Here is a 57,671-nt window from a genome sequence, read left to right as displayed (position 1 = left end):
CAATGATGCTTAGGTCATCGGTCGCAATCGCGTTGATATTGCCGTAGGGTGCGACAATAGCCGCGTTACTTTTGATATGTATCTGGTCGGCAATCATATCCATATAAGATTGCGCCTGGACTTTAGTGTCTATCGCCGTATCGGCCGTTTGGTTATCAGCAATGATTTGGGTCAAACTGCCGGAATCGAAGGTGATTTTAGATTGGGTCCCCAGTTTGTCAGCCGCTTCAGTATTCCGGACGGTTTTGGTCGCATAAAGTCTACCGCCATCGTTGACATGCTGTTCTTGAGCTAACAGCCGGATTGAACCATTGACATTGACCGATGTAGTCGCCGTCAGTCGCCCGCCCTGGTTCACGGCAAAACCTTCCAGCGTAATATTGCCTTGACGGACTAAAATATCCCCAAGGTTCGACACTTTGCCCCCCGTATCAACCTCCACCAATAAACCAGAAAATGGACTCTTTTGATCAGTAGGTTGCAAATACACTTTATCTTGGCTAGCGACAAGGATAACCTGGCCAAATTCATTAGTGGTGATAGTGCCTTTATTTTCCACATCAGGAGCCGCTATGATGACCAAACCGTCATTATTGGCGTCACCATTGGCCTGTATTTTCGCACCCTGCTCTATGCGTATTTTTGAATTGGCTTTGGTGGCGGCATCCCCCAATGCGGCCTTGTCTATGCCTAAGCCGCTTTGTTTGGTCAAACCATTGGTTATAGTTTCATCTGAAATGTTTAACGACGACGCAACCAAGGTGTTGACATTCACCGTCGAATCCTTACCAAACACAAAACCATTCGGGTTATAGAGATATATTTGCCCGTTGGCCGTGACTTGGCCAAGGATCTGGCTAGGATTAGCGTCCCTAAGTATCCTGTTCAATGCGACTGCACTGCTATTGGGTTGATTAAATTCAACCTTATTGTTAGCGCCGACATTAAATTTGTCCCAATTCAGAATAGCGTTTTGAGATTGCTGGTCAATGTGCAACGTACTGCCGTTATCTATAATTTGATGCGTAGCGACACCTAATGACGCCCATGCTTGAGTGGAAGAGGGTATGGGCAATTCAGCCTGGACTGGTGACACCGACCCCATTAACACGCCACTAGCGACAGCCATCCGGATACACGCTGGCAAGGGCCTTAATTTAAATATATCAATGGTTGTTTGTTGAGTCACAGTTTGTCTTTTAGCCATGGTTTACGCCTACTTGCCATAAAAATTGAGCCTATCTATCAAGGGTTGCCCGAACAATACAAAGCACCCGATCGTGATTATTTGGGACACTTGCCGACGTATCCCGACGATCACCGGCCCTTAAAATTCTGTTGCAATATTAAAATGCACTTTGGGGTCGCCTTGGTACACAGGCTTAAGATCAATTAATGGGAAGCCTATATCAAGTGCACCGACAAAATATTTCCACATCTGAAAACGGGTGCCTACACCGGCACTCGCCAGTTCATTAGTTGCCGCATTGCCTGGTAAGGCGCGTTGTGTCCACCCCTTACCTGCGTCGAGAAAGACCAACGCTTGCAACTTATTAATGTAATCAAGCTTGGTGGACACCAGGCGCGGTGATCGCCATTCAAACGAGCCTATGATGCCATCATCGGTCAAAGCCTGGGTCTCAAAATAGCCACGTATGGATTGCATACCGCCTAAAGAAAACTGTTCATTACTGATAAGCGGCGAATCGGCGAGCTGCCCGGAAAAACGGCTAAAGAATTCCATGCCGTAAGGCAATTCATGGGTGAAATTTACACCGCCCAACAGCACCGCATAATTTGATTGGGCAAACAGCCGTTTTTCCTCAAACTCAGCTTGCGTATTGCCCAAACCGCGCATTGAGAAATTGACCCCTACGTTCATGGATGTGAACGATTTCTCACCTCTTACCGATGAGTTATATTGCAAGGTAAAGGGCAAATAGCTGATAGGGGTTTTGATACTGTCTGAACTGATCAGCTTCAAGTCTTCTTTGAAATCCTTGTAATCTATGCCGGCAACGATTGAATGGGAATAATTTTTAATTGTTGGCAACGGCTTAATGAACCTCGCCCCAAAAATTTGTCCGTTACCGATAACTGACAAGGCCCCGCCGCTAGCTATCTGGGCATTTGAAGAAGAGCTGACCCCGTAAAGGGCCAATTTCGCTGAATTATCAAAGAGAGGTAACGAATACGTCCCGACGATGACATCCACCTCATCACTTTCTTCCGGAGAAACCTGATAGGTAAAGGATGCACTGTGAAACTTTTGCCACAAGTTATCGTAGTGCAGGGTTGATACCAAACGTAACAAACTGGTCGAAGAGGTGTTCCTGCCATTTAGCGCGACACTGCCATGCAAAGGCAAATCATCTTTCACCTTTAAATCAACGTCTACCGTACCTGGCGCCTCACCTGGCCGTAGGATGGGGGTCACTTTCCGGTCATTGCTCTGGCTATCAATTGCAGCAAGTTGTTCCTGCATTTTCGGCATATTTGGCACATGCCCTTCTGCGAGCTCAGGCACGCCAGCCTTGATACTGCCCAAAGAAAAATACCGCGAATCCTTGACCCGCAAGCGTGACACCTTACCTTCAACAACCTGTAGGTAAACGACGCCATTTTGTACATCTTGCTCAGGAATATCGACACCAACTGTTTGATAGCCTTGGTCATGGTAAAGCTTTTCCAGCGCACCCCGGGCTTTTTCAACCGTTTCTATGGTTTTTTTGGGGCCTAGAAAAGGATAAACAGTACGCTCCAGCTGTTTACGTTCCAACAGGGTATTGCCCTTAACACGCAATTCAAATAAATCAAAACGTGGATCCTGGCTTTCTGCCTGCTCCGCGGCAGAAATAACAGGCAGATAGCTTCCCAAAAGAATACTGAAAACTACTGACTTAACCAGTAGACCCCGCTTAATATCGAATAAAGGCATGTGTATTTAGTGATCTGATTGGGTTCAGCGTGACAATTTGCCGACTGTGATAATCGGCAGCATACTTATCAACTGGACACCTAGATAGAATGGTTAATGACAGACTTTCTAACCATTTTATGAAGCTTATATTAATGTTTGATGACAGCGCCTTGATGGGCGCACCAGTCCGGTTTAATGGCCTTCCCTAAGCCGTTTAAAAACATCCGCCTTCTAAAATGCACAAAGCCAACCGTTCTAAAACGGTTGGCTTTGGTTTTTCAGCAATCCTTCGCTTTCGTCCAATACTTTAACGGCATTGCACCGTTAAAGACGAAGGAATTAATTCAATTGCAGACCCTGATTGTTGTTATTAGGGTTGTTTGAATAGATCAATGGGTTGCGGCAGTTGTTAGTTGCCTGGGCATCAGTACCTGGGAAAACCGCATGGCTTAATGGGTTAACCGGTTTAGCAAGATCCACCGTGCCATTCACGAGCGCTGGATGGGTTGAGTTAGGCACAGCGATCACACCGGAAGTACCAAAGGTATGGGTTCCAGTTTTGGTGTTGACAAAGCTGATCACCGAAGGCGTTGTAAATGAGCTAACAATTTCCAACACCAGGTTTTTCAACGCGCCTGATGGCAAAGTATTGACATTATATTGGAAAGTGGACTCGACCCAGTCTGGATACTTGCCGTTAACGACATTTTTCAGGATTGGCGCGGCGCCGTCAATCTTGACAAAACGGTAATTCTTGCTCAAATCAGCGTTTTTATCTAATGATTGGATACCAATCGCCCAACGCACCGCAGTGGCTCCTGGCGCACCATAAGCCGAAGCAGGCGCGAAAGAACCCGCGCTATTGGCGGCGCCAGAATCCAACTCATCCATACATTCAGCCAACCCGCCGCCAGATGCCATGGCATGGACAATAGGCCTTAAGGCCGATTCTACCGTTGTGTTAATTGGGTTGAAAGCTTTATAGTTCGCTTGACCAGGCTCGGCATAAGCAGAGTGGTCAAAATTTTGCACCATTTTAGAAGAACCTGATGAACAGCCGTTGTTCAAAAATTTAACGCCAAATTGCGCTTTAGTGCCTGAGCCGACAGTACGGCTACAGATATGCACTTTAGCGTTGGCTGGCTTGTTTTTCGCAATAGTTTGATCAAATAGGTTAGTAAGGGCGCTTGTTTTAAGCTGTGTCCATTGGTGGATTTTGCCCGCACCCGCAGCTGGCGCACTGATATTCGCCTTCAATGGTGAAACTGGGGTCGGATAGGCAGCAAATAAATCAGCGATCTGGTCGGAGCTTAAATTTGGCATACAATTCACTGAGTCCGCAGTATCCACTCCTGTTCCTGCAACATCGGTATAACCGGCATTGCTTGGGTTACAGTTGCTGGCGGTAGGGAATTGCGCTTGCTGCAAGGCATTACGCAACTTGGTGCTGACAATGACACCAAAAGCTACGCCCGGACCAGGAACAATTTGATAAGTTGAAGAGGTAGGGCTTGGTGGCAACGGAGGAGTGGTGCCAACAGGGGCATTTTCAGTGCCTACAGAAAAGATTTGTGGATTGACATCTGACAGGCCAAAAGTAGGCGTTGCAAAAGTAGCGTTAGTTGAACTGTTGTAATCGCATGTCTTGATACTGGCAAATGTTGTTGAAGTTGCAGTGGTACATGCAGTGGGGTTAGTGGTGACGTTCAAAAACGCAATTTGCGCAGGGTTCACGACAGGAACGACACCCTTGCCTGAACCACCTTCGTTACGTTTGTAAACTAACAAGTTGGATTTGGTGATGCCAGCAGGGATAGCGGTATCAGGAGTTGCGCTACCATTAGCGGCAGTATTCAATTCACAAATATAAGCCTGTTGGTTGCTACCACCCGTACCCAAATCAACAAATTTATGGACAGTGCCTGCTTTACAAACGCCTTCGTTTGAACCTACAGTCAAGCCCCTTTCGATCAAATCAGACAACGCGGATGAGCCTGACAGGTAAACGATAGTGGTGTCGTTCAAAGTGACCGCATCAGGCATGTTGTTTGCATTGAAAGTGATGGTTGCTTGGGCAACACCACCGAATAAAGCAGCAGAAACAGCCGCCCCTAATAATATTTTTTTCATGTTATCCTCTTAAACTAAAAATAAAATACTGCACTAATACTCAGCGGGTACAAATTAGGTATCTTTAACACTTAGGCTCACATCCTTCAGCTAAGACCTCAATTTCTTCCAAGCATTTAAATAAGTGGCAAACTAGCCTTCCGTGTTTAAGCAATACGCACCACAAGCGCCATCCTTCAATAACACCCGTAGCCTTACCTCAACTGCTGTTATTTTTTCACAGTTAATCAGGGCAAATGGTTACAGCTTCGTTAAAATTACATGTAATGTATTACGTTTGTATTTCATTTACGGCTTTCTTACCCGCCGTAGTATTTCTGTAACATTTATCTTTTATCTTATTCGGGATTGATGAACCACCAACACCAACAGCTCCCAGGGAGTTGCATCTTGAACGAATTAAAACAAAGCATTTCACTACGGCTGGTTGATAGCGATAGGGCCGCTGTACAAGCCATTGCTTCACGCCTGTATGTCAGGGAATCCGATATTTACCGTTTTGCAATTAATTATCTAATTAATAGGTTCAGCTGCCTATTCGATGACACCTATACAGGTAGCGACCTATTGCCCTCCATGCTGGAGATAAGGGCGGAAATTAACCATACGTTAGGCCTTAAAAGGCACCAGCTCGAAAAAATCATTAATGGCAACAACCTTAATCCTGACAAATATGTTGCCATGTGTGATATTGAGCTATTATTGATGCCACAACATCTACTCAAACAACGGCTCCTAAAGTTAGATGAGTCACCTAAAAACCAAACAGATGTTGAAACCTGGCTTAAAGATTATTTAACTGAAAAATACCATTTGCTGGCTGTTGAAAAAAAGACCGTGTTTGATGATTTCATCATCCCTAATAAAAAACCAAGGCCGCTCGATAACCAATAATGCATTAGCCAATCCCTCACCAAATAAAAAACAACCTACAGGAAAACTACCATTATTTTGAATTCTGCCGTGCTTAGCGCCATTAAACGTGAATTCTTCCTGCCTGCTTTTGCAACGGTTCTGGCCTCGTGTGTTTTACTGTTGGTTGTTATTGACAAAGTGCCCCAACCCCCCTCCCAAAGCCTCCCTGCCGATACACCCGACACGGAAAGCCCTGTAACGGAAGCCATTACCACTGATCCATCCCCAATCAGCACTTGGCATTTATTTGGCCAATCACCGGACATACCCCATGCAGGTAGCGGTGAAACCCCCGCCATCCCACAGGAATTGAAATTACGCGGCGTGTTTTATCTAGGCCCCCACTATCAGGCCCGTGCTATTATCGAATCTGCCGACCAGACACAAAAAACCTATCAGGTAAACGCCCGGCTTCCTGGCGGCGAAATATTGATAGCCATTGGACAAAATAACGTTACCCTTCTTATTAACAACCAAGAAACAACGCTGCCGTTAAGCAAATTCGAACCTTCCCCTGAAGCCCTCGAGGCAACGCCACCCCAGTAGCAAGCTTGCATGGACATTGTCCCGTACCTACTAAATCATTGACACACTTTTGATTATGCCTTTTCGATTATTGATCGCCGCCCTCCTCTTATCTGCCTGCATGCTAGCCAAGGCGGATAAAGATGAATTCACCTTGAATCTTAATGAAGTCGACATGCGGGTCATGATTGATACAGTTGCGGACATCACCGGCAAAAATTTTATTGTTGACCCTCACGTCACCGGCAAAGTCACCGTCGTGACCGCCAAACCGATGCGGGCTTCGCAAATCTACGAGATTTTCCTCTCCATCCTTAAGGTGCATGGCTTTGCCGCCGTGGCGGACGGCAATATTGTCAAAATCGTCCAAAACGTCAACGCCAAACAAGAGCTTAACCAACCTGGCAAATATGCAGGCACCGATGAGCTGCTGACCAAAGTCATCCAAGTGCATCATGTCGATGCGGTGCAGCTGGAACAAATCCTCCTCCCCTTGATGCCGCAACACGCGTTCATGTCGGCTTTCCCCGACAGCAACGTCATTATCCTGTCTGACACCCTGGGAAATGTGAACCGCTTGGCGCAGATGATCGGTCAAATTGACCAACAAGGCAATTTGAAAATTGATGTCATCAAGCTCGAACGGGCCGACGCCGAAGAAGTGACCAAAACCCTGACAGCCCTGCTCGCCAGCAAAAACACAGGCAAAGCCGGGGCATTCATTCCTGCGCTAGTTGCTGACGGACGGACAAACAGCATCCTGGTCAGCGGCGACCCGGCTTCACGCGCACAAGTGCGGGCATTGGCAAATGACCTTGACCATCCGGTTGCGGATACGGGTGACACCGAGGTCATTTACCTGCATTACGCGCTGGCCAAAGACCTGGTGGAAACCCTAACCGGTGCCCAACAAAAAACCAAAGGCGACATCAATGCAACCAAAACCGAAACCACCACACCAAAGGATTTTGATGTCCGCGCCGATGAAGCGACCAACGCGCTAGTCATCACCGCCGATGCCGAAAAAATGCGTTCCATGAAAGCCGTCATCCAACAGCTGGACATACGCCGCGCCCAAGTCCATATCGAAGCCATCATTGCCGAAATCAATTACAACAAAGACCAAAAAATTGGGGTTGACTGGAATACGGGCAAACAAAACGGGGTGGTTGGGAATGTCAACACCTCCGGCAATAAAACCACCAGCCTCAGTGATTTTATTACCAGCGCTGGCAAAGGCCTGAGTGTCGGGTATTTTATCGGTGGCGAATTGCAAGCTTTATTGACCGCCTTTGCCGAAGACAATAACGTCAACATCCTGTCCACACCGTCTTTGGTCACGCTAGACAATGAAGAAGCCAATATTTTGGTCGGGCAAAACATCGGGATCAAAACCGGCAGTTTCACCACCAACACCAGCGGCTCCAGCAACCCGTTCACGACCCTGCAACGCCAAGACGTCGGCATCAAACTGATCGTCACGCCGCAAATCAACGAAGGCAATGCGATTAAACTGAAAGTGAAACAGGAAGTGTCTAGCGTCGACACCACCACCGCCGATTCGGAAAACGGGGTCACGATCAACAAACGTGAAATTGACACCTCCGTGCTGGTCGACGACAGCAAAATCCTGATCCTCGGCGGACTGATGCAGGACGATGTCGAAGACACCATTACCAAAGTGCCCTTGTTGGGCGACATCCCTTATCTGGGCCGTTTGTTCCAATACAGCAACACGGCGGTCAAAAAGAAAAACCTGATGGTGTTCATCCGCACGAAAATTTTGCGTGACCAAGAATCTTCGTCGTTAATATCGAACAGCAAATACAATGACATTCGTGTCCGTGAAGAGCAAATGGGTAAAAAAGGCGTCTTTTTGATGCCGCAAGAACACGGGCCGGTGCTGCCCAAGCTCGCGCCTACCTTTCCAAGGCCCTATACCTCGCCATCCTTACAAAAATGATGTCCGACACTTCCGTGCAAGAGCCGCAAGCAGTGACTGCCCCCCCTGATGTGGTGGGTTTGAAGCTGCCGGCCTACAGCTTCGCCAAACGCCACGGCATCCTCGTGCAATATGGCAATGCCATCACCCATGTGCTGTATCTGGACAAAACGCCCAACCTGGCCTTGTTTGAAATCCGCCGTTTCTTAAACCAGCCCGCGAGCTTCGCCAAAATCAGCGAAGCCGAATTTGAACAAAAACTGCAAACCGCTTACGAACAAAAAGCCGGGCACGCCCAGCAAATGGTCGAAAACTTAAGCGACAATCTCGACCTTGCCGATATGGCGCAGCATTTGCCGACGCCCGAAGATTTGATGGAAAGCGAGGACGAAGCGCCGATCATCCGTCTGATCAACGCACTGCTCACCGAAGCCATTAAAGAAAACGCCTCGGACATCCACATCGAATCCTACGAAAAACGCATGGTTGTGCGTTTCCGGGTCGATGGTATTTTGCGCGAGATTATCGAGCCGCAACGCGAATTTGCCTCGATGGTGATTTCGCGTTTGAAAGTCATGGCAAAACTGGACATCGCCGAAAAACGCTTGCCGCAAGACGGGCGCATTTCCTTAATCGTCGGTGGACGCACGGTCGACGTGCGTGTCTCCACCCTGCCCTCCGGCTATGGCGAACGCGTAGTGTTACGAATACTAGACAAACAAGCCAACCAGCTCAGCCTGAAACAATTGGGCATGAATCCCGACGAGTTGGAAACCATCCAGCACATGATTAGCCGCCCGCACGGTATTATCTTAGTGACAGGGCCTACAGGTTCAGGCAAAACCACCAGCCTATACGCGGTGCTGAACCAACTTAATGAACGTACCCGTAACATTCTAACCGTCGAAGACCCGATTGAGTTTTATCTGGACGGCATCGGCCAAACCCAAGTCAATAACAAAGTCGAGATGACTTTCGCCAAAGGCTTACGAGCCATCTTGCGCCAAGACCCCGACATCGTCATGGTCGGCGAAATCCGCGACAAAGAAACCGCCGAAATCTCCGTGCAAGCCAGTTTGACCGGACATTTGGTATTATCGACCTTACACACCAACACCGCCGTCGGCGCAATCACCCGCTTGCGCGACATGGGCGTGGAACCGTTTTTATTGGCCTCCAGCTTGGTCGGCGTCATCGCCCAACGGCTGTTACGCAAACTCTGCCCGATCTGCAAAAAAATCGAGCGGGTTCCGGCGCAAGATTTGTACAGTTTGGGTTATCCAGCACAAGCTAATACCCTCGGGGGCACAAGCGAATGGATCGAGATTTTTCAGCCCGAAGGTTGCGACAAATGCAAACACAGCGGTTTTAAAGGCCGAGCGGGGATATTTGAATTGATCGCCATTGATTCAACTATGCGCAACATGATTAACGAACATGTCGGCGAACAGGAGCTGGAACAACACGCCCGATTGGCTTCGCGCAGCATCCAGCAAAGCGCATTGGCGAAAGTGTTGGCGGGTGAAACCAGCTTGGATGAGGCGATACGAATTACGCAGAAGGAATAAATTTTAACTATGGGTTGAGAAATTAAAACGAATGAACGTCTCAAAAAAATTTACTAAATTCCAAAACATAACAGAAAGGCTTTTTGCCAAAAGAGTTACATTATTAACTGACATTAAAACACCAGTGATTAAAAGAAACCCTTATGGTGTACTTAGTTTTACTTGGGATTGCTCATGCAAGGAAATTGAAGACATGTGTGTATTTATTACCCCAAAAGAAATTACCTTGAGTTGCAAAATCGCACATATCCATTTTGCTTCAAGTAAACATTCCGAAGAAAATCTCACAAACCTTAAAAAAAAGCATCAAATTGTCGATAACAGCATTCAATTTGCCTATCAGTTTCTACAAGGAGAGATTGCAGCTGTTATTTCATATGATGAAAATGAAAAAAAACATAGCTACGGTTTTTGCAAAACAAACGAGCTGTCTTCGTCGTTAAAATATTATCAACAGGTGTTTGGTTCTGGAATGACCCAACGAGCTTGGATATGGACGGGAGAAATTATATAACTTGTAGGATGGGCTGACGCAAGGAAGCCCATCAACATTGCAACCGATGGGCTTCCTTGCGTCAGCCCATCCTACATTCAATAACGGTTATATCCTGAAACCATGCCAGCCTTCGAATACCAAGCCGTCAACTCCAAAGGCCAAACCCAAAAAGGCGTGTTCGAGAGCGACACGGTCAAATTGGCGCGGCAACAATTGCGTAGCCAAGGTTTGACCTTGCTGGAACTGCATGAAGTCCAGAAAAAAGAACATAAAACCCAAAGCAGCTTCTTCGCCCCGCGCATCAGCTTGCGGCAAATGGCGCACATCACGCGGCAATTGTCAGCCTTGTTGCGCTCCGGTTTGGCGATAGACGAGGCGTTGGGCATTATCGCCAAACAACTGGAATCGGCAGGGACGCGGCGGATTTTGTTAGGGATTAGGACGCGCATCCTCGAAGGCCAAAGTTTCGCGCAAGCTTGCAATGCTTTCCCCAGCACTTTCTCGCCGTTATATCGCGCCACCGTTGCGGCAGGTGAATCGTCCGGCAAACTGGACCAAGTGCTGGAACGGCTCGCCGATTACCTCAGCGACAAAGGCCAAATCCACAGCAAACTGCAAATGGCGATGATTTATCCGGTCATGCTCACGGGCGTGTCGATTTTGGTGGTGATCGGTTTGCTGACGTATGTCGTGCCGGAAATCACTAGCGTCTTCGACAAAATGGATCAAAAACTGCCTGCGCTGACTATGGGGTTGATTGCTTGTAGCGATTTTTTTAAGGCTTACGGTTTATATCTGTTAATAGGCATCGCCACGGCATCAGCCATCAGCAAAGCTATTCTAAGAAATCCTAAACCACGCTTGGCTTTCCACCGCTTTCTGCTCACCGCTCCCGTGATTTCACGCTTCACCAAAGGCATCAACACCGCCCGCTTCACCCGCACTTTAGCGATTTTGACCAATAGCGGTGTGGAATTGCTGGAAGCCTTGAAAATCTCCAGCCAAGTGTTGGCGAATAACGCGATGGAAAAAGCGGTAGAAAACACCGCCCTGCGGGTGCGCGAAGGCCAAAGCCTGAACAAAGCCCTAGAGAAATGCGGCTTCTTCCCGCCCGTGACCATTCATTTGATCGCCAGCGGCGAAGCCAGCGGACAATTGCCGCGTATGCTAGCCAACGCCGCCGATGACCAAGAACGGGAAATGGAAGCTCTGACCGAACTGACCATGGGCTTGTTTGAACCGGCGTTGATTTTGTTCATGGGGCTGGTGGTGCTGACGATAGTGCTGGCGATTTTGCTGCCGATTTTTGAGATGAACCAATTGATTCGGTAAGGCGACTATTTATTAAATATTGCGCTGGTTCCCAAGTTCTAGCTTGGGAACCAGCATCAAAGAAATTGACTTTGTAGGATGGGCTGAACGAAGGGAAGCCCATCGTTTACAGACTATTTTGATGGGCTTCCCTTCGTTCAGCCCATCCTACACTGCTTTTTTGTTAAGGAAACCAACATGAACAAAAAAAACCTCTCCGGCTTCACCTTGATAGAAGTCATGATCGTCGTCGTCATCTTAGGCATTTTGGCCTCCATCATCGTGCCGAAAATTATGGGCCGGCCTGATGAAGCCCGTGCCACCAAAGCCAAGCAGGACATTCGCGCCGTCACCGCCGCTTTGGATTTATACCGTCTCGACAATTACAGCTACCCGACCACCGAACAAGGTCTGGAAGCTTTAGTGACCAAACCCAACGGCTTAGCGGCGGGGGCGAATTGGAAAAAAGGCGGATATTTGGATAGCTTGCCTGTTGATCCGTGGAACAAGCCGTATTTGTATCTGCAACCGGGTGCACATGGCGAGTTTGATTTGTATTCGCTGGGCGCGGATGGTGTTGAAGGCGGCACGGACGCGGGTGCGGACATCACCAATTGGGAACAAAAATAAACTTGCCAACGCATCAGCAATTGGGCGAATCATCAAGCAGGACGGGATTTGCAACCCCGTCCTTAACGTTCAACAAACTATTATGCGTAAAGCTCGCAACGGAGGGAAAATGGCGAACGCAACTGAACAAAGCGTTATCTGGGATTACTACAAGCCAAGGCATACGCATTCTTGGAACATGCTTCAAATAGCCGCACAGCATCTCGTTAAGACTGCTGATCTGATTGATTTCGAAACAGAATATGCTTGGGAAAACCTAATTATCCGTCTTGCGCTATATCGTAACGTAGTGAAAACACTGACCAGACTGTCCGTAGTGGAACGCGAAGCGATACAGGCACTTGACCGTTTTGATTCCGCTTTTACGCAAAATGGGAAGAACGCGCTCATAGCACTAAGAAACATGTTTGAGCATTTTGATGATTACGCAGCTGGATTGGGACGAGGCCCTGCTGAAAGAGATGTAGATTTAGATCCTTGGCGTCTTATTGGCGTAGAGGAATATAGTCGTGGTCAATTTAAAATTCAGCTTGTCTCCTCTATGGAGGCCGCTAATAATCTGCGTTCTGATTCAAAGGATATTAGCGATAAGTTTATCCATTGGTATAAAAAAGAAACGCAATGATGCCCGCGCGCCCCTCTCGGCTACAATCGAAAAACGAAGTTTATGACCATATGCAGTGTAGATAAATTTTCGTGTCTTTCGTGGAAAAAATCCTTAGCTTGATGCGTATGGATAACCATTCAGTTAAGGGCTTCACCTTGCTGGAATTGCTGATCGTGATCGTCATCATCGGCATTATGGGCAGCTTGGTGACACTGTCGATGCGCTCCGGCACCCAAGGCGACCAACAACGCCAAGAGGCGGAGCGCATCGTGGCTTTATTTAATCTGGCAACGCAAGAAGCAATGGTGCGCGGAATGCCGATAGCCGTGGAATGTAACCGTCATGGCTACCGTTTTTTAAACCTAGCCGATGGCGAATGGCGCACAGAAACCGGGGACGCGATTTTTCGGGAACGGACATTACCCGTGCAAATGGTTTTATCACTGATGCTCGACAAACAACCGTTAGCTTTGATTGAAACCACAATAAGCACGACCAAACCTGATCCGCAAATCATTTTCACACCTGATGGCGACATGAATTTGTTCGACATCACACTAACGCTAAACGATAGCGAAGCCAGTTTTACCGTAAGCAACACCGCCAAAGATGGCCTGATTATATCCGCCCACAGCACGGCACAACCCTGATGATTGCGCGAAACAGTAAAGGCTTCACCCTGCTGGAAATCCTCATTGCCTTGGCGGTGCTGGCTATCGTGATGATTAGCCTAATAAAAATCACCTCTGATAACAGCCGCAATCTTTGGCACGTGGAAAACAAAACCTTGGCGGGGATCATCGCCAGCAACCACATCACCCAACTGCGTTTGTCTACAGAACTACCCGAACAACAAGACGGCTGGGAGACGATGGCGAGACGCAAATGGTACTGGCAAGTGCAACGCCCAGTCACTAGCAACGCTTTGGGGCTGTGGCAATACACCGTCAACGTGTTTCTGGAAGGTGACAAAGACCCGTATATCACGATGACCAGCTTGATTGCCAAGCCCGTCAAACCGAAAACGGAGTAAAAAAACATGTTTTTTTACTCCATAAAACACAAAGGCTTCACCCTGCTGGAATTGCTGATTGCAATGGCGGTATTCGCGATCATGTCGGTGATGGCGTATTCGGGATTAAAAATCCTGCTAGATGCCCGCGCCCAAACCAGCATCAAATCGGCACAATTATCCGAGCTACAAATGGCCTTGTACCTGCTTAACGAAGATTTGCTGCACAGCGTCACGCGTTCGGTGCGCGACGATTACGGCACCGATGAAATGGCGATGCACGGCGGCATGGATGGCGAAATTTTGACCCTGACCCGCAGCGTCCCGGCCTGGTCCGGGTACCAGTCCGGTAGCCAATTGCAGCGCATCAGTTACCGTCTGGAACAAGGCGCGTTGTACCGCTATGTGTGGACGACACTAGACCGCACCCAGCAAAGTGAATCTAGGCGACGTAAACTGTTGGCATTGGAGAACCTGCAATTGCGGTTTTTTAAAGACAATTGGACAACATTTTGGTCGGCGAATGAAACGCCTAAAGCGATGGAGATGACATTTACCGTACAGGGATTGGGTGAAATTAAGCGTTTGTTTTTTATCCATAGCTAAAAGCCATGCCTATTTCATTTTATTCTTCTATCAATGTAGGCCGGGTTACGACTGTAAGACCTCAAAATGGCATGGCATTATTAACCGTCCTGTTCATCCTAGCCATCGCCAGCATCGCCTTAGTCGCAATGTCGAGCAGCCGCCAGTTGGATATACGCCGCACCGAAAACCTCCTGCGCTCGGCGCAAGGCATGGACACAGTTTATGGTTTGGAAAGTTGGGCGGGCAAAACCTTAAGCGAAGATGCACGGGCCAATAAAAGCGACAGTTACGAAGAGGCCTGGGCGCGGGTATTGCCGGAAACCGCCGTGCCAGGCGGCAGCATGACGGCGGCAATCGAAGATTTGCAAGGGCGCTTTAACCTGAATAATTTGCTGGTCGACGGCGAACCCAGCGGCCTGGACATTGAGCGTTTGCGCCAGTTAATGGAATCCCTAAAAATCAAAACCAACTCGATTGACGCCATCTTGGACTGGCTAGACGCCGACAACAAAATCCGTTATCCCAACGGCGCGGAAGACGAAACCTATTTGGACAAAGCCACACCCTACCGTAGCGCCAACCGGATGTTTTCCGATGTCAGCGAACTGCTCTTGGTGCATGGCATCAGCCGCGCCGATTACCAACGTTTGCAACCTTATATTTACGTCGCCGACACTTACGCGCCCATCAACATCAACACCGCCGACAAGCTAATCTTGCGCAGTTTGGTGGCCGGTTTTCCGGATAAAAACCTAGACTCACTGGTGCACGCGCTCAAGGAAAAACCCTTCACTAGCCTGGACGATTTCCTCAAACATGAAGCCGTTGCCCCCTTGGGCCTTGGCAAACACGGGCTTAGCGTCAACAGCGGGTTGTTCCTGCTCAACAGCCGTGTCCAAACCGGCAAAATCACCTTAAATTTTGCCAGCCAACTTAAACGCACCGAAAGCGGTGAAGTCACCGTCCTCAAGCGACAACGCAGGAGCCCTGAACATGGCTGAGACCTTACTCGCCAGAATGATCCCCAACCCGCCGCTGTATGAGTGGGCCAGCCTATCCGCGCCTGACACAGTGCAACATGGCAGTTTGCAACAGCTGGCAAGCTCCGCAACCAACGCCAGCGTCATTTTGCTGCTGCCCGCCACCGACGTGCTGCTGTTCACCGTCGAATTGCCCGTCGCCCATCGCCAAATCGCCAGAGCCCTGCCCTACGCGATAGAAGACTGGCTGGCCAATGAAGTGGAAACTTACCATCTGGCCTGGCACAAATTGCCGGACGGTTTGGTAGCGGTTGCCGCCATCGCCCACGAACGCCTGCAACACCTGCTCCAGCCCTGCCACGACGCCGGGATCAGATTGGAAGCCGTGTATGCCGAAACGCTGCTGCTGCCTTATCAGGAAACGGGCGTTTGCGTATTGCTGACAGGCGGCCACGCCGCCGTACGGTATGGGCAATGGCAAGGCGGCGGTTGTGACCAGGATTTTTTGCCTTTGTTTATAGAAAAAAGCATCGAAAAAACCTTGCCTGACAAGCCATTGCCGGCACATCTGCAAGTTTGGAGCGACCAAGCTTGCACCTTGCCGCGGCCTGACGGTTTGCAAACCACTATCGAACTGATTGCCGAACCCTTAGTGATGTTGGCGGCAAACCTGCCCGACAAACCCATGTTGAACCTACTGGCCGGACAATACCGCCCCGGCAACACCGCCCAATTCCGCTGGCGACACTGGCTACCCGCCGCCACGTTATTGTTGCTCGCCGTCGGTTTGCAATACGGCATCGTGCTGGACCGCTATTGGCAAAGTGAAAGTGAATTGCAGGCTCTGGAAACCACGAATAAGGACTTGTTCAAACAAACCTTCCCCCACCTAAAACGCATCGTCAACATCAAAACCCAAGCCGAACAGGAACTGATCGCTTTGCGCAAGCAAGGCCATAACGGCGGCAGCGTGTTTTTGCGTTTGCTTCATCAAACTGGCGAAGTGCTTTCACAACATCCTGACCTACAATTGCAAGCGCTGGAGTTTGCCAACAACACGCTCACCCTACAGCTCACCTCCAGCGATGTCGGGCAAGTTGACCAATTCAAACAAAGCCTACAAGACACGCACGGCCTGGGCGTAAAAATGCTTTCGGCAGACCCGGATGAAAACGGCGTCACGGCGCGTATCGACATCAACGAGGGCAGACAATGAACCCCATCAACCATTGGTTAGCAAAACTCAATGTCCGTGAGCGCGTACTGCTGTTCGGCGGCGGCGCAATATTGTTGGTGAGCGGCCTCTACGCCTACACCTACCAACCCCTCCTCGAAGCCCAGCAACAACTGGACACGGCTATCGAAAACCAGCAACGCCTTAACGGTTTTTTGCAAAGCATCAGCGGCGAAGTTACCACCCTACGCAGCCAAACCGCCACCAACGCGCCAGACACATCCGGGCAATCGTTATTAGGCATCATCGACAGCGGCAGCGAACAGGCGGGCATCAAACCCGCGATCAAACGCCTGCAACCCGAAGGCCAAGACAACGTCACCGTATCGCTGGAACAATGCCCGTTTGACCCGCTGATAGATTGGCTGGCCATGCTCAGCAGCAACAACGGCATCAGCGTCAAGCAAATTAGCCTGGGTCGTGAAGCGGGTGATACCGGGAAGGTTAAGGGTAAGGTTTTGTTGGGGTTGTGATTTCGTAGAAAACATAGCCTGTTACTCCTACCCACTGGCCGCCAAGGCAGGATGCCCTGCCCCCTTCGAACAGGACATTCATTAAAATCCCCCTTCCACAAGCATCATAATCACAATGAATGTCCAGCAATCCTCATTATGACACTCAGCAAAGTAGGCTGGGGTGTACCCCGCAGGGCATAAAACGCAAGGAACCCCAGCAGAGTCGCTTGTGGTGCTGGGATTGCGCTATCGCTTCATCCCAGCCTACAACACGGGTGTTTTGATAGCTGGAGGGGGCGGGATGATTTATCCCCGGAAAACCCAACTGACCGACCCCAAAGCCTGAAATAAGGTAGCTTGAGGTCATAATGAAAATTGCTAATGAATGTTGACCTTCTGATCCCTTTCCCCACCAAAATGCTACAATATCCGCTTTTTTAAATCCCCTCCCCCTATTCCTGTGCAAGCCAAACCGGACTCCCCCGTTTACAGTTGGAACCACATCAAAAAAATCGCGCTTGAACATAAAAAAGCCCTGGTTTATTCCCATTTGATTGCCATTTTGGCGACCATCGCCAGCGTGCCTGTGCCCTTGCTGATGCCCTTGCTGGTCGATGAAGTGCTGCTGCATAAACCTGGCCCGGTGATCGGCTTCATCAACCGTTTTTCACCGCCGGATTGGCAGCAACCCGTCCTTTACATCGGCGTGGTGCTGTTCGCCAGCGTGTTGTTGCGTTTGTTGGCGATTATTTTCAATATCATCCAGTTACGGCAGTTTTCGGTGATTGCCAAGGACATCGTGTTCCGCATCCGCAAGGATTTGATCGGGCGTTTGCGGACGATTTCGATGGCGGAATATGAGGGCCTAGGCACGGGCACGGTAGTGACACACTTGGTCACGGATTTGGACACGCTGGACAGTTTTATCGGCAACACCATCAGCAAGTTGTTGATTGCGGTGCTGACGACCATCGGCACGGCGGTGATTTTGCTGTGGATGCACTGGCAACTGGGTTTGTTTATCTTGCTGCTGAACCCCGTTGTGATTTATTTCACCCGTGTCGTCGGGGCGAATGTCAAGCACCTGAAAGCCAAGGAAAATTCGGCCTATGAAGTGTTCCAACAAGCCTTGACCGAAACCCTGGAAGCGATCCACCAAATCCGCGCCAGCAACCGCGAGGAACATTATTGCCAGCAACTCATTAACGCCGCGCTGTCGGTGAAAGACACCACCATTGCCTATGCGTGGAAAAGCGATGCCGCCAACCGTTTTAGCTTCTTTGTCTTCCTGTTTGGTTTTGACGTGTTCCGCGCCGGGGCGATGTTGATGGTGTTCTATTCGGATTTGACGATGGGGCAAATGTTCGCGGTGTTCGGTTACCTGTGGTTCATGATGGCGCCGGTGCAGGAAATTTTGAATATCCAATACAGTTTCTTTGCCGCCAAAGCGGCGTTGACGCGGATCAACCGGCTTCATGCCTTAAAACAGGAACCGCAATTCCCGCATCTGGCAAACCCGTTCACAGACCACAAAACGGTATCCGTCAGGGTCGATAACCTGCATTTCAGTTACGGCGAAGACAGCATCCTGAACGGCATCAAGCTGCATATCAAAGCCGGTGAAAAAGTCGCGTTGGTCGGCGCGAGCGGCGGCGGCAAATCGACCTTGATCCAAATCTTGATTGGTTTGTATCCTTGCGAGGCAGGGCGCATTTATTTTAATGAGGTGCCGATTGAACAGATTGGCTTGGATGTGGTTAGGGAAAATGTCGTCACCGTGTTGCAACATCCGGTGTTGTTTAACGACACCATCCGCGCCAACCTGACCTTGGGTAAACCCGTCGCCGATGCGGTGCTGTGGAACGCGTTGGGAATTGCCCAACTGGGCGATGTCATTAAAGATTTGCAACACGGCTTGGATACGGTGGTCGGGCGGCACGGGATGCGCCTGTCCGGCGGTCAGCGCCAGCGCATGGCGATTGCGCGGATGATGGTCGCCAATCCAAAAGTGGTGATCCTTGACGAAGCAACTTCTGCACTCGACAGCGAAACGGAATATAATCTGCATCAAGCACTTGCGGAATTTTTAAGAGGCCGCACCACGCTCATTATCGCCCACCGGCTCAGTGCCGTTAAACAAGCTGACCATGTTTATGTGTTTGAACAAGGGGTCATTTGCGAACAAGGGCGGCACGAAACCTTAATCCAGCAAAATGGCCTTTATGCCAAACTATACGGCGAGTACCAATAACCATGCCCGAACCTAGCCCTTCTGATCCGGCCAAGCCTGAAATTTATGACCTGCATTGCCATTCCAGCGCATCGGACGGGTCTTTGTCGCCCACTGCCGTAGTGCAACGCGCCCACGGGCATGGCGTGACCGCCCTGGCCCTGACCGACCACGACACCACCGCCGGGCTCATAGAGGCGCAAGCCTGTGCCGCTACCGCCGGCATTAAATTGATCCCGGGCATTGAATTGTCAGCCCAATGGCAAAACCAGTGTTTCCATATTATTGGCTTGGGGATTGATCCGGCCTACCCGCCGCTCGCCGAAGCCACCCACATCTTGCAAGGCACACGTATGAACCGCGCCGAACGGATTGCCGAAAAACTGGCGAAAAAAAATATCCCGGGCGCCTTGGCGGCGGTCATGGCGGCAGCAGGTGACGGCATGGTCACACGTAGCCACTTTGCCGATTTTCTGGTTGCCGGGCATCATGTCGACACCCAGCAAGAAGCGTTTGACCGCTATCTCGCCAAAGGCAAAGCCGCTTATGTGGCGACACCTTGGGCGGAATTGGCAGAAGCCGTGGGCTGGATCACCGGAGCCGGCGGCGTGGCGGTGTTGGCGCATCCCTTACGCTACAACCTCAGTGCCAATAAAATGAGAAAGTTGTTAGCGGTATTTAAAGAGGCGGGCGGACAAGGCATAGAAATCGTCACCGGACGGATTAACCCTGATGAAATCAAGCGCGCCGCCCAGCTTGCCAAAAACTTTGGGCTCTCCGGCTCCACGGGGTCAGATTTCCACACCCCCGACCAATGGGTGGAACTAGGCCGCTTGGCCGCCTTGCCAGCTAACATCCAACCCGTTTGGGAATTGCTGAATTGATTGTCCACGAAAAACACGAAAGACACGAAAATGCAAATATGCTCAGCCTGTGGAATAGACCTTTCAGGTTTTTTATGCCCCAGAGGGTATTAAAACGTGAAAGGTCTGAAAATATCTGCTGCTTTTATAGCCCATATCTTTTTTCGTGCTTTTCGTGCTTTTCGTGCTTTTCGTGCTTTTCGTGCTTTTCGTGGACAAATCTTCCAATCCTTCATGGTGGATCAGGCAGGTAAATGTTCATGGCATAGTATCGCCAACCCTATTGCGTTAAAATAATTCAAATTCAACCTACTAAAGAAGTCAAGATTATGCAAATCGTACTCGCAAACCCCCGTGGATTCTGTGCTGGCGTAGACCGCGCCATTGAAATCGTCGACCAAGCCATAGAAGCGTTCGGCGCACCGATTTATGTCCGCCATGAGGTCGTGCATAACCGCACGGTAGTGGATGGGCTGAAAGAAAAAGGCGCGATTTTTATTGAAGACCTGACCGATGTGCCAGTCGGCTCGTATTTGATTTTCAGCGCCCACGGCGTATCCAAACAAGTGCAAGAGGAAGCCAAGCAACGCAACCTGACCATCTTTGACGCCACCTGCCCGCTGGTCACCAAAGTGCACTTGCAGGTCGCCAAACATGCCAAATCTGACCGCGAAGTGATTTTGATTGGCCACGCCGGGCATCCCGAAGTGGAAGGCACGATGGGGCAATATGAAAAATGTACCGAAAACGGCGGCATTTACTTGGTCGAAACACCTGAAGACGTGGCGAACCTGAAAGTCAACAATCCTGACAATCTGGCTTATGTCACCCAAACCACCTTATCCATGACCGACACCCAAATCATGGTCGATGCGTTAAGGACACGGTTTTCATCTATCCAAGACCAGAAAAAAGATGATATTTGCTATGCCACCCAAAACCGCCAGGATGCCGTCCATGAATTGGCAAAATCTGCCGATGCGATTTTAGTCGTGGGTTCACCCAACAGCTCCAACTCCAACCGTTTGCGCGAAATCGCCGAACAACTGGGCAAACCTGCGTACCTGATTGACACCGCGAATGACATGCAGCAAGAGTGGTTTGCAGGCGTCGATGTCGTCGGCGTGACTGCCGGGGCGTCCGCACCGGAAGTGTTGGTACAAGAAGTGATCAACCAATTGAAACAATGGGGTGGCCAATCAACGATTGAGATCCAAGGCATTGAAGAAAAAGTCGTTTTCTCGTTGCCTAAAGGTTTAAGAAAAGCTAGCGAACAAGCCAGTGCCGCCTGAACTGGAATCCATCCGCTTAGATAAATGGCTGTGGGCGGCGCGTTTTTTCAAAACGCGCCCGCTTGCCGCCGAAGCCATCAACGGCGGCAAAGTCCATGTCAACAAACAACGCGCCAAACCTGGCAAAGAAATCAAAATCGGGGTGCAGTTGAACATCAGCAAAGACCAACTGCGCTGGGAAATCACCGTCACCGCACTGTCCGCCCAACGCCGCGCCGCCAAAGACGCGGCCTTGCTCTACGAAGAATCCACCGAAAGCCACGCGGCGCGGCAACTGCAACTCATCCAACAACGCGAACAGCGGGAATTCATGGCGCACAATGGCATCGACCACAAGCCGAACAAAAAAGAACGCCGCTTGATCCATCGGTTTAAGGAAGGTTAAGGTCATTTATGACACGAATACTAATACTTGTCTTTTGTTTCATTTGCTTACCTTGTTACCAAAAATTAGCGATTGGTGACGTAGTTGATGATGCGTTACAAAAGGCAGATTTGATGGAAATGGACGTCAACGACAAAGGTAAAATCAATCAACTAGTTCACACTGCAATCAATCGTTACCAAATCGAACGGCAAGGTCAAAAAATAACAATTGTTAGAACTCTTTTGAATGCTCCGCATAAAGAAAAAACGCCACTATATTTAACTGACAATATTAAATATATTGCAGAGAATGACGGCGAATATGGAGGTAAGCTAATCGCAATTTGGAAAAATAAACGTAAAAAGATTCTAATTGAAGAAAATATTGAGTCTATTCATCAAATAGGCAAAGCACTTTTTGTATTCACCGGTTTAAGCCACATGGGACTAAATCGTGGTGCTGTTTATAAAATTTCCGAATTCACAAAAGCCCCAAAAGTAACTAAGTTAACGCTTTTACCTGGTTCACCTATTAGTATAGATTTAAGCTTCGGAAATACCGCTACTTTTATCATCATCACGAATGATAGCCTAGTGCTCTTTATTCCAGAGTTAGAATTATTAAAAATCCTTGATCACCATTCAATTTGGGAAAATTTAAGTCCCAATGGCGCCATTCTTGTGGGTGACAAAATTCTTGTAGGAATGCATTCAGGTGTCGCAGTTATTGAATTGAATCGTTTTAATCTTAAATCAATCAGGCTATTTACCGAGAAAATAAACAATTGAGCTATAAATAAGTTGGCGGCTTAGGCAAGCCTGCGAATTTACAGGTAAATTTGAGTGACCCTTGAGCGGGTCGGTTTTTTGTAACCCCGTCCTTAACGTTTTGAAATATCATCAATCAATTGAAATGTTATGGAACGGGATTGCAAATCCCGTCCCGCGTAGTAGTGACTGCATAACATCAGGTTTTAACACATTTGGCTTTGGCTCTACGCCGACTCATTTTCCCCATCAGCCAAAACCTTATCGTAAACTTCGCGCAAACTAAGCATACAATCTATGCTTTCCAGCGATAAAGCCGCATCAAGTCCCAAGGCCTCGGATAATACCCAAACCTCACCTTGCCGCACATAGCGTTCAATAGCTGGCTGATCCTGCATGACCAAAAGATACTCACGTAAGCTGGGAATTCTACGGTAATGGCCAAACTTGCCGCCCCTGTCATAAGCCTCAGTGGAAGGCGACAAAACCTCAACCAACAGCGTAGGGTTGAGCAAAGTGTCCACATGGGCATCCTCAAATTCCGGCCTACCGCACACAACCGCAATATCGGGATAATGGTAATTACGAACGTCGGCAGCCTTAACCCGCATATCGTTGACGTAAGCCTCACAGGGCCTTTTTTTGAGTTGTTGGCTAAGCTCTCGGTAAATATTTCCTGAAACCAGATTATGCTCCCGACTCGCGCCAGTCATGGCAAAAATCTGCCCGTCGCGGAACTCGCTTTTAGACAACGCGCTACGTTCCATTTTTAAATAATCTTCGGCAGTAATATCAGTTTGTTTAAGTACGGCGAACATTGATCACCTCGAAAAAGCGTAATTTGTAATGACCAAGCATATCACGGCATTTAGTCCTTAACATACAACGTGACTTCACTAACCGGGAAATCTTTCAGCAGCAAAGCGGAATGCCGCTTACCTAGACAGGCGATCCATAATCCCTTTGTATTCAAACTGGCTTCCCCCTCCGCCAACCCCAATACCCCAAAACCGCCACCAACAACCACACCGTCACCAACGGCCCGATCACCCCATCATACCGGCTGACCAGGAACGCGGCATCAGCGTTGAAATCGGTGTTGAACAACGTTTTATTCATTTTGATCAGCCACACCCAGCAGGTATGGCAACCTATGCACAATCCCAAGCTGGCTTGGCGTTCTGTCCTCAGCAAGCCTAGAAAAACACCGACCATCAGCAAGGCCAAAAACGCGGCCAAAATATCCGGGTTAAACAAGTTGGCGAAGGCATCCACCAACAGGCCAAAGGTGTTGGGCAGCGTCAATTCTGCCGCAGGGATATTGCGGGAGGTTTTGATGAAATGCAGGCAGGCGTAATACGCCGCACTAATGATAATCGCCGCCGGAACGGGCAGTTTTTTCAGCAAGCCCGCCAAGAGTATCCCGCGAAACAAAGGCTCTTCAATCAAGGAAACCAATAGCGAAAGCAACACCGCGATGCTGGATTTTTCTAAAAACCAACTCAACGTCCACGCTTGTGACTCGTCGATGACATTGATTTCCAGCACCGTCAAAACGATGAACACGGGCATCAAGGTGACAAATCCCAAACCAAAACCTTGCCCTAGCTGTTTTAAGAATTGCTTGCCTCCGGCAAAACCCAAATCGGTTTTGGACAGTTTCAGCCACGCCATTGCCGGAAAAATACTCAGCACCAACAACACTTGCGTGGTTTTGTTGATGATTTTCTGCACGGGCAAACCATCAAACACCTGCACGATAAAAAAACCGCCGACACTTGCCAACACGGCGGCAAGCAACAACACCAACAGTGGCACTAGCGCATAAAACAATATCCGCATCACTTAAAATCGCCCCACAACATTTGCACCGCCGCCAAAGCCGTCAACGAGGCCGTTTCCGTACGTAAAATGCGCCGCCCCAAACGCACGGGGATGAACCCTGCCGCTTGTGCCAACTCACGCTCCTGCCCGGCAAACCCGCCTTCCGGGCCGGTCAACAAGGTCACTTTCATACCGTCCGGTTGCAGTTCGGCTAAGGAGGTTTGCGCATAAGGGTCGAGGAAGACTTTCAAGCCCTGTTGGTGGCCGACCCAGTTGGGCAGTTGCTCGATGGCGGAGAGTCCCGGCAACACCGCCCGGCCGCTTTGCTCGGTGGCATGTTGGATGATTTTTTGCCAATGCAGCCAACGTTGTGGTTTGGTTTCGCCTTTAAATTGCACTACGCACCGCTCGGCCAGCAAGGGCGTGATCTGGTTAACACCCAGCTCCACGGCTTTTTGCACCGACAAATCCATCCTATCGCCGCGGGAAATGCCCAAACCCAAGGTGATATGCAGCGGCGATTCGACACTGCGTGCTTGCCTTTGCCCCAAAGCAACACGCACGGACTTGCGGGTGACTTCATCGACTTGGCATTGGAATTCATTGCCATCGCCGTTGAACAGGGTAATCGCGTCGCCTGCTTTCAGCCGCAAAACGGAACGTAGATAATGCCCGCTGTCATCATCCAGCTCGATGGTTTGGCCTTGGTTTAATGGTAGGGGGGTGTAAAGTCTTGAAACGCGCATGGTGGTTGTTTATGGGAAGCGGTGGGTAAAAATAAGGCCTTTATAAAGCTGTGGCGGCGCATTGCGGGATGGTTATCGGCTTAAGTCACATACAAAAGCCTTTTAACCTTGCGTACTCGCCACGAAGGGCACGACTTTGTGTGCTTCGTGGTGAATCAGGGGGGCGGCTTTCAGCCATTTGTGCGGGGAGATATGAAGCCTTCAGCAAGCCTCCATCCCTGCTAAGCCCCAGTATATCAGGTACTTGATGTCCGTCGCACTTGAAACACCAATCAGTGCCCGCCCGGCAAGACAACCCGCCTATCCACGGATAAATTGCCTGGCAATCACCTCTCCCCAGGAAACTGGAAGGCGCCTTGCGGGCGTCAGCAAACATCAGGTAATTGTGAACTTATTTCCCGTGCGGCCGCTGATGAATAGCCAGCGTTGATCTGGTTTTATTGGGTACAGAAGCCGGAGTGTAGTGGACGTACATGGGAAAGCGGGCACGCGCAACGCCGCAATCGAACCGCGTGGCAGCTTTTAAAACACGTTCTAAGCTTTCACACAGGCCAAAGCCCGGTCAATTGGAAGTATCGGGTAAGGAGCCGTCCGTCATGGCGGCCAGCAGGGCCCTCGCCTCAAGCGAGTCGCGCGTGTCAAAACCCTCGGTGAGCACCGGGTAAGTTTTTTCCAGTAGCGCTCTAGCCAACTCGGGGCGGGATTGGCCCAGCCAGAGCTTCGCGAGACTGTTTGCGGCGCGCAACTCCAGGGAGCGGGCGCCCTGAAATTGCGCGATCCCGATGGCTTGCTGGAAATGACGTCCGGCTTCGGCGGGGGCCGATGTCCGTAGCGTCTCGCCTTTTAAGCGGTGCAATTCCGCTTCAAAATAGCGCTCGCCATTGCTTTCCATGATCTGAAATGCCTTTCCGAGCAGGATGCTGCATTTTTCTAGCGAGCCTGAAAGCAAGAAGGCCTCGGCACAATAGGCCAGCAAGAAAGTCTCGGATAAGTGCGCTCCCGTGGCCCAGTACAGAATGAGTCCGCGCTCGATGGTATCAATACCTTCCTCGATCCGGCCCAGGATGGTAAGCGCCCATCCGCGTTGGATAATCGCCGCCGCGGACAACAATGCAAAACCTTGCTCGTCGGCATGGCTTATGAATGCTTGGCAAGCGGCTTCGGTCAGTTCAGCTTCGCCGCGTAACTGGCGGCAAACGATTTCTCCCCATTGAATAAAGGCGAGTGAAAACGGTTGCGCGTCGGTCTCGGCCACGGCGATACCTTGTTCGATGTAGTTTAGGGCCTGATCGGGAAAGCCCCGCAGACAATGCGTTTTGGCCGAGAAATAAAGGCTCAGGACTATGGGATGGATGGCTGCTAGCGGGAACATGCCGCGCAGCTCGGGGCGGTAAAGCGACCGGCTCGCCTGAAAATGTTCTAGGGCGGAATCGAGACAGCCAGCATACAATCCAGCTCCCATCTTCCCTACATGGCCGGAACGGCCTCCCTTGCAAACATCAAAAGGCCGGATCAATCGTTGGAGCAGCACCCTAATCCGCGATGCCCTCGAACGACCAGAAAGCGCTGCTTAGCCCGGCGCAAAACTGAGCGCCAAAAAGCTTGGACTTATCGGTGTACGTCGGCATGACGCCGCTGGCGGCTCCGCCGCCAGGAGCCGCCAGCGGGCAACCGGCGCCACCGCCACCAATGCCCGATCCAAAATAAAGCAGTGTGTATGGCTTTTTGTTTTCTGGATAATCGTAATAGCAGTGCAAAGTTATCTCGATGGGTTCGCCTTCCAAACTAAAATCATAGTATTTAGGAAACTGCGGGTCTTTCTCGGAAAAGACCCGCAGCATCCCGCCCGGCCTATTCGCCGTGCCGGTATGGATGGGGATATTCACCCGCTTGGGATCGCATCCCCCGAACGTAATATCCGCGACGATATTGCCTGATGGCAGATAGGCGGTAGAGTTATCGGCGGAATCAGGGTCGTTGAATTGCGTCCAGGTAACATTAGCTTTGCTGCTGATTTCTATGTGCTGGTCGAAGCCGATTTGATCGAAATAGAACGTGCCTTTATAGGTTCTCACCTGATCCAGGATGGTGATATGGGAAAACAACAGCGTGGCGCCATCCATTGGCAGGCGGGCGGTGACGTCGACGGTAGCGGGGGTTGGCTTGGTTGCCGGAGCTGTATAGTTCGCGATATACCCATTGTCCGCAGCGGCTTTGACAGTCCCTAATTCGCTGTCGCCTCCCGGCACGCCGTTGACCGCCCACTCCGTGACCGGAACCAGAGGCGCCAAATCGGAGTACGCGCCGTCGCAGTCCATGCCCAGACCCACGGGATCCGGCTTGTTGGGGTCGGGACCACGATAGGGATAGCAATATTTCACCGCCAGATCGATGCGGTTGTTGACCAGCACCTTCGCCTCTTCCGGTCGCAGGCTCCACCCTTCTACGAAGGAAAAATCGGTAAAATGCGTGGTCGAGATCGTCACGGTTTTCGCGGCGGTATTCACGACCGGCTTATCGACCCAATGCCAATAACCTTCAGGCGTCTGAAAAGCGCCGCCCAGCGCGGCGGCAGTCGTGCCGTTCAAATCCTTGTCGGTATAGCTAAAGGTCAGCTTGACCGGTTTCTGAAAAGTCTGGCCGTCGGGTAAGAGGCGATAAGCCTTGCCTTTGCCGCCGTGGGCGTGGTTGGTCATCGGCCGGATGGAGATACGCGTGTCCGCCGCCAGCGCCCCTGGCGGAACGGTGAGTTGCAAGCGGCCATTCGAGGAACGTAGCGTGCCACCGGCTGCGCCGATAGTGGCTTCCGTGATGCTTCCGCTAGGTGTGCCAACATCGGTGACGGCTGGCGTGGGTCTGGTGACGGAAAGCGAACGGGCGAGCGGCACGGCCTTCGCCTCGACACCGGCCAGTTTCAGGCTGCCTTGCTGGGGGCCGCTGTTCAAGGCATTGCGCCAATAGAATGAGCGGCGCGCGGGGCTGTATAGGCCGGGCGACCATGCGCCATCGCCATCCCAGTCAGCCGCGACAGGCAACAACGTTGTAATTAATCCCTGAATCCGCATCGTCAGGTCGGCGGCGCCATTAGTGTTGGTGTTGCGGAGGTAAAATTGGCCATTGCCGGGATTGTAGGCACCGATCGTCGTGACACCGTCGCCGTCCCAATCACCTACCAAGGGCCGCCATGTTGCTTGGGTATTGCCGAGGCGCGCCGTCATATCCGCCGGGCCGCTGGTGAGCTGGTTTTTCAAATAAAAGGTGCCGGTCTGCGGATCATAAAGCCCCACACCATAGGCCAAATCGCCATCCCAATCGCCGGCGACCGGTACCCAGCCCTTTTTGAAGCCGTCGAAACGCACGCTCCGGGTGAGGGGGCCGGTGCTTCCCTCCAGACGCAAATGAAAAGTCCCGGTTTTCGGATCGTACAAGCCAAATTCGTAGCTGCCAGCGCCTAGCACCGGCAGCCAGTTACTCCGGGCGCCGATTATCTTGACCGGCGTAGGCGACGCTCCGCCTTTGTTGGGATCAGCCAGATAGAATACCCCTTGCGCGGCCGAATACGCGGCCACGGCCGTTGTCTCGGCGCCATCGGCTAGCGCCAACGCCACGAGTAGTGAGAGGGCGGCGCTGCAAATGTCCTGACCGGGCCGCCGCTTGGCGAAGCGCCGGGACGTGACGGTGCCAGTTGGCATGACCCCCTCCTTGGAATGACCTGTCCGTCCCAAGACCTTAAATGAAATTTTAAACATCGTTGTTCCTTATCTTGCGGTTTAGCAAACAAACTTAAGCGGGTGCTTAGCGCCGCGCCACTGGAGTTCGCGGTACCCAGGTTTTCGTGGCTTCGCTTGGACGCCTAGCCATGCCTCTGTCGAGGCGGGCAATTATAGGGATGCCTGCATCGCAAGTGGTCACGAAAACAGCTTGTTTCAGTCATTTTTTGGTCATGGGACCCAAAACATCCTGGGATAATAAAGAGGTTTATGGGGAAGATGTGCCCTTATGTCCGCGATAGCCCGGGGGATGGCGATTGGCGGCGATGTGTGTATTTTTGCCGGACAGCCCGGTGGTGGTTTGTGGATTGGGCTGGGACACGCGCCCAACACTTCGCAGCACTTTTGAGCAGGGCGGATTTTAAAATCTTATCCTTCCCAAGAGGGTGAGGCACGATTAGCGGGGAAGCTGGGGAGGAGAACGGGTAGGAAGGGATTTGGAGTGAAAGGGACGGGCCTTTGGCTATTCAAGCCCGCCCGAAGCTTCTATATGATGAAGCGCCGCTAACCAGGAAAACCGTCACGATATTTAGGCTTAACCCGGCATCCAGTCTATTGGAAATGCTATGATAGCTGTTGCTGGCAACCACCATTGAAGCAAACATCCCGCTCAATTTTACCGGAGAAACGATTATTCCGATCACCATGTACCAAGCGTCAACCCCAGTTTTTATCCGCATGTTAGACAATTTATCCTCGATACTCGACAAAGCCGCCGCCTATGCCGAAGCCAAGAAAATCGACCAAACCGTCTTGATCAATGCCCGTTTGGCACCGGATATGTACCCATTAAGCCGGCAAATTCAAATTGCAACTGATATGGTGAAAGGCTGTGCCGCCCGCCTTGCCGGCCTCGAAGTCCCCAGTTATGAAGACAATGAAACCACCTTTGCCGAATTGCAGGCGCGTATCGCCAAAACCATTGCTTTTTTGGAAAGCGTCAGTGCCGGGCAAATAGACGGCAGTGAGGGAAAAATGATTACCGTAAGGACTCCTAGCCGGGAACTCAGCTTTCTAGGCCAGCCCTACTTGCTCCACTTTGTCTTGCCTAACTTTTATTTTCACATAACCACCGCTTATGCGATCCTTCGCCACAACGGCTTGAATATAGGCAAGATGGATTTTGTTGGCAGTTACTAAGACAAAGTGGCCCACGGTTAATGCCCGGTAACATTGATAAATATTGAAACCGGGCTACAAACCCGGTGCCGCCAGGCTAAGCAGGCTTTCCTGCGTACGGTCTAGGACATCATGGATTACCGGGGCCACAAACCGCGACGTGAATCCAGAACCCCAGGGGAATATCCGTCGCCCCTTCCGGATTCACGTTATGGCTTACGGCTGGCAACCCACTCGTGCAGGGGTGGTTTGCCCTCAGGTTGGCAAACCCTTACCCCTTTCATGAGAACACGCCGCTTATTCCATCACCCTAAAAAAATCTTTAGGAGCCCCGCAAATCGGGCAAGACCAGCCATCCGGTATGTCTGCCCAACGGGTTCCGGGTGCAATCCCACTGTCAGGGTCACCCTTTGCTTCATCATAAATATGTTCGCATTCCCTGCACTGGTACTTCTTAAAATCGGACATGATTGATTCTCCTGAAAAAATTAGCTAATGAAAATGGGTTAAACGCTAACCCCCCAAACACCGGGGCTAGCTATTTTTATTCTAGTGCCCAGTCACTGTTGAATTGCCAGTGTTATTTTCGTAGGGGCGAGCGGTTGCCCGCCTGACCGCTGCGGATTTCGGTACAGGCCATAAACAAGGCGGACAACCGTCCGCCCCGGATTTAGATTGGCCCGACAAAAAATCAGTGGCTAAGCACTAGTGGCAAGGCCAGCGCATGACGCCGGAACTTGTAGAAACGCATGGAAGGGCCCTATGGCTTAATAGCCTGAAAACTCTTCCATGCGGATGTTGCCATCGCCAACGCCTGCTTCGACCAGCATTTTGTGCATTGCCGCCACCATTGCGGGGGGGCCGACAAGGTAATACACGGGAAGCGTCAGGTCAGCTATATATTTCAGGAGCATGGCTTTGTTGATGAACCCGGTTTCTCCCTGCCATTCACGGCCGGAGGTTTCCATATCCGTCATCGTACCGACAAAAGTATAGTCGGGGGCTTCATCGTGGGATACCATCAAATCCTCCAGGAATGCCGTATCTTCGGGCTTACGATTAGAGTAAAACACCAGTATCCGTTGCGGGAGCTTATCGTGGATCGCCTGGAGGACGATGCTTCTTACAGGGGTCACACCAATGCCGCCAGTCAGGAACACCGCCGGGACACTTATTTCCTTGTGCAGTGTGAACGAACCATGGGGGGCATTCAGTTTGATTTCCATGCCCGGCTCCATCGCCTTTAACATGCGCTTGAACGCAGTGCCACCCATCCGTGTCGCCAATATCAGGTCATTTTCGTAAGGGGCGCTTGCAAATGAAAACGTCCGCGTGTTGCCTTTGGCATCTGTTTCGGCAGGGTTGATTAACGTGCAGCCAGCGAACTGCCCCGCTTCAAAGGTCAACCCTTCAGGCTTTTCAAAATGGAACGCCATTGTCCCATCGGCGATTTCCCTTTTGAATTTTAGTTTGGCTTGGTAATTGGGCATAACGTAACTCCCCTAATTTTATTGACAATATGGCATGATAGCGTGCGTAAACACCACCCCGCAAACACGGGCGGCCTGTAGCTTAACCGGGCGAAAACCCAAAACCGAAAAATGCCTCCATCCCCTCCTGTCCGGGTAAACGCCGGGCATTATGTTTTATGCCGCCAAACCATCCATTCCACTGGAACCTATCCACGGCCCTTGCCATGAGGGCGCCAGCCCAATGCCCTCGCCTTTATCCGGGGAAACTGGCGCCACCCGATATTCAGTCCTTAACTTTTTTTGAACAAAAGAGAAACCAATAAAGCGAATAAACGGCGATAATGATTAAATAAACGCTCATTTCAGTGACCCAATCATCTTTATTGCCGGCTATTGGCTCTGACGCCATGGAGCCATGCCCTCTGGTCACCAAGACGCTATCCAACATATTTTCCTGACTACGGATCTGCTGTAAAGGTATTTGGACATCAATATTCCCTTTCGCCGGCTCCGTATCCGCCATTGCAAAAAGGCTACAACTAAAGGTCAATACCAGTATATAAACTGCTAAGCATTTATTTTTCATTTTGCCCCTTCCCGTTATAAAAAGCTGATAATAGTTTCGTGCCGATACTATTATCAGCTTTTTTATGGCTAATTCAACCTGTATTTCAGCTATCCACGGTGAATGGGCATAAGACTGGCCTGCCTTTGGAAACGAATTCAGTTAGCACGATAAAAGCAGGGTCTAAGTATATAAGGTTCAATTTTTCGCATGATCGTGGCTTCTGTTATAAAGGGCGGCAATTAAATTAGCCTGGTACACCATGCCCACCAAGCGGTTTTCATCATTGACAATCGGGATTTGCCGGTAACCTTGGTTTGCCATCAAGGGGATAAGCCCGGCGATATGGCTGCTTTCCGGCATGACGCTCACAGGGCTAGCCATAATATGGCCGACCGCTTCCGGTTTTCCGGTGCTGACATCAGGCGTACGACGGATAAAAGCCCTGAATTTTTCAGAAAAAGTTTCATTAACTTCCACGTTAATGAATTTAAAAAAATCATTCCAAGTGATAATGCCAATCACCCGGTGGGCGCGGTCAATCACTGGCAAGGCGTTAAGCTTTCCGCCGTGCATGGTTTTCCAGGCATCTTGGACTTCTGTCCCATATTCAACCGTCAGGACATCTCTAACCATAATATCCGCACAACTGATGTTGCCCCGGTGACGCTTGAAACTTTGCAGCTGGGCATCGGTAAGTAATTTGCTCAAATCCCCTGTCGAGACATCCATAAACCTATCCATGTTCTCCAACGCCAATTCCACATCCTGTTCTGAAATGCCTGTGCGCTGGGAAGGCTGGATGAGGGCGCTGTGCACAGGCTTTGTATTGGAGGACAAAGGCGTGGCTGTAGGGTATCCGTAACGCAATACCCAGCGGTTGATGGCAACCGCCATCAGCAGCATGACCGCCACATTAATGCCCACTGGCATCAATACAAAACTGTAATCGTCCAGATCGCCGCTAATGACAGGTGTCAACGCCGTTGCCGCACCCGGAGGATGCAGGCAACGCAGCAACAGCATGGCCAGGATACTCCCGCCAACCGCGCAACCGGACGCCCAGACGGTATCGGCAACCGTCTGGGCGCAAGCGACGCCAATGGCCGCCGACACCAATTGCCCGCCAACCAGTGGCCACGGTTGGGCAAGGGGGCTGCTAGGCAAAATGAACAGGATGACGGCGGAAGCCCCCATCGAAGCGACGATGATCGGGCCAGCGGAACCCACGCCAAATTGCCGGGTAACCCCTGCAATCACTAAAATGGCAATGGCACTTGAAAGCACAGAAAGCAGTTTGCCCTTAAGGCTCAAATTGACCGGATCAACGGCAATGAACCGGAAAAATGGCTTAATGTTCATCTTAGCGGCCTTATTGTTCAGACAGGTGTTGCCAAAAAAGCATCCGCGTAAATATCCTTCATGGATGCCCCTTTGAGGAAAGCCATTTTTTTCATTTGCTTGACCATGTCCGGATGGCCACAGAGAAACACCCGCCAAGCCTTTAAATCAGGAAGCGAGGCCAAGGCGACTTCGTCGGCACGTCCATGGCTAAAACCAGCCGGGACATGTTTGCCTGACAGGCAAGGGATGTAATGGAAATTTTGATGCCGCTGGGCCAGTTGGCATAGCTCATCAATCCGGTACAAGTCTTCAAATTCACGGCTGCCATGGAATAAATAAATCGGCCCGGAATGGCCATGGGCAAGGGCATCGGTCAGGATGCCCGCCAACGGGGCCAAACCTGTCCCCGTCCCGACCAACAGGATGCCTTGTCCGTGCCGTTCTGGCAGGTAAAAACAATGCCCGCGCGGTTCGGATACGGCGATGCTGTCCCCTACCCTGATTTCATCATGCAACCATCCACTAAACTTACCGCCTGGCAAGCGGCGGATATGAAATTCCAGGGTGTTGGATTCCTGCGGAATATTGGCGATTGAATAACTGCGCGTCAGGCCGTCCGCCCTTTGCAGATTAACAAATTGTCCGGCGTTAAACTCAAACGCATCTTTAAAGGCGACGGCCAACAGCAGCGTGTTCCTATTGAGCATTTCATTAACAACCACCGTGCCTTCGGTATAAAACTCCGATTGGTCGGGCAGTTTAATGGCCATGTCCTGTTCTGGATGGCACAGGCAGGCAAGGAAGTGGTTGCGCTTTTTCAAGGTATCTTTTAGTCCGGCCTGGGCGGCTTCCGGCGGAACGGCATCGAGGCTGCGCACCAGGCAGCTATGGCAGGTGCCTTTTTTGCAAGCGTAGGAAATGTTCACATTCCCGCGTAATAAAGCATCCAGCACGGTTTCATCCGCTTGGCACGCATAAACCTTTTCTTCAATCGTTAATTTGTACATGATCCACCCGTTAAAACTAACGCCATACTGGTCAAAATAAACCTTTATGGCGTTGGGCTATAGTGCTTATCTGCCTAACACATCATTGCGTGTCGTCTCACAAATCGCCACCACCTCGGCGATGAGTTCTTGGGGGACGCTTAACTCTTGCAACGTCGCCCCCAAATTTTCTACGACCGCGTCAAAATGGCTATCATCCAAGCCCATCTTAAGCAGGTGGGCATGGCCTTTACGCATGTCTTCCCCTGTGTAGCTATGCGGGCCGCCAAACGCCATGGTCAAAAAAGCTTTCTGTTTGGCCGCTTGTTTTTCCATATCAACGTTGTCGAAGAAGCGGTTGATGCGAGGGTCTGAAAGCACCTTCCGGTAAAAAATATCAACGGCGGCATTGACGGCGGCTTCACCGCCTATCCTTTCATAAAGCGTTTTGCTCATGGTTGCGTCCTCATGGTTTTGTGTGTCGGTCATTACGGTCTCCTCAGGGTTATAGCCTAATAGGTTCGGCTACGGGAAAAATGATAACAAACAAAAATAACTTATACAATATATTTATGTTATATGATTTATTACTATTTAATATAGTGTTTTTTTGTTATCCTTTGACCCATTTACCGGACTGACAGAAGGAGTTATATGGTTGACAAGATCAAATCCCGGCAACATGAAATCCTAACTTTATTGTTGGAAAACAAAGCGGGGCTAAGCATTGACGAAATCGCCACGGCATTGGACATTTCCAGGAATGCCGTACAGCAACATTTCGCCACGCTCCAAAAAAACGGTTATATACAAACCGGAGGCTTCCATAAAACCTCAGGCCGGCCTGTCAGGAGCTTCGTTTTGACCGAAGCGGGCATCAACAGCTTTCCCAAGCAATACGCCTGGTTTTCCGAACTACTGCTTACCAACCTAAAAGAGGAAATGGGTGCCGAGGCCTTGCAGCGTTATCTGCATAAACTAGCTGCCAATTTGTCGCAAAGCCTGTTGCCCCAGTTTGTTGGCAAACAGGCCGACGAAAAACTGGATGGCTTGCTAAAAATAATGGATCAGTTGGGTTTCCAAGCAAAAGCCATTAAAGACCCGGATAACAACAATCGTGTTATTGAAGCCTGCAATTGCGTCTACCATGACCTGGCGCAAAAACATGAAGAAGTCTGTGAGTTTGACCGGACGCTGATTACGTCTTTATTGGAAAGCGAGATAGAGCACGTTGAGTGCATGGCCAAAGGCGACACTGTTTGTCGTTTTAAAATCATCAACAGAGGAGAAAAACCATGATTGAAGAATCTTTGTATGAACGCTTGGGCGGCTACGACGCCATTAATGCCGTTATTAATGGCGTCGTAGCCGCGCTTGGTGGCGGATGCGCAATTGGGCCGTTTTTGGCAAAACCGGGGGCTTGACGGCATCGCCAGGGAAAAGCAATTGCTGATTGATTTCTTATGCTCTAGTGCGGGAGGGCCGCTTTTTTATACCGGCCGGAATATGTTGGTGACGCACAAGGGCATGGGGATTACCGAAAGCGACTGGGCTATTTTCATCAACCATTTGCAAGCGGCCTTGCAAGAATTTGAACTCCCCGAACAAGAGTATGCCGAGGTGCTGGCGTTTATCGGCAGCACCAAAACCGATGTTGTCGGATGATGCTTACCGCCGTTTGCAGGCATTGGCAAATGGCGCCCTAACTGCTTATTTTAATTGACATGCCATGATTGAACCCGTCGCGTTAAAAGATTTTTTTATCACGTTTTTCGTCTCAGCCTTGATCATCTTGTCAGGCGCGGCTTACGCCCTGCTGTTCGCCTGGTCTAAAGTCAACCCGAAAGGCCACATCAGACTGGCGGCTTACAGCGCTTATCTCATCTTGGCGGCATCCGTCGCCGAACTGACTTATACCGCCCATTTTTCGGGTTACTGGCTGATCATTTCGGCCGCGATGCTGATCGGCTATTTTTTTGCGCCGATAGGCATCTGGCATCTATGTGTTAAAACCCATGCAGTCCACGATTTAACAACAACCGAGGAGGATAAGCTATGAACGAGACACCCTTATGGGCTTCGGAATCATTCTGGAAAAAAACGGCAATCTGGGTCACCGCCGGATCATTTATCATTTTGGTCGTTTTAACCTTTGATTCATTAAGCCAAACCCGTGCGGGCGGTAAGCGTGTCCCCGCATACAGCGTCATTAACAAAAAAATCGACTACCAATATAAAGAAGGCCTGCATAAATCCATGCCCGTCATCGGTGACACCGAGTTGTTGTTCGGCAAGGCATATACCGAAGCGGAAGCCGAGCAATTGGTCATGCTGGGTAAAAAAACCACGCAAGCCAAAAACTGCATGAACTGCCATACGCTATTAGGCAACGGCGCGTACTACGCCCCGGATTTGACCAAAGCTTGGCTGGATAAGGGCTGGATTTCCACAGAGATGCGCGAAGATTTGATGGTGCAGTTTTTGATGAACCCGGAAAAAAACGCCCGCACCTTCGGCAGCAACCGCAGGATGCCCAACCTGAACATCACCGAAGCCGAAGCCAAAGGCGTGGTGGCGTTCCTGAAATGGATGTCCAGCATTGACACCAACGGCTTCCCTTATAACTTTAAAACCATCAACGCGGAGGAATAGGCATGGATACGACGGACACAACAGGCATCATGCAAAAGGCAACCGCTTTATTGGGTAAGGCGCAAAATTGCGCCAACGATTTCAAAACCTGGGTGGCTCTGGACAGCACCCACCTAAGCGATGGGCAAAAACTGGCGGTCAACTACTTTACCGTCGCCGTGATTTTGTTTTTTGCGCAAATCCTGTTCGGCATGTTGGCGGCGACACAGTTTATCTTCCCTAATTTTTTGTATGGTTTTCTGGATTTCAGCGTCAACCGCATGGTGCATATCAACGCGATGGTGGTTTGGATGCTGTACGGCTTTATCGGCTGTGTCTACTGGCTTTTGGAAGATGAAAGCGGCACGGAAATCGTTGGCCTGAAGCTCGGCAATATCGCGTTTTGGGTACTGACGGGTGCGGTGACATTGGTGGTGCTGGTTTATCTGTTAGTGCAGATTGGCCCCGGAAAAGATTCTAGCCTGTGGTTCATCAACGAAGGCCGCGAGTATATCGAAGCGCCACGCTGGGCGGACATCGGCATTGTCGCCGTGATGCTGGTATTTTTTTACAACGTCGTCGCCACCTTTAGTAAAGGCCAATGGTCGGGTATCGCCGGGGTATTGACGTTGGACTTGGTCGCCTTGGCGGGCCTTTATACCGCCGGGATGTTTTATATGACCAATATCACCCACGACCAGTACTGGTGGTGGTGGGTGATCCATTTATGGGTGGAAGCGACCTGGGAAGTGCTGGTCGGCGTCATCATGGCGTGGTCGTTGATGAAACTGCTCGGCGTCAAACGCAAAATCGTACAAACCTGGCTGTATATCGAAGTTGCGCTGATGTTCGGCTCGGGTATTTTAGGGCTGGGCCATCATTATTTCTGGATAGGCACGCCTGAATACTGGCTAACCATCGGCGGCTTTTTCTCGGCTCTGGAACCGATTCCGTTGGTCGCGATGGTGGTGCATGCCGTTTACGATGCCGGAACCCACGCTTTTAAAAGCGGTAACCATCCGGCTTTGGCATGGATCATCGCGCAGGCGTTCGGCAACTTTTTCGGCGCTGGCGTGTGGGGCTTCATGCACACGCTGCCGCAAATCAACCTGTACACCCACGGCACGCAATGGTCGGCTTCACATGGGCATCTGGCATTCTTCGGGGCTTACGCAACGATTAACATCGCGTTCTTTTATCTGGCCATCCAACACTGGCGCGGCAATGTCTGGATGAGCGAAGGCATTAAAAACGGCTGGCGCTGGAAATGGGCGTTGGGGTTGCTCAATGGCGGCGTGCTCGGCATGACGATTGCGCTGTTGATCGCCGGTTACGAACAATCCTTCATCGAACGGGCGGTGGAAGGCTCGACCTGGAGCGGTTATTTTACCGCGCAAAACCACCCGTCATTTCAAGCCGCAATGGTCTGGCGTTGGTTTTTTGGCGCGATAACGTTTGCTGGTTTGGTTTTATTGATTTGGGATTTATTGACCATAGGTAAAACCGAAGAACGCAAAGCAGCGCACGTTTCTGAAAATTGATATTGATTCAGCCGGACTTTTTATTGCAGAGAGTCCGGCTTTAGGGTTTCTAAAATACCTTATTGATATTATTCGATTTTATGTCCGAGTTGTTTGTCCATGCCATAACAACCCTGTAACCCCTTGTTAACCAATGGGATACCTACATCGATCATGGGTAAAAACCGACCTCGGAGTTGAGTAATATTAGGCCAAATGATAAGGGTTCAGCAACAATGGTAATGTTAAATCTCAGAAATTGGCCGGCACTTGGGGTTTTGGCTATGATTGCCACGGCCACGTCCGCTTTGTTGTTTTTTATCAAAATCGCCGGGGAAGTTGTTGAAGGTGATACGGGGAAAATTGATTTGATGATCCTCATGTGGTTCCGCGCCGCAGGAGACCCCACTAATCCACTCGGGCCAATATGGCTCGAAGACTATGCCCGCGACATTACCGCACTGGGTAGCCCTGCGGTTTTAGGGCTTGTTGTGCTGATAACCACGGTTTTTCTCCTCTTGATAGGCCAACGCTTTTTCGCGCTGTTTATGCTGGTTTCGACATGCGGTGGCACCTTCGCGGTCAGTATATTGAAGGATGTATTCAACCGCTCCCGCCCGAACCTTATGCCTGACGGATTGTATGTCCATACCGCCAGTTTCCCCAGTGGCCACGCCATGCTTTCCGCCGTAGTTTACTTGACCCTGGGCGCCCTAATCACGCGCCTGGTTCCAGGAGTTGCCTTAAAGCTTTATGTGATGGCCATCGCCATTATCCTGACCGGATTGGTCGGCCTGAGCAGGATTTATCTTGGTGTCCATTGGCCGAGTGATGTCCTGGCCGGATGGGCGATAGGGGCAGCCTGGGCTTTGGGGGGCGGTGCAGTGGCCCAAAGCATCCGTCTTGAAAATGTTGGAAAGCAATGAAGGGGGATCATTCGGTAAAAAATTCTTATGGGACATTTTTTTACCAATACCCCCAACTAATTTTTAGGTGCCTGAAACGTTAGGCATCAGGTAACAAACCCGTTCAAACGGACATATCCACCTACCGGATTAGGTCAGATTCCTGACAATTAGGTAATAATCAACACATTACCTGGTAAAAGCTAATATTTTTCAGATAGTTGATCTGCTACCATCCAAAAGCGGTTGTGGTGCTTTAACCGTAAATCCGGGCGAAGCCGTTTTTATGGCGGCCAATGCCTTAGCATTCCCTATAACAAAATAGTTAACCTCTTTTTTTCATGAAGCGCTAACCATTATTTCAATGAGGTCGTGCCATCATTATCTATGTTGGTGTGGCTACATCCGATGGGCCGATTGGATAAGAAGTTATAACCGACATCCATACCTGGAGAATTCCATGATGCAACCTGTTACGCGTAGTAGCCTGATTTTACTGTTTAGTATTCTGGGCGTTGCGCCAATACTGGCGCAAGCCGAACAGCCTAAGCCCCAGCCAGCCACTAAGGGTTTGGGGGTTACCCTGCCTTTTTCTGCGTGTATCGCCAGCCCAACTTGGTTGAGCCCAAGCAACCAACCGCCAACAGAAATTGGTAACGGCGTACCGGTGGCCAGCGAAACCAATTGCCAGTTTTACCAGTTTTCTTACCAATGGTTTTTGTCCCTGATGCAACCCGCTGCATCAGGTTCTGGCGAGAGGGCGTTTGAAGCGTTGAACCTGTATTTGCCTAACCTAAAAAACCAATGCAGCAAACCGAAGTTATCCGCCGTAAAAAATAGGGCCAACATTGGCAAAGCCCTTTTTATCCGTACCCTGAAAACGGATTCAGGCACTTTCGACCCGGTACTGCCTGAAGAGATTACCCAAGCCACTGGTGAAGCGCTATATGACCAAGCGGGCAATGTCGTGCTGTACAACGTCTGGTATAACAACACGGAATGCCAAGCCACCAGCCAAGGCTTCCAACCCAATACCGTCGAAATAAAAACCTCGTGGCGCATACTCGCTACGGCTGATCCTAGCTATTACACGATCACGGCGACGGTTCCCGCCATCTCCAAACAACCGCTGAACTTAGGTTTGGTCGGGATCCATTTGGTCATCAACACCGCCAACCATCCTGAATTTGTCTGGGCGACTTTTGAACATAAAAGCAACGCGCCAGATTGCACCCACCCTCAAAGCACGCCCAGCGAAGGCTGGTCGTTCACCAGCGCCAGTTGCGCCGCCTGTTTAGTTAACCAAACACCGCAACAATGCGCCGCCGCCCAGCCACAATGCAGTTTCAATACCGGCGTCAAACCCCAAGGCGTCAAAGGCACCCCTAATGAAGCTTGCCGCGTTTACAGTGACGGCACCGATCCTGGTTCCATGACCAATGGCAATAATAACGACACCAACCGCGCGAACATTGACATGCTGAACGCGCAATTGGTCGGCCCGGCTGGCATGATCACCCAACTGCCAACGTCCAACCCTTTGGCTGTGCTTAAGAATTATTTCTTGGTCGGCGGTTTGTGGACTAATGGCGGGGTTAGCTCAACGGCACCTAACGCACAACGCGGTTCCTTGGAGTTATCCAATATGACGATGGAAACTTTTTTCCAAGATCAAGGCAATAATTGCTTTACTTGCCACGGTTACGACCCAAGCGCGCCACTGGATGTCAGCCACATCATCAACAACCTGATTCCAACCGGAAGCAGCAAAGCAAAATAATCACCAACAAAAAAGGGGGGACAATGTCCCCCCTTTTAATTTTTTGTGGCTGGCTATCTTGAGATAAGCCGGTAAATTTAACTTAAACTAACCAAATATCATTAGCCGCTAAAGTTGGGGCGGCGGACAACACTTCAAGAACAATGGCGGCAACGGCGCCGCTACCGTCACTGTCGTAAGCCAATTCGCCAGTACCGGTGTTGTAAACCAATCGGGCACCCGCAGTGGAAGCAAGCCCTGTGGCATTGGCTTCAAAGCGTGTATCAGCGGCGTTAAATTGCCCGATAACACCCAAAGCCGCCAATCCGGTGCCAGCCTTACTGAACTGCAAAATATCGCTGCCTGTCGTGAAATCGGTGATGGTGTCAATGTTGCTTACGCCCACCGTTTTTTCAAACCAAAATTTGTCCGCACCCAGGCCGCCTGTGAGCGTGTCGCTATCCAATCCCCCGACCAGCACGTCATCGCCCGCACCGCCAATCAAGCTATCAATACCCGCCAAGCCTTTCAGGATGTTATTGGCATCATTGCCAGTCAGGTTATTGGCAACTGCCGTGCCGTTGACATTGATTAAGGACATGCCAGTGCCGGAGATGTCGTAATTTTCAAAGTTAGCGGCAACGGTTAAGGTTTTGGCCGTTAAGGAAACATAGCTGTTGCCCGCCAATTTTAGGGTGTCGTTGCCTAGGCCTGCCGTCACCGTATCTTCCAGCCTGCCCGTTGCGGTGAAGTTGACGACAAAAATGTCATCACCGCCATTGCCGATTAGGGTGTCCGCGCCATTGCCCCCCGTCAGGATATTGTTGCCCGCGTTGCCGTTGATAATATTGGCAAGTGCATTACCGGTACCATTGATGTTGCCGGTTCCGGTCAAGGTCAGGTTTTCAACATTCGCCCCTAAGGTGTAATCAATGGAGCTCATCACCAAATCGGTACCTTGCGCACCTTTTTCAACCACGGCACTACCAGCATCATCGACCGTGTAAGTGTCATCACCCAGGCCACCAAGCAATTGATCATGTCCGGCCACACCGTTTAATGCGTCGTTACCTGCATTTCCTGTCAAGACATTGTCGTAGACATTACCGACTATATCGTCGTTGCCCGCCCCACCTACCGCATCTTCGATTTTGGTGGTTGTGGCGGATGTCAAACCAGCGGTGATGGCCGCGACGACATTGGAGCTATCGGCGGTCAGGGTGACAACCGTGCCCCTGCCCAATTGCGTGACCAAATTCTGATACACCGCGTCATAGCCATTGGCGATAGCGAAAATCGGGATGATGTTGGCGGCCACCAAAGCCGCCTGGAGTTGGGCGATGAACGGATAATCTTCGCCGATGCCGCCGCCGTCCATCACTGCATCGCCGTTATTAGGCGTGGTGATGCCCGCCGCCGCGCCATCGCCAGCCTGATGGAAAGGCGCGTCGGTGAACAACACGACAAAACGCGCCGAATCCGTACGGAAACCCACTTCCGCGCTATGCAAAGCCAATTGCATCAGCGACTCGATTTGGGCTTCGGGTTCGTCCATGCCGTTTTTGATCACCATGCTGCTATACGCATTGGTCAATGCCGTGGCATCCGTAGTCAATGACAACAAAGTGTTGTAAACCCACTCGCCAGGGGCGCCGAAGGGGGATATCGGTTTATCGACAAAAGTGGAAGAGCCAAACTCGCTATTGGCTTGCACCGCCTGAAGCGCTGAAACGATGCTAGGGATCAGGTTGCGCACATTGGCAATATCATCACCAAAGGAACCGGAAAGGTCTTGCAGGAATTGCACATCCAAAGGCAATACGGTTGTCCCGCCCGTGCCAAGGTCGCTGTCCTCGTTTTCAACATGGCAATGCCCGCTAGTCAAATCTATGCTGCTATTCCCCAATGACTGGCTGGCGTCAACCGTATCGTGGCCCAGAAAATCTTCGATATGGGCACGGCCGCCGTTCAACACATAACGGTCATCGCCGCTACCGCCCGCCAGCGTGTCTATGCCTGCCTTGGAAATCAGCACGTCATTGCCATCGCCGCCCAGCTCGGTGTCATCACCCGCCCCGCCATCAAGGGTGTCGTTACCGGAACCGCCGACGATGCTGTTATTCAGTTCGTTACCCGTGACGACATGGGCCGTGCCCGTCAATTTAATATTCTCGACATTCGCGCCAGCCACCCAATTGACACTGGCAAAGACGGTGTCATTGCCTTCGCCCAACAGCTCCTGCACGGTATCGCCAACATTGTCGACCATGTAAACATCATCGCCAAGCCCGCCCGCCATGACGTCAACGCCTTTGCCGCCATCCAAGGTATCATTGCCGTCCAAACCCTTTAGCGTGTCGTTGCCTATCGACCCGGTGAGCGTGTTATCCAAGCCGTTGCCCGTGGCGATATGCGCCGCCCCGCTCAGTTGCAGGTTTTCGACATTGGCCCCCAAAGTGTAGTTAATCCGGGTAATGACGGTATCGGTGCCTTCACCCACCGCTTCCTGTGCCACGTCACCCAAATTGTCGACCCAATAACTGTCATCGCCCAAGCCGCCAACCATCTTGTCCGCATTTGTCCCGCCGTTCAGGACGTTGTTTCCTGCGGTTCCCGTCAGGGTATTTCTGAGCGTGTTTCCGTTGCCAATTAAAGCCGACCCGGTTAATTGTAGGTTTTCGACATTAGCCGCCAGCAGATAATTATCTATACTGGCGATAGCCGTATCGTTGCCTTTGCCCGCCACTTCTTGGATGGCATCACCCAGGTTATCAATGTAATAGGTATCGTTACCCGCATCGCCGATTAACGTGTCTGCGCCTATGCCACCATTCAGGGTATTGTTGCCAACCGTGCCCGTGATGGTGTTATCCAAACCATTGCCTGTGCCAGAGAGAGCCGGGCCGACCAATTGCAGCTTTTCAACATTCACGCCCAGGGTGTAATTGGCGCTGGCAATGGCCGTGTCAATTCCGGCGGCAAGCGCTTCCTGGGTCACATCCGACGCATTGTCAACATAGAAAGTATCATCACCCAAGCCCCCTATCAGGGTATCGGCGCCTAGGCCGCCATTTAAGGAGTCATTCCCTGAAGTCCCGGTGAGGGTATTGTTCAGCGTGTTGCCAGTGCCGGTATGGGCAACACCGGCCAGTTGCAGGTTTTCAAGGTTATCGCCTAATGTCCAGTCGATGCTGGCGACCACAGTATCCAATCCGGCGTTCAACGCTTCTTGGGCCACATCGCCGACATTGTCCACCCAATAGGTATCATTGCCCAAACCACCCGCCAAAGTGTCAGCGCCCAAGCCGCCATCCAAGGTGTTGTTGCTTGCAGTACCTGTGAGGGTGTTGTCCAGCCCGTTGCCAAACCCCGTCAGGGCCACGCCAGCCAATTGCAAGTTCTCGACATTTGCCGCCAGCGTGTAAGCGCTCAGGCTGGCGACAACCGTATCGGTGCCTTCGCCGCTGGTTTCCTGCACGGCATCACTAAGGCTATCCACTTTAAAGGTGTCATCGCCCAAACCGCCATTCAGCGTGTCATTGCCCGTCCCGCCATCCAAGGTGTCGTTACCCGCATCGCCGTACAAAGTGTCAATGCCCGCATTGCCTTCGATGTTGTCGTTTCCGCCGCCACCATGAATGTTATCATTGCCGTTCAAACCTAAAATGGCATCATCACCCGCTCCGATTTTATGCAAGCCGCCATAACCGACATCCATAATATCGTCGGCGTTAGTGCCGTAGATATTGTTATCCGGCTGCCAGCTCGTAGGCGCGAACACCACACTGACAGATTCGCCGGCACTACCTGGACTGCCGATCAGCAAATCGGGCGTGCCGTCGCCGTTCATATCCGGCAATACGGCTACCGAACTGCCCGTCAGGCTACCCGCCGAACCGACAATTTTGGCGCCGCCGATGCCTTGGGAGATTAGCGACAAGTCCACCGTCTTGGTGCCGCCACCCCAAACAATATAGACCGCACCTGCATTGGCACCGCCTTCGTTGTTGGTTGGCGCCCCGATGACAATATCGGCAATGCCGTCGCGGTTGAAGTCACCGCCTGAAGCCACCGACAAACGGGCTAGATCGCCGCCAAACTCCGGTATGATGGCAAAACCGCCAACGCCCGCGCCAACATTGCTGAGCAAAACTTCCGTGGTGTCCGCCTTGCCGAACACCACATAAGCCTTGCCTGAACCTGATGCGCCAACTAACAGATCAGCAAGCCCGTCAGCGTTGATGTCGCCCAGGCCTGTGATGGCGGAACCGGCTTTCTCCCCTGCCGACCCGGTAATCCGGAAACCGCCTGTGCCTGCGGCGATGGCATCCAAATCCACTTGTGTGCCCGTGGATTTGCCAAACACGACATACGCCGCACCCGCATCCAAGCCACCGGCATCGTTGCCCATCGCCCCCACCAGAATATCGGCCTTGCCATCGCCATTAAGGTCGCCCAGCGTCGCCAAGGCCTGGCCCGCCGCATCACCGGCATTTTGGCCGATAATACGGAAGCCGCCCGTGCCCGCCGCCACGGTGCTCAGGTTAACCGCGCCATCGGAGGCTTTCCCCCACACCACATAAACCGCCCCGGCATCGGTGCCACCTGCGTCATTGCCCGCGGCACCCACCAGAATTTCCGCTTTGGTGTCGCCATTCAAATCACTGCTCGCAGCGAGCGTTTGTCCGGCATGGTCGCCCGCCGCTTCGCCTTTGATAATATAACCTTTGCCATTACCGGCACCTGATGCAGGGTCACCCAAATCAACACCCTTCCCTGTGCCACCAACCGCTTGGCCCCAAACCACATACGCCGCGCCAGCATCGGTTTTCGTGCCATTTTCCCTCATCGGTGCGCCAATCAGGATTTCCGCCAAACCATCACCGTTCAAATCGGAGACACTCCCGACCGCCGCCCCGGCAAGGTCACCCGCATTCTCACCGTCAATGATAATTTCAACCGAACTTAGGTCAGCACCTAACTGCCCCGTAGTGCCGCCCGTCGCTCTACCAAAGGTGATAAAAATACGCCCGGCATCGACGGCTTTATCATCATCGCCCGGTGCGCCGACAATGAGGTCAGGGATTAAATCACCGTTCAGGTCGCTTATCCCGGCTACCCAAGGCGCGGCTGGTACCGATGTCACCGTCGGTAAAAAATCCCCCGCGACTTGCGGCAACAGGCGGTAACCACCCGTGGCACTGGCGACAGCGGAAGAAAGGTATAACTTGGTAAAGGGGATGGACATGGATTGCTCCTAAATTAGGGGTATGGGTATCGTAAAATGATCTGTGTCCGGGCTAGGCAACGGCCCGACACTGGGTTGTAAACGCGCACTACCCCTCGTCAGCAATAAGCAGACCAATCACGCAAAAAAATAACTAATTGATAATTATTAAAAAATTATCGCTAACTCATGTAAAGAATAAAAACCCTGCAAAATGCGTATGTACTTAAATTGCAACGCTTACATTTTTTGCGGGGTTTTATCCACGACCACTACGTTTCAAATGCAGGACTGCAAAGATCCATCCCCTCCTCGCCGCCCCACTTTGCCCACGTTTTAGGGCAAGTTTATTGCAATCGGCAAGGACTGGGCCTAAAGTTCCGGGTTTGATGATTCCGCATTCAACCTATCCATTTGGAGCATTGTCCATGAAGACTCGCCCTTTTTGGCTATTACTCGCCGTGCTAACCGCCCTGCCTGTTTCAGCCGCCGATTTGACCCGCGCCGAAGTTGAACAGCGGCTGGCCAACGCCACCAAACAGCACCCCGCCGATTTGCGCCGCAAAGATTTGACGGATGTGGATTTGTCCCGGCTGGACTTTACCCAAGCCGATTTATGGGGCGCGGATTTGCGCCGCGCCAATTTCAGCAACAGCGACTTGTCCGGCCTGAATCTGGATTTAAGCGTCATGTCTAAAATCAACCTTTCAGGCGCAAACCTCGCCAACACCAGCGTGTTCGGTGTCCACATGGGCAGCGCCGATTTGAGCCACGCCAACCTCAGCGGCAGCCGTTTCATCGCCAACCTGGATCGCGCCAACCTCAGTTACGCCAACCTAAGCCACGCCAATTGGGGCGTGGACATGCAAAACCAGCCGATGGGCCTGATGCGCGTGAGCCTGAACAACGTCAATTTGACGGGGGCGGATTTGACGGCCGCCAACCTCAACCGCGCGTTGATGCGTTATGCCAATTTAAACGGCGCGACGGTGAAAAACGCGATTTTGTCGGGCGTTGATTTGTCTGGCGCGGATTTAAGCAACGCCGATTTGTCAGGTGCGGATTTGTCAGACAGCCTATTGGAAGACACCAATTTCGCCGGGGCGGATTTGGCAGGCACACGCTTTTCGGGTATTAAGGATAAAAATAAGCTCAAGGGTTTGAGTTCCAGCAAACATCTTGACGCGGCGGTTTTTAAAGACTGACGCGTCCACCCTACAAGGAAAAAACTATGACCATAGAAACCAGCGTCTTAGAACGTTATTCGGCAGGCGCACACAGCGTCCAAACCGAATTATGCTGTCCGGTCGATTATGACCGCGCCTTGCTCGCCCTGCTGCCGCAAGAAATCATAGCCAAAGATTACGGTTGCGGCGACCCGTCGCGTTATGTCAAAGCGGGTGACGTGGTGCTAGATTTAGGTTCCGGTTCCGGCAAAATCTGCTATATGGCGGCGCAATTGGTCGGTGCGGGCGGCAAGGTGATCGGTGTCGACATGAACGACGACATGCTGGCCTTGGCACGCAAATACCAAGGTGAAATGGCGGAAAAATTGGGCGAAGACCGTGTCGAATTCGTCAAAGGCCAGATTCAGGACTTGGCCTTGGATTGGGCGGCGGTCAATGCGTATCTGGCAGAACATCCGGTGAAAAATGCCGAAGACATGCTCGCCTTACGCGCTTGGCAAGAACAACAGCGGGCAACGGCGCCTTTAATCAAGGACAATTCCGTGGATTTGGTCGTGTCCAACTGCGTGTTGAACCTGGTGCATGACAGTGACAAAGAGCAGCTCATCCGCGAGATTTTCCGCGTCGTCAAACCCGGCGGACGGGTGGCGATTTCGGATATTGTCAGCGACGAAACTGTGCCCGGACATCTGAAACAAGACCCGCATCTCTGGAGCGGCTGCGTCTCCGGCGCGTTGCAGGAGCATGAATTTTTGGAGGCTTTCATCAAGGCCGGATTTATCGCCATCAGCTACGACAAATGGGAAAACCAAGCGTGGCAAGTGGTCGAAGGCATAGAATTCCGCGCCGTCACCATCACCGCCGTCAAACCCGCAGGAAATACCTGCACCGACAAAGGCCACGCCGTGATTTACCGCGGCCCGTATTCGGAAGTGTATGATGATGAAGGCCATGTCTATTACCGTGGGCAACGCATGGCGGTGTGTGAGCGCAACTACCAATTGCTGACGGGCGATGCTTACGGCGACGACTTCATCGGCATCGCCCCCGCCCAAGAGCAAGCCGGCAAACCCTGGGACTGCGCCACCGGAACCTTACGCGCCGTGGCTGAAACCAAAGGCGGTGTGCATGAGGACAAATGTAGCCCTGGGGGTGGGTGTTGCTGAACAATGAAAAGCTATAGCCGGTAGGTTGGGGTGAGGAAACGAACCCCAATAACAAATGATGTGATGTGATGTGATGCGTTGGGTTACGCTATCGCTAACCCAACGAACTGGGGGCGGGTGTTGTTGAAAAAAAGAAGCCTGCATAGAATTTGAGGAATACGGAAACCGAACTATGCAAAACTCCATACAATTTTTCAAAGCCAGAAAACCCTGTTTATCCGAAATCAATGCTGGCTTTTTAAAAGCTGTAGGAAATTAAATATGTGGTCTTTTTTACGCAAACGCAAAACCACCCAGTTGATTGAAGAAAAACGTAGTCGCCCTAAGTCTTTGGAACAATTAAGTAAAAATATAGGTAATTTCTCGGATTTGTCCAATCACGATGCCGCCTTAAAATTCTGGCTACCTGAACCAGCCAAAAGTGCATTAGAAGAAATTAGCCAATCCAATGACCAATCTGTCAGTAGTTTTCTTCGCCAATTTTTAGTGATCCACTGTTATGGCTTGTATCCATATTTAATAATGTCTGAAACTATACCCAATTTTTGCAAAGACAATAATTCGGGCATTTTATTTTCTATGGCAGCCGTGTAGGGTGGGCAACGCTTTTTGCCCACCATTTGCCGAATAATCGGTGGGCAGAACAGCATTGCCCACCCTACCTGACTGGGTGACATGGTTGGGGTTTTCCAAAAACCAATTGAGGTTGACAATGCCTGTCAAGGCGGGGAAACGGGAGGCTATCTTTTAGTCCGCCAAGTTCATGCGCATCAAATCCCCAGACTATCCGCCAAGAAAAACTCGCTCACCAACAGGTGCTGGTGCTGTAGCCCATACACCGTCCGCCGCCCCCACACAGGCTGGCTTATCTTGGCTAGCCCACGCGTGGCGGGTGTCCAACCTTCAGGGTTTATCAAGCTTATATCCAACTGCAAACGCGCCAGTTTCGGATACGCAAAAATCACCTCGCCTAGCGGGCGTGTGCCTAGTTTTGCCAGATTGCTATGGGCGAAAGTGACCGTGCCAGCGGGAATCACGGTTCTGGCAAGGATCAGCGGTTTGCCGTCGGCGTGGAGCAGGACTTCGCGCACTAGCGCATGGACGTGCAAAGGAAGTTGCAAGCGCTGTTGTTCGGTGCGGAACGGTGTCTGCCAACGTTGCCAAAGCACACTGACTTTCACTGCGCCGCCGTAAGCGCGGCGTAGGCGTTGCGTCAATGATCCGGTTTCGTAAGTCCAGGATTGCACGGCATCCGGCAATTGGCGGCGGGTTCCGCGCCGGTTTTCCCGCCATTGCGGTTCACGGGGGAATAACTGGCTTCTGATGGTCAAGCTTAAACCTCGGCGTAAAGCGTTTCTGTACCCAACCAACGGTCACACAGCCGTGGTACCGCGTCGGGTGTTTCGGTAAATAATTGCTCACTGACGTTAGCAATCGCGGCGATCAAATCGGCATCGCGCCGCAAGTCGGCAACCTTAAACTGCATCGCGCCCGTTTGCCGCGTCCCCATGACTTCGCCGGGGCCGCGTAATTGCAGGTCTTTTTCGGCGATGACAAAACCGTCGTTGCTGTCACGCAAAATCCCCAGCCGCTGCCGCGCGGTTTCTGATAAGGGCGATTGGTACATCAGCAAGCAATAGCTATCATCTTTGCCGCGCCCGACCCTGCCGCGCAATTGGTGCAGTTGCGACAACCCTAAACGTTCGGGGTTTTCGATAATCATCAGCCCCGCATTGGGCACGTCCACGCCGACTTCAATGACGGTCGTGGCGACCAACAAATCCAACTGGTGCTGCTTGAAGGCTTGCATCACCGCGTCTTTTTCGCTGCTTTTCATGCGCCCATGCACCAGCCCGACGCGCACTCCGGGCAAGGCTTGCGCCAGCACTTCGGCGGTCTGTTCGGCGGCTTGGCATTGCAGGGTTTCGGATTCTTCAATCAAGGTGCACACCCAATAGGCTTGGCGGCGTTTGCCCACCCATTCGTTGATCCTCGCCACCACTTCGGCACGGCGTTCGGATGGGATGACACGGGTGACAATGGGCTGCCGTCCGGGCGGCAATTCGTCAATGACGGACACGTCCAAGTCGGCGTATTGCAACATCGCCAAAGTGCGCGGAATGGGCGTGGCGGTCATCACCAATTGGTGCGGGCGCATCCCCGCTTGTTGGTTCTTTTCACGCAAGGCCAAGCGTTGGTGGACACCAAAGCGGTGCTGTTCATCTATGATAACCAGCCCAAGGTTATGGAACTGTACGGCTTCTTGGAATAAGGCGTGGGTGCCGATCACCAAGTTGACCGTGCCATCCGCCAAACCTTGCAACACCGCTTGTCGGATGCGGCCTTTGCTTTGTCCGCTTAAGAAACTGACTTGCACATCAAACCCTGCAAACCACACGCTGAAATTGCGTAAATGCTGTTCCGCCAATAACTCCGTCGGCGCCATCAGAGCGACCTGGTAACCCGCCGTCATCGCCAACAAGGCCGTATAGGCGGCGACGATGGTCTTGCCGGAACCGACGTCGCCTTGCACCAAGCGCATCATCGGCTTGTTTTGTTTGCAATCGGCGACAATTTCGGCAATCACCCGTTGCTGCGCACCTGTCAACGCGAATGGCAAGGAGCGCAAGAAATGCGTGGCGGTTGGCGCGTCTTCTTGAAAAATGGGGGCTTGCCAGACGCTGGCTTGGCGTTTTAAGGATGACAAGCGCAAATGGTGCGCAAGCAATTCTTCAAACGCCAAGCGTTTTAAGGCCGGGACGCTGCCATCCTGCAAAGCTTCGACCGTGACCGTTTCATCAGGGGCATGTAGGGTTTGTATCGCTTCCGCCAAAGAGGGGTAACCAAAATCTTGCAACATACTGGCGGGAAGGCAATCGGCCAACAATTGGGGATGCTGCCCGCAAACTTGCAAGGCTTGTTTGATGGCCTTGCGGATGACATTTTGGCTTAGGCCTTCGGTGAGCGGATAGACCGGGGTCAAGCGGGCGTCGGTCACCGCCGCATCAGGCCCGCTGATGACGGTGTAATCAGGATGCACCATTTCCAATCCCGCCATGCCCAAGCGGGTTTCGGCGAACACGCACACCCAAGTGCCAGGTTTGAAAATAGTGTGCTGGTTGGCTGTGAAATGAAAAAACCGCAACATCACCGCGCCAGTGCCGTCGCTGATCTTACAGACCAGGCTTTTGCGGCCTCTGGGCAGGACATCTATAAAATCCACTTGACCGCACACCAGTGCGGTCATCCCCGCCGTCAACATACCGATGGGGCTGACGCGGGTACGGTCTTCGTAACGGTGCGGCAGGTGGAACAACAAATCTTGGACGGTACGCAGGCCTAGCTTTCCCAAGCGGTTGGCGGTTTGCGCACCAATACCGTTGAGGTTGATGACGGGTTGTTTCAGAAGGTTCATGCAATCGTATCCCAAGCGTTTACCCTTCCTGGACGAGATGGTGCCTATTCACAAGAAATATGAATTGCCGACATTTAGAATGGTAGGATGGGCTGACGACAGGAAGCCCATCAATTACGTTAAAACAATGGGCATCCCTTCGTTCAGCCCAACCTGTTAGCTGATGCTTACAACGGATATTCTTGGGTAGGCAAGTGCATGACCGCATCCATTTCCACTTCAGCGCCTTTAGGCAAGGAAGCCACGCCTATCGCCGCGCGCGCCGGATAAGGCTGTTCAAAATATTGCCCCATAATTTCATTGACCACCGGAAAATTCGCCAAATCAGTCAGGAACACGTTCAACTTGACGACATGGGAAAAGTCGCCGCCCGCCGCTTCGGCAACCGCTTTCAAATTATCAAATACACGGGTGATCTGCGCGGCAATGCCGCCTTCGACCAAGGTCATGGTTTCCGGAATTAAGGGGATTTGTCCTGAAAGGTAAACGGTATGATCAACTTTGACGGCTTGTGAATAAGTGCCTATGGCTTGCGGGGCTTTATCGGTCTGGATAATTTCTTTCGTCATGGTGCTACCTTTGTATTTACGGCAAAACTGCCTTGCTGTGGAGGGTTATTTGTCAGCGCAATTATAGGGTATTTCAAGCTGGCCGTGCCTGGCAATATTTGCCCTGTGGCCAGTTGTACTCGGGGATTAAGGTAAACAGAGGGGGATTTGAAATTAACAGGTATGGCTTAGGTGTTGAGCTTGTTCATCGCTGCCTCGGTTTGGCCACTGACGATTGGCCCGATATAAGGTTTCGCCAACCCAAAACCGCCTTCCAATAACAGCCAATCGGCTTTGGAAGGTTCTGACAGGACATAATCGGCAACCACTTTGCCCGCAGCCGGGCGGCCTATGCCAATGCGGAGACGGTAAAAATCGTTGCTGCCAAGGTGGGCGATAATATCACGCAAGCCGTTGTGGCCTGCATGGCCACCGCCTTTTTTGAGTTTGACCACACCCGCGTCAAAATCCAGTTCATCGTGGACGACCAAAATTTCTTCGGGCTGAATTTTGTAATAACGGGCAACTTTGCCGACGGCTTGTCCGCTACGGTTCATAAAAGTTTCGGGTTTTAATAACAAAAGTTTATGGTAAGCAATGGCGCACTCCACCAAATGTCCCTGGAATTTGCCCTCGAATTGCCAAGATCCGCCATAATCGGCAAGCAAAGTGTCTAAAAACAAAAACCCGGCATTGTGCCGGGTTTTTTCGTACTGACGTCCAGGATTACCTAAACCGACAATCAATTTAATCATGATAAGGTTTGATCATCCCAAAGGCTTAAAACCAATCAGTTCGTTTTTGAAGCCATCATGGAAACGACAGGCAAATTATGGTCTTCACCTTGAGCCAAAGCAACGACTTCGACACCGTTAGGCAGAACCAAATCAGACAAATGTAGTGATCCGCCAATATCCAAGTTGGTTAAGTCCACTTCGATAAATTCTGGCAAAGCCGAAGGCAAGCAAGAAACTTCCACATCCACCATTGAATGGGCAGCGACGCCACCTTTTTTACCACCGACAGAAGTCGCTTCGTGGGTAAAGTGCAATGGCACATGGACTTTAACGGCTTCAGACATATCAACGCGCAAAAAATCCAAATGCAAGACTTGAAATTTAGCGGGGTTGCGCTGGACACCTTTAAGGATCGCTTTTTCGGTCCTACCATCAACAGTCACATCAAGCACATGCGAATACACGGCTTCATGCTCAAGATGTTTGATGACTTCATTGTGGTTCAACACCAGCATTTGAGGGCCGCTATGGCCTCCATAAATTACCGCAGGCACATTACCTTGACGACGTGAACGTCTGGCCGCACTCTTTCCAGAATCGGCACGACTTTCGGCTACAAACTCAAATACGTTAGACATTCTCTTTTCAACCCCGCACTCAAAGTGCTTTTATTAAACTTTTAATCCACATACAGCGAACTAACTGATTCACCTACGGCTATACGCCTTATCGTTTCGGCCAACATCTCGGCAACACTTAGTTGCCTTATTTTGCCACAATCAATCGCCTCTTGATTCAGCGGTATCGTATCGGTAACTACCAGCTCATCCAAAGAGGAGCCAGTCAAATTTTTCATAGCCGAGCCAGACAACACCGCGTGCGTACAGTAAGCCAAAACCCTAACGGCCCCATGCTTCTTTAGTGCCGCCGCTGCGTGGCATAAAGTGCCGGCAGTATCGACAATATCATCAATCAGGATGCAAGTGCGCCCATCGACATCACCGATGATATGCATGACTTCCGCGACATTGGCCTTTAACCTGCGTTTATCAATGATGGCCAAGTCGGCATCGTTCAAGCGTTTTGCAAGCGCCCTGGCCCTAACAACACCACCGACGTCCGGTGAAACGACTATCAAATCCTTATACTGCTGCCGCCAAATGTCCCCCAACAGTATCGGGGAGGCGTAGACGTTATCAACAGGTATATCAAAAAAACCTTGTATTTGATCGGCATGCAAATCAACCGTCAATAGACGGCTTGCCCCTGCTTGCTCGATCATTTTAGCAACCAGCTTGGCACTGATGGGCACCCGTGCCGAACGTGACCGCCTATCTTGCCGGGAATACCCATAGTAAGGCATCACAGCGGTAATTCGTGATGCTGATGCCCGTTTAAGGGCGTCGATCATCACCAGTAATTCCATTAAATTCTCATTGGTTGGTGAGCAGGTAGGCTGGATTACGAAAACATCCTTACCACGGACGTTTTCTTCAATCTCCACCGCAATCTCCCCATCACTAAACCTGCCGACTGCCGCCATCCCTAAGCGCATGTTCAACTTTTTAACAATACCTTCGGACAAGGCCAAGTTAGCATTTCCAGAAAACACCATCAACGAGGTGTCATTCATTCAAGCTCTCCCACACGAATTTAACTTAAATGGATATAAATGGCTGGGTCGCAAGGATTCGAACCTTGGTATGCGGAGATCAAAACCCCGTGCCTTACCGCTTGGCGACGACCCAATAATCAAGATAGCGAACCACCTAGTTTCATTATAGAAAACAGAGGCGATTCATTGACGCATTTCGTAACGTACACCCGCCACTTAGTTTTAAGCGACTGGTACGCGCCGACTGCTTTTATTTCTGAATCAAACTGTGCAAAAACACAAGCCCCAGTTCCAGTTAATTTTGCATCTGAAAATTCAGACAAATCAACTAAAGCATTTTTAACAGATGGATAACGTTGGCAAACCACATCAAGGCAATCATTTTGATGGTGACCTGCTGTAAAGTCAGATATTTTGATTGATTTGCTATCCCGTGTCAATTCTTTGGCAGAAAAAATTTCTTTGGTATTCACATGGCAATCTGGTTTGATTATCACAACCCAGCGTTCCGGTACGGTAATTGGTTGAATTTCCTCGCCAACCCCTTCCGCCCAAGCCGCGTGACCGAATACGAACACGGGCACATCCGCACCCAATGACAAGCCCAATTCCATAAGCTTTCCGGGCGATAACTGCAAATCCCATAATTTATTGAGCACCACCAACACCGTCGCCGCATCCGAACTGCCGCCGCCTAAGCCACCGCCCATAGGAAGGTTTTTTTCCACATCAATGCAAACGCCCTCCTGACAACCCGTCGTAGCTTTCAACAACCGGGCGGCCCTAACTGTCAAATCTTCGGACTCGGCAACATCCGGCAGGGTATTTTTTAGGCTGACCCGGCCGCTGGCGTCGGGGTGAAAAGTGATCCAATCACATAATTCGACAAACTGGAACACGGTTTGCAATAAGTGGTACCCATCGGGCCTTTGCCCGACAATGCGCAACATTAAATTTAATTTTGCCGGAGCGGGCCATCTCGTCGACCACAGCAAGCCATTATTGTCCATCAGATCCCTTCACAACCCATTGTTCAATGATTAATTTAAGTTTGACCCTGTCATTCATAATGGTCATTTTTCGAGGCAACACCCGCTTATCCACCTGTTGCATTTGCTTATATTCAACCATCCAGCCAGATTGCCGGAAACCGGAAGGGATGTCGACAAATGCCGGCCCGGGTTCCGGCAACCCTACAATCCAGTGGCTTAAGGCCTTGATGGGCACAGACATGCCTAACTGCTGGTTGACAAACGCTTCCGGCTGGTTAGACGTTTGCACATTGCCTCCGCCACGGTCTATGCTGACAACATCCCCATTCAGCCGGACAACCGTCGCCCCCTGCCCTAATGGCCCGGACAATTTAAGCTGGTCTTGGGCGCCTTCATGCTCCCAAGCCATGCTGGCCGACCAAGAATCCTTATTGCCGCTTAATGCCAAACGGCCATCCAAGGACCATTCGGCCAACGGCCCCAAATCTTGCAGCGCGGATCTTGAATAAGTCCCGTCAGGGGCCACATCGACGCTGGAACACGCCGACAAGAGCAAAACAAGGGACAGGGCAGAAAATATGATCCGCACGGTTATTCCGCTTTATCCAGTACGCGGGCTTTGAATTCAAGCAAATAATGGTCATCCGGCGATTCTTTAAAGGCCTCTTTAAAGACTTTCTTTGCCTTATCCTTTTGGTTTACCGCCCACAGGACTTCGGCAAGATGCGCCGCAATCTCATTTTCCTGCTGTTTGGCGTAAGCCCGTTCGAGATAATCCAAGGCCTTGGCCATATTGCCCAATTTAAACTGCAACCAGCCATAGCTATCCAATATAACGGCTTCGTCGGGATTCAACTTAAGGGCGCGCTGCAAATAGCCTTCCGCTTCCTGATAGCGATTGGTTTTATCCGCCAAGGTATAACCTAAGGCGTTTAACGCCTCGGCGTTATCAGGGTATTTACTGATAATTTTTTTCAAATCCGCTTCCAACACCTCCAATTTGCCGATATGCTCGGCCATTAAGGCCCTGGCATATAACAGCTCCTTTTCATCCGGCAAGTCGGTTAACGCATTAGTGAGGATATTGAAGGCCTTGCCATATTGTTGCTGTTGGTTTAGCAATTCTGACTGCACCAACAAAAGGCGTAATTTTTGTTTAGGATATTTTTTTGCCAACGATGCCAACCGTGCTTCAGCCTGGGCAAATTGCTTATCCTTTCCCAGCAGGCCTATTGCCGAAATGCCGGCCTCAAAAACCAAGCGTTCATCAGTGACCTTATCGTACCAAACCAATGCCTCGTCGACGTCATT

55 protein-coding genes and 1 tRNA gene (2 of these 56 only partly in view) are annotated in these 57,671 nt (G+C 51.0%); 31 read left to right on the top strand and 25 right to left on the bottom strand.

What is annotated here, in order from left to right:
- The 3 genes from METMI_RS0111465 to METMI_RS0111455 all read right to left on the bottom strand — a co-directional run.
- A protein-coding gene (locus tag METMI_RS0111465; RefSeq protein ID WP_083930263.1) for a filamentous haemagglutinin family protein crosses the window boundary here: on the bottom strand, positions 1 to 1,207 show its beginning. It extends 9,554 nt beyond the left edge of the window; only the first 1,207 of its 10,761 coding nucleotides appear in the window; its start codon is at positions 1,205 to 1,207; the stop codon falls past the left edge of the window.
- Between the two features lie 120 nt (positions 1,208 to 1,327).
- Positions 1,328 to 2,938: a ShlB/FhaC/HecB family hemolysin secretion/activation protein gene (locus METMI_RS0111460; protein WP_051102329.1), complete on the bottom strand. Its 1,611-nt coding sequence runs from the start codon at positions 2,936 to 2,938 to the stop codon at positions 1,328 to 1,330.
- Positions 2,939 to 3,259: 321 nt separating this feature from the next.
- A complete protein-coding gene (locus METMI_RS0111455) occupies positions 3,260 to 5,050 on the bottom strand; it encodes a hypothetical protein (protein WP_019866439.1) in 1,791 nt (596 codons plus the stop codon).
- Between the two features lie 390 nt (positions 5,051 to 5,440).
- Here METMI_RS0111455 and METMI_RS0111450 point away from each other — a divergent pair, with 390 nt between their 5' ends.
- The 19 genes from METMI_RS0111450 to METMI_RS0111360 all read left to right on the top strand — a co-directional run bounded on the left by METMI_RS0111450 (position 5,441) and on the right by METMI_RS0111360 (position 22,853).
- Complete coding sequence (locus METMI_RS0111450) at positions 5,441 to 5,944, top strand: hypothetical protein (protein WP_156829825.1); 504 nt, start codon at positions 5,441 to 5,443, stop codon at positions 5,942 to 5,944.
- A 57-nt stretch (positions 5,945 to 6,001) separates the two neighbouring features.
- On the top strand, positions 6,002 to 6,511 hold the full coding sequence (locus METMI_RS0111445) for a type II secretion system protein N (protein ID WP_019866437.1): 510 nt from the start codon (positions 6,002 to 6,004) through the stop codon (positions 6,509 to 6,511).
- A gap of 55 nt (positions 6,512 to 6,566) precedes the next feature.
- Positions 6,567 to 8,453, top strand: a complete 1,887-nt coding sequence (gene gspD / locus METMI_RS0111440) for a type II secretion system secretin GspD (RefSeq protein ID WP_156829824.1) — start codon at positions 6,567 to 6,569, stop codon at positions 8,451 to 8,453.
- A complete protein-coding gene (gene gspE / locus METMI_RS0111435) occupies positions 8,450 to 10,000 on the top strand; it encodes a type II secretion system ATPase GspE (protein ID WP_019866435.1) in 1,551 nt (516 codons plus the stop codon). The genes gspD and gspE overlap by 4 nt, the downstream gene beginning before the upstream one ends.
- A gap of 31 nt (positions 10,001 to 10,031) precedes the next feature.
- Positions 10,032 to 10,514 (top strand): hypothetical protein, encoded by a 483-nt coding sequence (locus METMI_RS0111430; protein ID WP_156829823.1) that lies wholly within the window; start codon positions 10,032 to 10,034, stop codon positions 10,512 to 10,514.
- Between the two features lie 102 nt (positions 10,515 to 10,616).
- The gene (gene gspF / locus METMI_RS0111425) at positions 10,617 to 11,828 is read left to right on the top strand and encodes a type II secretion system inner membrane protein GspF (protein ID WP_019866433.1); all 1,212 of its coding nucleotides are present in this window, start codon (positions 10,617 to 10,619) and stop codon (positions 11,826 to 11,828) included.
- A gap of 177 nt (positions 11,829 to 12,005) precedes the next feature.
- Entirely contained in the window at positions 12,006 to 12,437 is a 432-nt protein-coding gene (gene gspG / locus METMI_RS0111420; protein ID WP_019866432.1) for a type II secretion system major pseudopilin GspG, read from the top strand.
- A 109-nt stretch (positions 12,438 to 12,546) separates the two neighbouring features.
- On the top strand, positions 12,547 to 13,062 hold the full coding sequence (locus METMI_RS0111415) for a hypothetical protein (RefSeq protein ID WP_019866431.1): 516 nt from the start codon (positions 12,547 to 12,549) through the stop codon (positions 13,060 to 13,062).
- Positions 13,063 to 13,169: 107 nt separating this feature from the next.
- Positions 13,170 to 13,694 carry a type II secretion system minor pseudopilin GspH gene (gspH, locus tag METMI_RS25475; RefSeq protein ID WP_019866430.1) on the top strand — a complete coding sequence of 175 codons (525 nt, stop codon included), beginning with the start codon at positions 13,170 to 13,172 and terminating at the stop codon, positions 13,692 to 13,694.
- On the top strand, positions 13,694 to 14,077 hold the full coding sequence (gene gspI / locus METMI_RS0111405) for a type II secretion system minor pseudopilin GspI (protein ID WP_019866429.1): 384 nt from the start codon (positions 13,694 to 13,696) through the stop codon (positions 14,075 to 14,077). Before gspH ends, gspI begins: the two co-directional genes overlap by 1 nt.
- Before the next feature lie 6 nt (positions 14,078 to 14,083).
- Positions 14,084 to 14,662: a type II secretion system minor pseudopilin GspJ gene (gspJ, locus tag METMI_RS0111400; RefSeq protein ID WP_019866428.1), complete on the top strand. Its 579-nt coding sequence runs from the start codon at positions 14,084 to 14,086 to the stop codon at positions 14,660 to 14,662.
- 71 nt (positions 14,663 to 14,733) lie between these two features.
- Positions 14,734 to 15,645, top strand: a complete 912-nt coding sequence (gspK, locus tag METMI_RS0111395; protein ID WP_019866427.1) for a type II secretion system minor pseudopilin GspK — start codon at positions 14,734 to 14,736, stop codon at positions 15,643 to 15,645.
- Positions 15,638 to 16,840: a type II secretion system protein GspL gene (gene gspL / locus METMI_RS0111390; protein ID WP_019866426.1), complete on the top strand. Its 1,203-nt coding sequence runs from the start codon at positions 15,638 to 15,640 to the stop codon at positions 16,838 to 16,840. Before gspK ends, gspL begins: the two co-directional genes overlap by 8 nt.
- A complete protein-coding gene (gene gspM, locus METMI_RS0111385) occupies positions 16,837 to 17,331 on the top strand; it encodes a type II secretion system protein GspM (RefSeq protein ID WP_019866425.1) in 495 nt (164 codons plus the stop codon). Before gspL ends, gspM begins: the two co-directional genes overlap by 4 nt.
- 442 nt (positions 17,332 to 17,773) lie before the next feature.
- Entirely contained in the window at positions 17,774 to 19,564 is a 1,791-nt protein-coding gene (locus tag METMI_RS0111380; protein ID WP_019866424.1) for an ABC transporter ATP-binding protein, read from the top strand.
- A gap of 2 nt (positions 19,565 to 19,566) precedes the next feature.
- Positions 19,567 to 20,427, top strand: coding sequence for a PHP domain-containing protein (locus METMI_RS0111375; RefSeq protein WP_019866423.1), 861 nt, complete (start codon positions 19,567 to 19,569; stop codon positions 20,425 to 20,427).
- 308 nt (positions 20,428 to 20,735) lie between these two features.
- The gene (gene ispH / locus METMI_RS0111370) at positions 20,736 to 21,698 is read left to right on the top strand and encodes a 4-hydroxy-3-methylbut-2-enyl diphosphate reductase (RefSeq protein WP_019866422.1); all 963 of its coding nucleotides are present in this window, start codon (positions 20,736 to 20,738) and stop codon (positions 21,696 to 21,698) included.
- Positions 21,688 to 22,083, top strand: a complete 396-nt coding sequence (locus tag METMI_RS0111365) for an RNA-binding S4 domain-containing protein (protein WP_019866421.1) — start codon at positions 21,688 to 21,690, stop codon at positions 22,081 to 22,083. The genes ispH and METMI_RS0111365 overlap by 11 nt, the downstream gene beginning before the upstream one ends.
- A gap of 8 nt (positions 22,084 to 22,091) precedes the next feature.
- Entirely contained in the window at positions 22,092 to 22,853 is a 762-nt protein-coding gene (locus METMI_RS0111360; protein ID WP_019866420.1) for a hypothetical protein, read from the top strand.
- Positions 22,854 to 23,059: 206 nt separating this feature from the next.
- Here METMI_RS0111360 and METMI_RS0111355 read toward each other — a convergent pair whose 3' ends face one another.
- The 5 genes from METMI_RS0111355 to METMI_RS25470 form a co-directional block, all read right to left on the bottom strand.
- Positions 23,060 to 23,650 carry a Uma2 family endonuclease gene (locus METMI_RS0111355; RefSeq protein ID WP_019866419.1) on the bottom strand — a complete coding sequence of 197 codons (591 nt, stop codon included), beginning with the start codon at positions 23,648 to 23,650 and terminating at the stop codon, positions 23,060 to 23,062.
- A 151-nt stretch (positions 23,651 to 23,801) separates the two neighbouring features.
- The gene (locus METMI_RS0111350) at positions 23,802 to 24,674 is read right to left on the bottom strand and encodes a CPBP family glutamic-type intramembrane protease (protein ID WP_019866418.1); all 873 of its coding nucleotides are present in this window, start codon (positions 24,672 to 24,674) and stop codon (positions 23,802 to 23,804) included.
- The gene (locus METMI_RS0111345) at positions 24,674 to 25,402 is read right to left on the bottom strand and encodes a 16S rRNA (uracil(1498)-N(3))-methyltransferase (protein ID WP_019866417.1); all 729 of its coding nucleotides are present in this window, start codon (positions 25,400 to 25,402) and stop codon (positions 24,674 to 24,676) included. Before METMI_RS0111345 ends, METMI_RS0111350 begins: the two co-directional genes overlap by 1 nt.
- 562 nt (positions 25,403 to 25,964) lie before the next feature.
- Positions 25,965 to 26,864 carry an ATP-binding protein gene (locus METMI_RS0111340; protein WP_232215208.1) on the bottom strand — a complete coding sequence of 300 codons (900 nt, stop codon included), beginning with the start codon at positions 26,862 to 26,864 and terminating at the stop codon, positions 25,965 to 25,967.
- Positions 26,865 to 26,934: 70 nt separating this feature from the next.
- Positions 26,935 to 29,094, bottom strand: coding sequence for a hypothetical protein (locus METMI_RS25470; protein WP_019866415.1), 2,160 nt, complete (start codon positions 29,092 to 29,094; stop codon positions 26,935 to 26,937).
- Positions 29,095 to 29,748: 654 nt separating this feature from the next.
- On the opposite strand from METMI_RS25470, the gene METMI_RS0111330 reads away from it, so the two are divergent.
- Complete coding sequence (locus tag METMI_RS0111330) at positions 29,749 to 30,312, top strand: DUF1993 domain-containing protein (protein ID WP_019866414.1); 564 nt, start codon at positions 29,749 to 29,751, stop codon at positions 30,310 to 30,312.
- Between the two features lie 276 nt (positions 30,313 to 30,588).
- Here the strand turns inward: METMI_RS0111330 and METMI_RS0111325 are convergent, their stop codons facing one another.
- From METMI_RS0111325 to METMI_RS0111295, 6 genes are all read right to left on the bottom strand, one after another.
- Positions 30,589 to 30,759: a rubredoxin gene (locus METMI_RS0111325; protein ID WP_019866413.1), complete on the bottom strand. Its 171-nt coding sequence runs from the start codon at positions 30,757 to 30,759 to the stop codon at positions 30,589 to 30,591.
- A 299-nt stretch (positions 30,760 to 31,058) separates the two neighbouring features.
- Positions 31,059 to 31,781 (bottom strand): ferredoxin--NADP reductase, encoded by a 723-nt coding sequence (locus METMI_RS0111320; RefSeq protein WP_019866412.1) that lies wholly within the window; start codon positions 31,779 to 31,781, stop codon positions 31,059 to 31,061.
- A gap of 265 nt (positions 31,782 to 32,046) precedes the next feature.
- A complete protein-coding gene (locus METMI_RS0111310) occupies positions 32,047 to 32,349 on the bottom strand; it encodes a hypothetical protein (RefSeq protein ID WP_019866410.1) in 303 nt (100 codons plus the stop codon).
- A gap of 177 nt (positions 32,350 to 32,526) precedes the next feature.
- Entirely contained in the window at positions 32,527 to 33,690 is a 1,164-nt protein-coding gene (locus METMI_RS0111305) for an HPP family protein (RefSeq protein WP_019866409.1), read from the bottom strand.
- A gap of 17 nt (positions 33,691 to 33,707) precedes the next feature.
- Positions 33,708 to 34,679, bottom strand: a complete 972-nt coding sequence (locus METMI_RS0111300) for an FAD-binding oxidoreductase (protein WP_019866408.1) — start codon at positions 34,677 to 34,679, stop codon at positions 33,708 to 33,710.
- A gap of 66 nt (positions 34,680 to 34,745) precedes the next feature.
- Entirely contained in the window at positions 34,746 to 35,147 is a 402-nt protein-coding gene (locus METMI_RS0111295) for a group I truncated hemoglobin (RefSeq protein WP_019866407.1), read from the bottom strand.
- Between the two features lie 165 nt (positions 35,148 to 35,312).
- Between METMI_RS0111295 and METMI_RS0111290 the strand changes: the two genes are divergently transcribed.
- The 8 genes from METMI_RS0111290 (at position 35,313) to METMI_RS0111260 (ending at position 41,494) form a co-directional block, all read left to right on the top strand.
- Positions 35,313 to 35,957, top strand: a complete 645-nt coding sequence (locus tag METMI_RS0111290; protein WP_019866406.1) for a helix-turn-helix transcriptional regulator — start codon at positions 35,313 to 35,315, stop codon at positions 35,955 to 35,957.
- Positions 35,954 to 36,082 carry a hypothetical protein gene (locus tag METMI_RS28150; RefSeq protein WP_019866405.1) on the top strand — a complete coding sequence of 43 codons (129 nt, stop codon included), beginning with the start codon at positions 35,954 to 35,956 and terminating at the stop codon, positions 36,080 to 36,082. Before METMI_RS0111290 ends, METMI_RS28150 begins: the two co-directional genes overlap by 4 nt.
- Positions 36,051 to 36,323 (top strand): group I truncated hemoglobin, encoded by a 273-nt coding sequence (locus tag METMI_RS23730; RefSeq protein ID WP_019866404.1) that lies wholly within the window; start codon positions 36,051 to 36,053, stop codon positions 36,321 to 36,323. Before METMI_RS28150 ends, METMI_RS23730 begins: the two co-directional genes overlap by 32 nt.
- Before the next feature lie 64 nt (positions 36,324 to 36,387).
- The gene (locus METMI_RS0111280) at positions 36,388 to 36,717 is read left to right on the top strand and encodes a hypothetical protein (RefSeq protein ID WP_019866403.1); all 330 of its coding nucleotides are present in this window, start codon (positions 36,388 to 36,390) and stop codon (positions 36,715 to 36,717) included.
- A complete protein-coding gene (locus METMI_RS0111275; protein WP_019866402.1) occupies positions 36,714 to 37,310 on the top strand; it encodes a c-type cytochrome in 597 nt (198 codons plus the stop codon). The genes METMI_RS0111280 and METMI_RS0111275 overlap by 4 nt, the downstream gene beginning before the upstream one ends.
- Positions 37,311 to 37,312: 2 nt before the next feature.
- Positions 37,313 to 38,830, top strand: a complete 1,518-nt coding sequence (locus tag METMI_RS0111270; protein ID WP_019866401.1) for a cbb3-type cytochrome c oxidase subunit I — start codon at positions 37,313 to 37,315, stop codon at positions 38,828 to 38,830.
- A 263-nt stretch (positions 38,831 to 39,093) separates the two neighbouring features.
- A complete protein-coding gene (locus tag METMI_RS0111265) occupies positions 39,094 to 39,735 on the top strand; it encodes a phosphatase PAP2 family protein (RefSeq protein ID WP_232215207.1) in 642 nt (213 codons plus the stop codon).
- A gap of 439 nt (positions 39,736 to 40,174) precedes the next feature.
- Entirely contained in the window at positions 40,175 to 41,494 is a 1,320-nt protein-coding gene (locus tag METMI_RS0111260; RefSeq protein WP_019866399.1) for a hypothetical protein, read from the top strand.
- A gap of 82 nt (positions 41,495 to 41,576) precedes the next feature.
- Here the strand turns inward: METMI_RS0111260 and METMI_RS25465 are convergent, their stop codons facing one another.
- Positions 41,577 to 46,721, bottom strand: a complete 5,145-nt coding sequence (locus METMI_RS25465) for an FG-GAP repeat protein (protein ID WP_019866398.1) — start codon at positions 46,719 to 46,721, stop codon at positions 41,577 to 41,579.
- A gap of 407 nt (positions 46,722 to 47,128) precedes the next feature.
- On the opposite strand from METMI_RS25465, the gene METMI_RS0111250 reads away from it, so the two are divergent.
- From METMI_RS0111250 to METMI_RS0111240, 3 genes are all read left to right on the top strand, one after another.
- The gene (locus METMI_RS0111250) at positions 47,129 to 47,905 is read left to right on the top strand and encodes a pentapeptide repeat-containing protein (protein WP_019866397.1); all 777 of its coding nucleotides are present in this window, start codon (positions 47,129 to 47,131) and stop codon (positions 47,903 to 47,905) included.
- Positions 47,906 to 47,931: 26 nt separating this feature from the next.
- A complete protein-coding gene (locus METMI_RS0111245) occupies positions 47,932 to 49,053 on the top strand; it encodes a methyltransferase domain-containing protein (protein WP_019866396.1) in 1,122 nt (373 codons plus the stop codon).
- Between the two features lie 261 nt (positions 49,054 to 49,314).
- Positions 49,315 to 49,647, top strand: a complete 333-nt coding sequence (locus METMI_RS0111240; RefSeq protein WP_019866395.1) for a hypothetical protein — start codon at positions 49,315 to 49,317, stop codon at positions 49,645 to 49,647.
- A gap of 176 nt (positions 49,648 to 49,823) precedes the next feature.
- Here METMI_RS0111240 and METMI_RS0111235 read toward each other — a convergent pair whose 3' ends face one another.
- The 10 genes from METMI_RS0111235 to METMI_RS0111190 all read right to left on the bottom strand — a co-directional run.
- Positions 49,824 to 50,384, bottom strand: a complete 561-nt coding sequence (locus METMI_RS0111235) for a chorismate--pyruvate lyase family protein (RefSeq protein ID WP_019866394.1) — start codon at positions 50,382 to 50,384, stop codon at positions 49,824 to 49,826.
- 2 nt (positions 50,385 to 50,386) lie between these two features.
- Complete coding sequence (recG, locus tag METMI_RS0111230) at positions 50,387 to 52,468, bottom strand: ATP-dependent DNA helicase RecG (protein WP_019866393.1); 2,082 nt, start codon at positions 52,466 to 52,468, stop codon at positions 50,387 to 50,389.
- 167 nt (positions 52,469 to 52,635) lie between these two features.
- Positions 52,636 to 53,037 carry a RidA family protein gene (locus METMI_RS0111225; RefSeq protein ID WP_019866392.1) on the bottom strand — a complete coding sequence of 134 codons (402 nt, stop codon included), beginning with the start codon at positions 53,035 to 53,037 and terminating at the stop codon, positions 52,636 to 52,638.
- A gap of 167 nt (positions 53,038 to 53,204) precedes the next feature.
- Complete coding sequence (pth, locus tag METMI_RS0111220) at positions 53,205 to 53,771, bottom strand: aminoacyl-tRNA hydrolase (RefSeq protein ID WP_019866391.1); 567 nt, start codon at positions 53,769 to 53,771, stop codon at positions 53,205 to 53,207.
- A gap of 35 nt (positions 53,772 to 53,806) precedes the next feature.
- The gene (locus METMI_RS0111215) at positions 53,807 to 54,391 is read right to left on the bottom strand and encodes a 50S ribosomal protein L25/general stress protein Ctc (protein ID WP_029151632.1); all 585 of its coding nucleotides are present in this window, start codon (positions 54,389 to 54,391) and stop codon (positions 53,807 to 53,809) included.
- A gap of 41 nt (positions 54,392 to 54,432) precedes the next feature.
- The gene (locus tag METMI_RS0111210; protein ID WP_019866389.1) at positions 54,433 to 55,386 is read right to left on the bottom strand and encodes a ribose-phosphate diphosphokinase; all 954 of its coding nucleotides are present in this window, start codon (positions 55,384 to 55,386) and stop codon (positions 54,433 to 54,435) included.
- Between the two features lie 40 nt (positions 55,387 to 55,426).
- Positions 55,427 to 55,501: transfer RNA gene (locus METMI_RS0111205), tRNA-Gln, on the bottom strand.
- 4 nt (positions 55,502 to 55,505) lie between these two features.
- Positions 55,506 to 56,378: a 4-(cytidine 5'-diphospho)-2-C-methyl-D-erythritol kinase gene (gene ispE / locus METMI_RS0111200; RefSeq protein ID WP_019866388.1), complete on the bottom strand. Its 873-nt coding sequence runs from the start codon at positions 56,376 to 56,378 to the stop codon at positions 55,506 to 55,508.
- Complete coding sequence (gene lolB, locus METMI_RS0111195; RefSeq protein WP_019866387.1) at positions 56,368 to 56,949, bottom strand: lipoprotein insertase outer membrane protein LolB; 582 nt, start codon at positions 56,947 to 56,949, stop codon at positions 56,368 to 56,370. The genes ispE and lolB overlap by 11 nt, the downstream gene beginning before the upstream one ends.
- Before the next feature lie 2 nt (positions 56,950 to 56,951).
- Positions 56,952 to 57,671: the 3' end of a tetratricopeptide repeat protein gene (locus METMI_RS0111190; protein ID WP_019866386.1), read on the bottom strand. Its footprint extends 1,038 nt past the window's final position; 720 of the gene's 1,758 nt are visible here — the last part of the coding sequence; its start codon lies off the right edge, out of view — the gene reads right to left on this strand; its stop codon occupies positions 56,952 to 56,954.

The sequence above is a fragment of the Methylovulum miyakonense HT12 genome (assembly GCF_000384075.1).
Taxonomy (GTDB): Bacteria; Pseudomonadota; Gammaproteobacteria; order Methylococcales; family Methylomonadaceae; genus Methylovulum; species Methylovulum miyakonense.
Note: the sequence above shows the minus strand (reverse complement) of the source record. Positions and strands in the feature narration are given on the sequence as shown.

Excerpts from the sequence above, each read along its gene's own strand:
- METMI_RS0111265 (WP_232215207.1), top strand. The coding sequence starts at position 39,094 with ATGATTGCCACGGCCACGTCCGCTTTGTTGTTTTTTATCAAAATCGCC.
- METMI_RS0111310 (WP_019866410.1), bottom strand. The coding sequence starts at position 32,349 with ATGAAAAATAAATGCTTAGCAGTTTATATACTGGTATTGACCTTTAGT.
- METMI_RS0111460 (WP_051102329.1), bottom strand. The coding sequence starts at position 2,938 with ATGCCTTTATTCGATATTAAGCGGGGTCTACTGGTTAAGTCAGTAGTT.
- METMI_RS0111375 (WP_019866423.1), top strand. The coding sequence starts at position 19,567 with ATGCCCGAACCTAGCCCTTCTGATCCGGCCAAGCCTGAAATTTATGAC.
- gspG (WP_019866432.1), top strand. The coding sequence starts at position 12,006 with ATGAACAAAAAAAACCTCTCCGGCTTCACCTTGATAGAAGTCATGATC.
- METMI_RS0111295 (WP_019866407.1), bottom strand. The coding sequence starts at position 35,147 with ATGACCGACACACAAAACCATGAGGACGCAACCATGAGCAAAACGCTT.
- METMI_RS25465 (WP_019866398.1), bottom strand. The coding sequence starts at position 46,721 with ATGTCCATCCCCTTTACCAAGTTATACCTTTCTTCCGCTGTCGCCAGT.
- METMI_RS0111245 (WP_019866396.1), top strand. The coding sequence starts at position 47,932 with ATGACCATAGAAACCAGCGTCTTAGAACGTTATTCGGCAGGCGCACAC.
- METMI_RS0111355 (WP_019866419.1), bottom strand. The coding sequence starts at position 23,650 with ATGTTCGCCGTACTTAAACAAACTGATATTACTGCCGAAGATTATTTA.
- METMI_RS0111325 (WP_019866413.1), bottom strand. The coding sequence starts at position 30,759 with ATGTCCGATTTTAAGAAGTACCAGTGCAGGGAATGCGAACATATTTAT.
- METMI_RS0111210 (WP_019866389.1), bottom strand. The coding sequence starts at position 55,386 with ATGAATGACACCTCGTTGATGGTGTTTTCTGGAAATGCTAACTTGGCC.
- METMI_RS0111275 (WP_019866402.1), top strand. The coding sequence starts at position 36,714 with ATGAACGAGACACCCTTATGGGCTTCGGAATCATTCTGGAAAAAAACG.
- METMI_RS0111300 (WP_019866408.1), bottom strand. The coding sequence starts at position 34,679 with ATGTACAAATTAACGATTGAAGAAAAGGTTTATGCGTGCCAAGCGGAT.
- gspD (WP_156829824.1), top strand. The coding sequence starts at position 6,567 with ATGCCTTTTCGATTATTGATCGCCGCCCTCCTCTTATCTGCCTGCATG.
- METMI_RS0111415 (WP_019866431.1), top strand. The coding sequence starts at position 12,547 with ATGGCGAACGCAACTGAACAAAGCGTTATCTGGGATTACTACAAGCCA.
- METMI_RS0111270 (WP_019866401.1), top strand. The coding sequence starts at position 37,313 with ATGGATACGACGGACACAACAGGCATCATGCAAAAGGCAACCGCTTTA.
- gspI (WP_019866429.1), top strand. The coding sequence starts at position 13,694 with ATGATTGCGCGAAACAGTAAAGGCTTCACCCTGCTGGAAATCCTCATT.
- METMI_RS0111455 (WP_019866439.1), bottom strand. The coding sequence starts at position 5,050 with ATGAAAAAAATATTATTAGGGGCGGCTGTTTCTGCTGCTTTATTCGGT.
- METMI_RS0111260 (WP_019866399.1), top strand. The coding sequence starts at position 40,175 with ATGATGCAACCTGTTACGCGTAGTAGCCTGATTTTACTGTTTAGTATT.
- ispH (WP_019866422.1), top strand. The coding sequence starts at position 20,736 with ATGCAAATCGTACTCGCAAACCCCCGTGGATTCTGTGCTGGCGTAGAC.
- METMI_RS28150 (WP_019866405.1), top strand. The coding sequence starts at position 35,954 with ATGATTGAAGAATCTTTGTATGAACGCTTGGGCGGCTACGACGCCATT.
- pth (WP_019866391.1), bottom strand. The coding sequence starts at position 53,771 with ATGATTAAATTGATTGTCGGTTTAGGTAATCCTGGACGTCAGTACGAA.
- gspF (WP_019866433.1), top strand. The coding sequence starts at position 10,617 with ATGCCAGCCTTCGAATACCAAGCCGTCAACTCCAAAGGCCAAACCCAA.
- ispE (WP_019866388.1), bottom strand. The coding sequence starts at position 56,378 with ATGGACAATAATGGCTTGCTGTGGTCGACGAGATGGCCCGCTCCGGCA.
- gspM (WP_019866425.1), top strand. The coding sequence starts at position 16,837 with ATGAACCCCATCAACCATTGGTTAGCAAAACTCAATGTCCGTGAGCGC.
- METMI_RS0111340 (WP_232215208.1), bottom strand. The coding sequence starts at position 26,864 with ATGGGAGCTGGATTGTATGCTGGCTGTCTCGATTCCGCCCTAGAACAT.
- METMI_RS0111345 (WP_019866417.1), bottom strand. The coding sequence starts at position 25,402 with ATGCGCGTTTCAAGACTTTACACCCCCCTACCATTAAACCAAGGCCAA.
- METMI_RS0111280 (WP_019866403.1), top strand. The coding sequence starts at position 36,388 with ATGATTGAACCCGTCGCGTTAAAAGATTTTTTTATCACGTTTTTCGTC.
- gspE (WP_019866435.1), top strand. The coding sequence starts at position 8,450 with ATGATGTCCGACACTTCCGTGCAAGAGCCGCAAGCAGTGACTGCCCCC.
- gspJ (WP_019866428.1), top strand. The coding sequence starts at position 14,084 with ATGTTTTTTTACTCCATAAAACACAAAGGCTTCACCCTGCTGGAATTG.
- METMI_RS0111215 (WP_029151632.1), bottom strand. The coding sequence starts at position 54,391 with ATGTCTAACGTATTTGAGTTTGTAGCCGAAAGTCGTGCCGATTCTGGA.
- METMI_RS0111225 (WP_019866392.1), bottom strand. The coding sequence starts at position 53,037 with ATGACGAAAGAAATTATCCAGACCGATAAAGCCCCGCAAGCCATAGGC.
- gspL (WP_019866426.1), top strand. The coding sequence starts at position 15,638 with ATGGCTGAGACCTTACTCGCCAGAATGATCCCCAACCCGCCGCTGTAT.
- METMI_RS0111430 (WP_156829823.1), top strand. The coding sequence starts at position 10,032 with ATGAACGTCTCAAAAAAATTTACTAAATTCCAAAACATAACAGAAAGG.
- METMI_RS25470 (WP_019866415.1), bottom strand. The coding sequence starts at position 29,094 with ATGCCAACTGGCACCGTCACGTCCCGGCGCTTCGCCAAGCGGCGGCCC.
- METMI_RS0111320 (WP_019866412.1), bottom strand. The coding sequence starts at position 31,781 with ATGCCCAATTACCAAGCCAAACTAAAATTCAAAAGGGAAATCGCCGAT.
- gspK (WP_019866427.1), top strand. The coding sequence starts at position 14,734 with ATGGCATTATTAACCGTCCTGTTCATCCTAGCCATCGCCAGCATCGCC.
- gspH (WP_019866430.1), top strand. The coding sequence starts at position 13,170 with ATGGATAACCATTCAGTTAAGGGCTTCACCTTGCTGGAATTGCTGATC.
- METMI_RS0111240 (WP_019866395.1), top strand. The coding sequence starts at position 49,315 with ATGTGGTCTTTTTTACGCAAACGCAAAACCACCCAGTTGATTGAAGAA.
- METMI_RS0111290 (WP_019866406.1), top strand. The coding sequence starts at position 35,313 with ATGGTTGACAAGATCAAATCCCGGCAACATGAAATCCTAACTTTATTG.
- METMI_RS0111250 (WP_019866397.1), top strand. The coding sequence starts at position 47,129 with ATGAAGACTCGCCCTTTTTGGCTATTACTCGCCGTGCTAACCGCCCTG.
- METMI_RS0111350 (WP_019866418.1), bottom strand. The coding sequence starts at position 24,674 with ATGCGGATATTGTTTTATGCGCTAGTGCCACTGTTGGTGTTGTTGCTT.
- METMI_RS0111305 (WP_019866409.1), bottom strand. The coding sequence starts at position 33,690 with ATGAACATTAAGCCATTTTTCCGGTTCATTGCCGTTGATCCGGTCAAT.
- METMI_RS0111360 (WP_019866420.1), top strand. The coding sequence starts at position 22,092 with ATGACACGAATACTAATACTTGTCTTTTGTTTCATTTGCTTACCTTGT.
- recG (WP_019866393.1), bottom strand. The coding sequence starts at position 52,468 with ATGAACCTTCTGAAACAACCCGTCATCAACCTCAACGGTATTGGTGCG.